54 protein-coding genes, 1 tRNA gene, 1 pseudogene and 2 riboswitches (2 of these 58 running past the window's edge) are annotated in these 56735 nt (G+C 51.0%); of the genes and pseudogenes, 29 read left to right on the top strand and 27 right to left on the bottom strand.

Going from position 1 to position 56735, the window contains the following annotated elements; all coding sequences use genetic code 11:
• Together JUF22_RS02820 and JUF22_RS02815 are read right to left on the bottom strand one after the other, a co-directional pair.
• Positions 1–735, bottom strand: partial view of an ABC transporter permease gene (locus JUF22_RS02820; protein WP_236000695.1) — the 5' portion only. The gene continues 81 nt to the left of window position 1, outside the view; the window shows 735 of its 816 coding nt (coding positions 1–735); it begins with the start codon at positions 733–735; the stop codon falls past the left edge of the window.
• Entirely contained in the window at positions 722–1831 is a 1110-nt protein-coding gene (locus JUF22_RS02815) for an ABC transporter ATP-binding protein (protein ID WP_203643058.1), read from the bottom strand. The genes JUF22_RS02820 and JUF22_RS02815 overlap by 14 nt, the downstream gene beginning before the upstream one ends.
• Positions 1832–2613: 782 nt before the next feature.
• On the opposite strand from JUF22_RS02815, the gene JUF22_RS02810 reads away from it, so the two are divergent.
• A complete protein-coding gene (locus tag JUF22_RS02810; RefSeq protein WP_203643056.1) occupies positions 2614–2943 on the top strand; it encodes an ASCH domain-containing protein in 330 nt (109 codons plus the stop codon).
• A 104-nt stretch (positions 2944–3047) separates the two neighbouring features.
• Here JUF22_RS02810 and tnpA read toward each other — a convergent pair whose 3' ends face one another.
• Positions 3048–3467: an IS200/IS605 family transposase gene (gene tnpA, locus JUF22_RS02805; RefSeq protein WP_203643054.1), complete on the bottom strand. Its 420-nt coding sequence runs from the start codon at positions 3465–3467 to the stop codon at positions 3048–3050.
• 95 nt (positions 3468–3562) lie between these two features.
• Between tnpA and JUF22_RS02800 the strand changes: the two genes are divergently transcribed.
• On the top strand, positions 3563–4816 hold the full coding sequence (locus JUF22_RS02800; RefSeq protein WP_203643051.1) for an RNA-guided endonuclease InsQ/TnpB family protein: 1254 nt from the start codon (positions 3563–3565) through the stop codon (positions 4814–4816).
• Positions 4817–5244: 428 nt separating this feature from the next.
• On the opposite strand, the gene JUF22_RS02795 is transcribed toward JUF22_RS02800, so the two are convergent.
• The gene (locus JUF22_RS02795) at positions 5245–5991 is read right to left on the bottom strand and encodes an alpha/beta hydrolase (RefSeq protein WP_203643050.1); all 747 of its coding nucleotides are present in this window, start codon (positions 5989–5991) and stop codon (positions 5245–5247) included.
• Positions 5992–6239: 248 nt separating this feature from the next.
• Between JUF22_RS02795 and JUF22_RS02790 the strand changes: the two genes are divergently transcribed.
• The gene (locus JUF22_RS02790) at positions 6240–7229 is read left to right on the top strand and encodes a nucleoid-associated protein (RefSeq protein ID WP_203643049.1); all 990 of its coding nucleotides are present in this window, start codon (positions 6240–6242) and stop codon (positions 7227–7229) included.
• Positions 7230–7353: 124 nt separating this feature from the next.
• Here JUF22_RS02790 and JUF22_RS02785 read toward each other — a convergent pair whose 3' ends face one another.
• The 3 genes from JUF22_RS02785 to JUF22_RS02775 all read right to left on the bottom strand — a co-directional run bounded on the left by JUF22_RS02785 (position 7354) and on the right by JUF22_RS02775 (position 9856).
• Positions 7354–8076, bottom strand: a complete 723-nt coding sequence (locus JUF22_RS02785) for an MIP/aquaporin family protein (RefSeq protein WP_203643048.1) — start codon at positions 8074–8076, stop codon at positions 7354–7356.
• A gap of 190 nt (positions 8077–8266) precedes the next feature.
• A complete protein-coding gene (locus tag JUF22_RS02780; protein ID WP_203643046.1) occupies positions 8267–9424 on the bottom strand; it encodes an MFS transporter in 1158 nt (385 codons plus the stop codon).
• Between the two features lie 6 nt (positions 9425–9430).
• Complete coding sequence (locus tag JUF22_RS02775; protein WP_203643044.1) at positions 9431–9856, bottom strand: MarR family winged helix-turn-helix transcriptional regulator; 426 nt, start codon at positions 9854–9856, stop codon at positions 9431–9433.
• A 204-nt stretch (positions 9857–10060) separates the two neighbouring features.
• On the opposite strand from JUF22_RS02775, the gene JUF22_RS02770 reads away from it, so the two are divergent.
• From JUF22_RS02770 to JUF22_RS02760, 3 genes are all read left to right on the top strand, one after another.
• Positions 10061–10555 carry a prolyl-tRNA synthetase associated domain-containing protein gene (locus tag JUF22_RS02770; RefSeq protein ID WP_203643648.1) on the top strand — a complete coding sequence of 165 codons (495 nt, stop codon included), beginning with the start codon at positions 10061–10063 and terminating at the stop codon, positions 10553–10555.
• 146 nt (positions 10556–10701) lie between these two features.
• Positions 10702–11121, top strand: a complete 420-nt coding sequence (locus tag JUF22_RS02765; protein ID WP_203643039.1) for a helix-turn-helix domain-containing protein — start codon at positions 10702–10704, stop codon at positions 11119–11121.
• A gap of 3 nt (positions 11122–11124) precedes the next feature.
• Positions 11125–11970 (top strand): alpha/beta fold hydrolase, encoded by an 846-nt coding sequence (locus JUF22_RS02760; protein ID WP_203643038.1) that lies wholly within the window; start codon positions 11125–11127, stop codon positions 11968–11970.
• A gap of 82 nt (positions 11971–12052) precedes the next feature.
• On the opposite strand, the gene JUF22_RS02755 is transcribed toward JUF22_RS02760, so the two are convergent.
• Complete coding sequence (locus tag JUF22_RS02755) at positions 12053–13900, bottom strand: DUF5776 domain-containing protein (RefSeq protein ID WP_203643037.1); 1848 nt, start codon at positions 13898–13900, stop codon at positions 12053–12055.
• Positions 13901–14049: 149 nt separating this feature from the next.
• The gene (locus tag JUF22_RS02750) at positions 14050–15849 is read right to left on the bottom strand and encodes a DUF5776 domain-containing protein (RefSeq protein ID WP_203643035.1); all 1800 of its coding nucleotides are present in this window, start codon (positions 15847–15849) and stop codon (positions 14050–14052) included.
• Between the two features lie 300 nt (positions 15850–16149).
• On the opposite strand from JUF22_RS02750, the gene JUF22_RS02745 reads away from it, so the two are divergent.
• Positions 16150–17151: an NADP-dependent oxidoreductase gene (locus tag JUF22_RS02745; protein ID WP_203643034.1), complete on the top strand. Its 1002-nt coding sequence runs from the start codon at positions 16150–16152 to the stop codon at positions 17149–17151.
• Positions 17152–17248: 97 nt separating this feature from the next.
• Here the strand turns inward: JUF22_RS02745 and JUF22_RS02740 are convergent.
• From JUF22_RS02740 to JUF22_RS02720, 5 genes are all read right to left on the bottom strand, one after another.
• Positions 17249–17321: transfer RNA gene (locus JUF22_RS02740), tRNA-Ala, on the bottom strand.
• A 66-nt stretch (positions 17322–17387) separates the two neighbouring features.
• A complete protein-coding gene (locus tag JUF22_RS02735; protein ID WP_203643033.1) occupies positions 17388–18605 on the bottom strand; it encodes an ABC transporter permease in 1218 nt (405 codons plus the stop codon).
• A complete protein-coding gene (locus JUF22_RS02730; protein WP_203643032.1) occupies positions 18598–19494 on the bottom strand; it encodes an ABC transporter ATP-binding protein in 897 nt (298 codons plus the stop codon). Before JUF22_RS02730 ends, JUF22_RS02735 begins: the two co-directional genes overlap by 8 nt.
• 634 nt (positions 19495–20128) lie before the next feature.
• Positions 20129–21442, bottom strand: coding sequence for a nucleobase:cation symporter-2 family protein (locus JUF22_RS02725; RefSeq protein ID WP_203643646.1), 1314 nt, complete (start codon positions 21440–21442; stop codon positions 20129–20131).
• A gap of 185 nt (positions 21443–21627) precedes the next feature.
• A riboswitch (purine riboswitch) is annotated at positions 21628–21726 on the bottom strand.
• Between the two features lie 49 nt (positions 21727–21775).
• Positions 21776–21955 (bottom strand): hypothetical protein, encoded by a 180-nt coding sequence (locus JUF22_RS02720; RefSeq protein ID WP_203637758.1) that lies wholly within the window; start codon positions 21953–21955, stop codon positions 21776–21778.
• Positions 21956–22514: 559 nt separating this feature from the next.
• Between JUF22_RS02720 and JUF22_RS02715 the strand changes: the two genes are divergently transcribed.
• From JUF22_RS02715 to JUF22_RS02695, 5 genes are all read left to right on the top strand, one after another.
• Positions 22515–23498, top strand: a complete 984-nt coding sequence (locus JUF22_RS02715; protein ID WP_275404343.1) for an asparaginase — start codon at positions 22515–22517, stop codon at positions 23496–23498.
• Between the two features lie 109 nt (positions 23499–23607).
• Positions 23608–24771 (top strand): hypothetical protein, encoded by a 1164-nt coding sequence (locus JUF22_RS02710; protein WP_203643030.1) that lies wholly within the window; start codon positions 23608–23610, stop codon positions 24769–24771.
• A gap of 447 nt (positions 24772–25218) precedes the next feature.
• Positions 25219–25566, top strand: coding sequence for a hypothetical protein (locus JUF22_RS02705; protein WP_203643029.1), 348 nt, complete (start codon positions 25219–25221; stop codon positions 25564–25566).
• 11 nt (positions 25567–25577) lie between these two features.
• Complete coding sequence (locus JUF22_RS02700; RefSeq protein WP_203643028.1) at positions 25578–25832, top strand: zinc ribbon domain-containing protein; 255 nt, start codon at positions 25578–25580, stop codon at positions 25830–25832.
• Between the two features lie 4 nt (positions 25833–25836).
• Positions 25837–26352 carry an O-acetyl-ADP-ribose deacetylase gene (locus JUF22_RS02695; RefSeq protein ID WP_203643027.1) on the top strand — a complete coding sequence of 172 codons (516 nt, stop codon included), beginning with the start codon at positions 25837–25839 and terminating at the stop codon, positions 26350–26352.
• A gap of 104 nt (positions 26353–26456) precedes the next feature.
• Here JUF22_RS02695 and JUF22_RS02690 read toward each other — a convergent pair whose 3' ends face one another.
• On the bottom strand, positions 26457–26651 hold the full coding sequence (locus tag JUF22_RS02690) for an LBP_cg2779 family protein (RefSeq protein ID WP_203637752.1): 195 nt from the start codon (positions 26649–26651) through the stop codon (positions 26457–26459).
• Positions 26652–26941: 290 nt separating this feature from the next.
• Here JUF22_RS02690 and JUF22_RS02685 point away from each other — a divergent pair, with 290 nt between their 5' ends.
• Positions 26942–27115, top strand: coding sequence for a hypothetical protein (locus JUF22_RS02685; protein ID WP_203643026.1), 174 nt, complete (start codon positions 26942–26944; stop codon positions 27113–27115).
• Between the two features lie 567 nt (positions 27116–27682).
• Here the strand turns inward: JUF22_RS02685 and JUF22_RS02680 are convergent.
• The 6 genes and pseudogenes from JUF22_RS02680 to JUF22_RS02660 form a co-directional block, all read right to left on the bottom strand.
• Complete coding sequence (locus JUF22_RS02680; RefSeq protein WP_203643024.1) at positions 27683–28039, bottom strand: hypothetical protein; 357 nt, start codon at positions 28037–28039, stop codon at positions 27683–27685.
• A 645-nt stretch (positions 28040–28684) separates the two neighbouring features.
• Positions 28685–29374, bottom strand: a complete 690-nt coding sequence (tenA, locus tag JUF22_RS02675) for a thiaminase II (protein WP_308439782.1) — start codon at positions 29372–29374, stop codon at positions 28685–28687.
• Between the two features lie 21 nt (positions 29375–29395).
• Positions 29396–30049, bottom strand: coding sequence for an energy-coupling factor transporter transmembrane component T family protein (locus JUF22_RS02670; RefSeq protein WP_203643023.1), 654 nt, complete (start codon positions 30047–30049; stop codon positions 29396–29398).
• On the bottom strand, positions 30046–30990 hold the full coding sequence (locus JUF22_RS02665) for an ABC transporter ATP-binding protein (RefSeq protein WP_444543453.1): 945 nt from the start codon (positions 30988–30990) through the stop codon (positions 30046–30048). Before JUF22_RS02665 ends, JUF22_RS02670 begins: the two co-directional genes overlap by 4 nt.
• Before the next feature lie 21 nt (positions 30991–31011).
• Positions 31012–31350 (bottom strand): annotated as a pseudogene (locus JUF22_RS13920) (ATP-binding cassette domain-containing protein); the annotation flags it as partial.
• 683 nt (positions 31351–32033) lie between these two features.
• Positions 32034–32594, bottom strand: coding sequence for an ECF transporter S component (locus JUF22_RS02660; RefSeq protein WP_203640000.1), 561 nt, complete (start codon positions 32592–32594; stop codon positions 32034–32036).
• Positions 32595–32680: 86 nt separating this feature from the next.
• Positions 32681–32770, bottom strand: a riboswitch (TPP riboswitch).
• A 221-nt stretch (positions 32771–32991) separates the two neighbouring features.
• On the opposite strand from JUF22_RS02660, the gene JUF22_RS02655 reads away from it, so the two are divergent.
• From JUF22_RS02655 to JUF22_RS02640, 4 genes are all read left to right on the top strand, one after another.
• Positions 32992–34164 (top strand): D-alanyl-D-alanine carboxypeptidase family protein, encoded by a 1173-nt coding sequence (locus JUF22_RS02655; RefSeq protein ID WP_203643019.1) that lies wholly within the window; start codon positions 32992–32994, stop codon positions 34162–34164.
• Positions 34165–34861: 697 nt separating this feature from the next.
• Positions 34862–36031, top strand: a complete 1170-nt coding sequence (locus tag JUF22_RS02650; RefSeq protein WP_203643644.1) for a serine hydrolase — start codon at positions 34862–34864, stop codon at positions 36029–36031.
• A gap of 584 nt (positions 36032–36615) precedes the next feature.
• Entirely contained in the window at positions 36616–36945 is a 330-nt protein-coding gene (locus tag JUF22_RS02645; protein WP_203643018.1) for a type II toxin-antitoxin system RelE/ParE family toxin, read from the top strand.
• Positions 36935–37201, top strand: coding sequence for a HigA family addiction module antitoxin (locus tag JUF22_RS02640; protein WP_203643017.1), 267 nt, complete (start codon positions 36935–36937; stop codon positions 37199–37201). The genes JUF22_RS02645 and JUF22_RS02640 overlap by 11 nt, the downstream gene beginning before the upstream one ends.
• Positions 37202–37249: 48 nt before the next feature.
• Here the strand turns inward: JUF22_RS02640 and JUF22_RS02635 are convergent, their stop codons facing one another.
• From JUF22_RS02635 to JUF22_RS02625, 3 genes are read right to left on the bottom strand one after another with little or no spacing between them, the layout of a single operon-like run.
• Positions 37250–37918 (bottom strand): chloramphenicol acetyltransferase, encoded by a 669-nt coding sequence (locus JUF22_RS02635; RefSeq protein ID WP_203643016.1) that lies wholly within the window; start codon positions 37916–37918, stop codon positions 37250–37252.
• A 10-nt stretch (positions 37919–37928) separates the two neighbouring features.
• A complete protein-coding gene (locus tag JUF22_RS02630) occupies positions 37929–38258 on the bottom strand; it encodes a GIY-YIG nuclease family protein (protein WP_203643015.1) in 330 nt (109 codons plus the stop codon).
• 3 nt (positions 38259–38261) lie between these two features.
• The gene (locus JUF22_RS02625) at positions 38262–39014 is read right to left on the bottom strand and encodes a DUF2087 domain-containing protein (RefSeq protein ID WP_203643012.1); all 753 of its coding nucleotides are present in this window, start codon (positions 39012–39014) and stop codon (positions 38262–38264) included.
• Between the two features lie 239 nt (positions 39015–39253).
• Between JUF22_RS02625 and JUF22_RS02620 the strand changes: the two genes are divergently transcribed.
• From JUF22_RS02620 to JUF22_RS02600, 5 genes are all read left to right on the top strand, one after another.
• Complete coding sequence (locus tag JUF22_RS02620) at positions 39254–40069, top strand: HAD-IIB family hydrolase (protein ID WP_203643010.1); 816 nt, start codon at positions 39254–39256, stop codon at positions 40067–40069.
• An 82-nt stretch (positions 40070–40151) separates the two neighbouring features.
• Complete coding sequence (locus JUF22_RS02615; RefSeq protein WP_236000694.1) at positions 40152–41447, top strand: PTS transporter subunit EIIC; 1296 nt, start codon at positions 40152–40154, stop codon at positions 41445–41447.
• Positions 41431–42243, top strand: coding sequence for an alpha/beta hydrolase (locus JUF22_RS02610; protein ID WP_236000693.1), 813 nt, complete (start codon positions 41431–41433; stop codon positions 42241–42243). Before JUF22_RS02615 ends, JUF22_RS02610 begins: the two co-directional genes overlap by 17 nt.
• Positions 42244–42313: 70 nt before the next feature.
• Complete coding sequence (locus JUF22_RS02605; protein WP_203642999.1) at positions 42314–43129, top strand: Cof-type HAD-IIB family hydrolase; 816 nt, start codon at positions 42314–42316, stop codon at positions 43127–43129.
• Positions 43130–43209: 80 nt separating this feature from the next.
• Complete coding sequence (locus JUF22_RS02600) at positions 43210–43878, top strand: hypothetical protein (protein ID WP_203642998.1); 669 nt, start codon at positions 43210–43212, stop codon at positions 43876–43878.
• Positions 43879–43977: 99 nt separating this feature from the next.
• Here the strand turns inward: JUF22_RS02600 and JUF22_RS02595 are convergent, their stop codons facing one another.
• On the bottom strand, positions 43978–44937 hold the full coding sequence (locus JUF22_RS02595) for a nucleoside hydrolase (RefSeq protein ID WP_125765896.1): 960 nt from the start codon (positions 44935–44937) through the stop codon (positions 43978–43980).
• 334 nt (positions 44938–45271) lie between these two features.
• Here JUF22_RS02595 and JUF22_RS02590 point away from each other — a divergent pair, with 334 nt between their 5' ends.
• Complete coding sequence (locus JUF22_RS02590) at positions 45272–46312, top strand: PrsW family intramembrane metalloprotease (protein WP_203642994.1); 1041 nt, start codon at positions 45272–45274, stop codon at positions 46310–46312.
• Here JUF22_RS02590 and JUF22_RS02585 read toward each other — a convergent pair.
• Positions 46297–47055: an alpha/beta fold hydrolase gene (locus JUF22_RS02585; protein ID WP_203642985.1), complete on the bottom strand. Its 759-nt coding sequence runs from the start codon at positions 47053–47055 to the stop codon at positions 46297–46299. The genes JUF22_RS02590 and JUF22_RS02585 overlap by 16 nt on opposite strands.
• Before the next feature lie 33 nt (positions 47056–47088).
• On the opposite strand from JUF22_RS02585, the gene JUF22_RS02580 reads away from it, so the two are divergent.
• Positions 47089–48075, top strand: a complete 987-nt coding sequence (locus JUF22_RS02580) for an NAD(P)/FAD-dependent oxidoreductase (RefSeq protein ID WP_203642984.1) — start codon at positions 47089–47091, stop codon at positions 48073–48075.
• A 1048-nt stretch (positions 48076–49123) separates the two neighbouring features.
• Here the strand turns inward: JUF22_RS02580 and JUF22_RS02575 are convergent.
• Positions 49124–51214, bottom strand: a complete 2091-nt coding sequence (locus JUF22_RS02575; protein WP_203643642.1) for an LTA synthase family protein — start codon at positions 51212–51214, stop codon at positions 49124–49126.
• A gap of 1198 nt (positions 51215–52412) precedes the next feature.
• Between JUF22_RS02575 and JUF22_RS02570 the strand changes: the two genes are divergently transcribed.
• The 5 genes from JUF22_RS02570 to JUF22_RS02550 form a co-directional block, all read left to right on the top strand.
• Positions 52413–53078: a histidine phosphatase family protein gene (locus JUF22_RS02570; RefSeq protein ID WP_203642982.1), complete on the top strand. Its 666-nt coding sequence runs from the start codon at positions 52413–52415 to the stop codon at positions 53076–53078.
• Between the two features lie 18 nt (positions 53079–53096).
• Complete coding sequence (locus tag JUF22_RS02565; RefSeq protein ID WP_203642980.1) at positions 53097–53531, top strand: GNAT family N-acetyltransferase; 435 nt, start codon at positions 53097–53099, stop codon at positions 53529–53531.
• Between the two features lie 555 nt (positions 53532–54086).
• Positions 54087–54692 carry a DUF1643 domain-containing protein gene (locus tag JUF22_RS02560; protein WP_203642978.1) on the top strand — a complete coding sequence of 202 codons (606 nt, stop codon included), beginning with the start codon at positions 54087–54089 and terminating at the stop codon, positions 54690–54692.
• 234 nt (positions 54693–54926) lie between these two features.
• Complete coding sequence (locus JUF22_RS02555) at positions 54927–55754, top strand: hypothetical protein (protein WP_203642976.1); 828 nt, start codon at positions 54927–54929, stop codon at positions 55752–55754.
• Between the two features lie 223 nt (positions 55755–55977).
• Positions 55978–56735, top strand: the 5' portion of a protein-coding gene (locus JUF22_RS02550; RefSeq protein ID WP_203642974.1) for a hypothetical protein. 79 nt of this gene lie beyond the right edge of the window; 758 of the gene's 837 nt are visible here — the first part of the coding sequence; its start codon is at positions 55978–55980; its stop codon lies beyond the right edge, outside the window.

The raw sequence follows: 56735 nt of genomic DNA, 5'->3' as shown, positions 1-56735 counted from the left end.
AATCGTGGAGCCCATGCCCCAGTTCATGGTCGTCAGGAAGTGTTCCTCAATCGCGGTCCCCAGCGTGATGACCTTGTTGCCGCCAATCAGGCGCGTCAACATGAAGAGGGAGAGCGAGGGGATGAACACGGCCTGAACGCCAGCCTTCACGCCGGGCAGCGTTAACGGGAAAATCACCCGGTGAAAGGTCTGCCAGGCGCTGGCTCCGAGATCCTTACTGGCATTGATAAACGCCGGATTGAGGTCATCGAGGGCGTTAAAAATCGGCAGGATCATAAACGGAATCTGAATGTAGGTCGCCACGAAAATAAAGCTGGCGTTGGTAAACAGAATCTGCTGCGGTCCGATGCCAATGAACGTTAAGAACTGATTGGCGAGGCCGGCCTGACTGAAGATACCGATGAAGGCGTAGGCCTTGAGCAGGATGTTGATCCAGGTCGGCAGAATCACCAGTAGGAGCCAGAACTGGCGGTGTTTTAATTGATGGAGAAAATAGGCCGTGGGGTAACTGATGAGCACCGTGAACAGTGTGATCAAGAAGGCGTACCAGACGGAGTTGAGGGTCATCTTGAGATAGGTGGCCGACTGAAAATAAGTGCCGTAGTTGGCCACCGTGAAGTGGTGACCGAGGTCAAAGAAGGATTGATAAATGATCAAGGCGACCGGGGCAATCACGAAGAGCGCGAGCCACAGGCCGTAGGGGATGAAGTACAGCCACGTTTTACGGTTCGTCATGGGACTCATCCTCCGTTTCGTAGGTCTCGAGGCGCGCGTCGAATTCGGCTTCCTTTTCCCCGAACCGCATGACGTGGAGGTCCTGTGGGCGGAAGGTGATGCCGACACTCTCGCCATCCTCGGCGGGGTTGACGGAGTGAATCAGCCAGTCGTTGCCCAGGCTGTCGGTGGCGGCGATTTCGTAGTAGTCGCCCCGGAACAGCTGGGTGTCGATGGTCACGGTCAACTTGGCATTGGCCGGGTCGGTCAGCGTGAGGTCCTCGGGGCGAATCACGATTTCCACGGCCTCGTTGACCGGGATACCGGCGTCGGCGCATTCAAATTGGTGCCCCCCGAAGGCCACCTGGAAGTCGGCAATCATTTTACCGGGCAAGATATTGCTTTCCCCGATGAAGTCGGCGACAAAATGGTTGATGGGCTCATCATAAATGTCGACGGGGGAGCCGCTCTGCAGGACCTCGCCCTGACTCATGACGAAGATCTCATCACTCATGGCGAGGGCTTCTTCCTGGTCGTGGGTCACGAATAAAAAGGTAATGCCCAGGCGTTGCTGCAGGTCGCGCAGTTCGTATTGCATTTGTCGCCGGAGCTTGGCGTCCAAGGCGGACAGGGGTTCGTCCAGCAACAGGACTTGCGGTTCCATCACAATGGCGCGGGCAATGGCGATTCGCTGTTGTTGGCCACCGGAGAGCGCGCTGATCTCCCGGTCGCCGTAATCGGCCAGCTGAACCAGCTTCAAGGCTTGGGCGACACGTTCGGCAATTTCTGGTTTGGGGCGCTTTTTCAGGGTCAACCCGAAGGCCACGTTTTCCGCCACGGTCATGTGGGGGAAGAGCGCGTAGTCTTGGAAGACCGTGTTGACGTTGCGTTTGTTGGCGGGAACGTCGTTGATGCGGTCGCCCGCAAACAAGACATCGCCGTCAGTGGCATCGGTAAAGCCGGCAATCGTCCGGAGAATCGTGGTTTTACCGCAGCCTGACGGGCCAAGCAGGGTATAGAATTTCCCGGGCTCCAGCGTAAGGTCAATATTCTTTAAAATGGTCGCGTCGCCATAACGCTTGGTGACGTGGTGAAGCGCGATGATAGGTTGAGTCATCAGGCTACCTCCTCAGGATAATAAATTTAGTTGTAAATTGGATTGATTTGGCTGATTGCACTGCGGTTGCCAGGGATTCCGCCAGCAATGCGAAACGGTCACAGCCTGAGGTGCGGTCTGTGACCTCGCCATGAAGCCGCGAGGGGCACGCGTCTTCATGACGTGGGACAGACCGTTTAACAGTGTCGACACGACTGGCTACATCTCTGGCCCCCTTCGGCTAAAATTGATTTTGCTATTTACTAGTGATCTCATTACTTTTCTAACAAGTGTTTAGCAATTTTCTTACCTGTTGCGTGGGCTGATGATTTTCACCGGTTAACAAGATGGGGCATTTTACAATCAAAAGCGCAGTCGTATTTTCCCTCGTAAAACCGAAAAATATTCGTCAATTTTCGTGGCTTTAAAATGCAACAGGACTTGTTGCAACTCCATTGATTATAGCGGGTTTAGCGGCAAAAAGAAATGAAAAAAGATGACGAACAGCGCAGATGATTAAGGCAGGAAATTAACTGTGAAATGTAAGCAAATTAACTACGTCGAAAGCGAGAGATTTGATCAACAAAGTAATGAGTATCTCTTGTAAATTAAAATTAGGTTAGAATTCTGTCCAACTTTAATGTAGGATAGAATTTAATTCAGAAAAGTAATTTATGTACTGGTACCGGGCCGGTGTCCTTGTGGCTGGCGTATCGGCTGGTGTGGCGAAGTGGCTTGAAGCGTTATATGAGTGATAGTACCGCCGAAGGTCGCGAAAGTTGTGGTGAAAGTGGGGGATTAGCTTGGAAATGGGATTGAATCCGGATCAATTTGACCTGATCCGCGCGGGCAGTAAGACCATTGAGATTCGGTTAAATGACGACAAACGGCGCGGCCTGCAGGTGGGTGATGTGATTACCTTTCGCAATGTGGTGGATGAGACGCAGCGACAGGTCAAACGGGTGAAGAGCCTACACCAGTTTGCGACCTTTGCCGCGCTCTATAGTCAATATTCGCCGGTCAGTGTGGGCAGCGCGCCAACGGCCGATGTTGCCCAGATGGTCGCCGACACGTATACCATTTACACGCCGGAACAGGAGCGGCGGTGGGGCGTGTTGGCGATTGGAATTTAGAAAAATTGGGATGAAAAAAGCCATGTTCGTGCTGAACATGGCCTTTGTGCATTTAATATAAATTAGGCAGAATTCCCTTGCATTCAAACAAGGGATGAATGCCACTAGACCTTTCGCTGATTAGCAATGTAGTTTTCTACGGTTGTCTTGCTCATATCACCAAGGGTACTCATGAAGTAATTAGGAGACCAAAGATGTCCACCCCAGAACTTTTGAGCCTTTATCTCTGGATGTAGTTCAAAGAATAAGCGAGCCGAGCCGCCCTTGAAGGCCTTGACAACGTTGGTTGGCGCGTATTTAGGCTTAAAGCTCAAGAGTAAGTAGATATGGTCCGGCATTACCTCCATTTGCTCAATGGTCACTTCGTTCAGCCGGGCTATCTTCGTTAGAATGCCGGTCATTTCAGCGACTAGCTTTGGCGTTGTAAATGCTTCGTGCCGGTATTTGGTGACCCAGATCAAGTGAAAATGAAAGTTGTAAACATAACCTCGTTCGTGGATCATCCCTCCAATATTCTTACTCATATGTACCCTCCATAAATATTATTATAAGACAACTTACTATGAGTTCAGTATACTCATATGGTATGCTACCATCAAGCAAAAGGAGGTGGCAGTTCATGACGAAAACGATGGCACAATTACCTTATCACTATGGGGTTAAGGTCCGGGTCTTTCCTTCAACCGAACAGAAACGGCTGATCAAACGTAACAGTGATGCGAGTCGCTTTATTTATAACGAAATGAACGGGATGAACAATGATCTATTCTGGTTGAAGAAAGTCAAAACACCAATCACGCTTGTTTTGAAGCGGATTGCTGATTTGACTGAGCGTCTGAAAAAGCCATCAACTGCTATCTCTAATATTCATGGTTGGCTCAACCATCCAGATTTTGATAGCCTAATGAAAGCCAATGCCATCAAGAATTACAAGACCGCCTGGAAGCTATTCCGCCAGGTTCATCAGGCGGGGACACCTAATTTTCATAAGCGTGGTTATTCTCAGACTTATCAAACGTCTTGTCTTTACAGTGCCAAAGTAACAGCCCCAACTATGAAGAATGGTAGCGTTAGACTAACTGACAATCACCACCTGCAATTGCCCAAGCTGGGACGTCTCCGTTTCAAGGGACTTCCACTGAAGATTTTAGAACGAGCTAATGACATTAGAATTGGGACGACAACCGTCTCAATGGACGCTGCGGGTCATTACTTTGTGTCCATGCAGATTGGGTCGGAACATCCATTTGTTGCTAAGCAACACGCGATTGAATCTAAAGTCGGCATTGATTTGAACCTTGATAATTTTCTGACGGACTCCAATGGGCAGGTGATTGATAATCCACGTTATTACCGGACGATTAAAGGAAAACTGGCTAAAGCTAAGCGGAAACTGTCACGGCGGGCTAGACGGGCTAAAAAGAGTCAACGACGGTTATCAGAATCAAAGAATTATCAAAAGCAACGGCTACTAGTGGCTAAATTACAGCTTAAAGTTGCCAATCAACGTAAAAACTTCCTGCACCACGTCTCTACGACCTTGGTCAAAAACCACGATTTAGTCGTAGCTGAAGAACTGCGGGGTAAAAATATGTTACGAAATCACGCCTTGGCAATGAGCATCTCGGACGTCGGTTGGCGAACTTTACTAAGTATGCTGGCTTATAAAGCTGACTCGTACGGTCGGAATTTTTTGACAATTAATCCACGAAATACGACGCAAACTTGTAGCTGCTGTGGGCATGTCATGACCGGTAAGAACAAGTTGACGTTGGCTGACCGCGAGTGGACGTGTCCTAGTTGTGGCACGTTTCATGTGCGCGACCATAATGCAGCTAAAAATATATTAGCTAAGGGTTTAGTAGCCTTATAAAAAATGAGTCCGTCTGGCAACCTGCGGACCTAAAAGGCTTTGGTAATTAGCGGATAAGTCCTATTCGTAGGCTAGCGCTGTATCTAAGCAAATTGTGGTCACCATGCTATGGGGTATGGTTCTCACAAGCGTCCGTTTTTAAACGGGCGTGGTTGACAATGGTATGGGTCCCGTAACGTTTGGTGACATTGCGCAAGGTAATAATCGGTTGCGTCATCAGGCTACCTCCTCTATGGTTAGAATTTTTTAGAGTAAAAACTGGTGTAACCTAACTGATTATAGCGGGTTTTCCGGGAAAAGGGAACGAAAAAAGAGACAGGTCGGCCATGATAATTAGGGGAGGTAATCAACGACCAGCTAGCCGGTGAATCCTCTGAAAAATGGCCACTAAAAAACGCGTCCAGTCGCTGGCTGAACGCGTAAGATGATTAATCTTGAATAAAGTCGGTGGCTAACTGCAGGACCGTTTCGCGGGCGTCCCCGTCTAGGCGATGGCTGGCGCCGGGGATGAGGTGCAGGGTGCTGTCTTGGTAAACGGCGTCGTACCGTTCGGAAGCGCGGTGGGCGACAATCTGGTCGGCGTCCCCGTGAATCAGGCAGACGGGACCGGCGAAGGCCTGCGCAGTCTCATAGATGGGGAGTAGTTGAGCCGTGCGGAGGTAAAAGCCGCCCAGCGTCTCACCATTGTCCATGGGTTGTTGCGCGGGGATGTGGTGTGGGTCGTAAACCAAGCCACGGGTGCGCCCGGCAATGGCATCGTCCTTTAGCGTAGCGGCGGGCGCCATCAGCACTAATTTGTGAATCACATCGGGGTAGTAGCCGGCTAGCATGCTGGCGACCACGCCACCCTGGGAGTGGCCCAACAAGTCGATCCGTTGTGGCTTGAGTCGCGTCTGCACGGCAGTCAACACGGCCTGCGCGTCGGCGATTTCGTTGAGAACGGTCATGTTGGCGAAGTCGCCATCGCTGTGTCCCAGACCGTTAAAGTCGAAACGCACGGTGCTCACACCAATTGCCCGCAAACGTTGGGCCAGCTGAACCAGTAGGGCCGTGGGCGTGTACCCGCGGTCGCTCGTGAAACCGTGCATGAGAATGGCAACCGTGCCGTTGGGCTGTGGTGCTGGCTCGTAAATACCTGCTAAAGTTAATCCGTCACGCGTGACGTTAAATTCCATCTTGAAGACCTCCATTTTCATCCTGCTTACCTCTCTAGGATAGTCGGAAATGCCTCATTTTGCGAAACTTTTTTTAAATGCAATTTTGTTTTCATCGGTATACGCTTGTTTGGTCACTTGGTTTAGACGGCATAAGAGTGGCTGGTGGCGATAGCTTTCGTAGTCAATGCTAGATATAATGATATTAGCTGGTTTTTACCAGTAACTAAACCGTCTTTTAATACCGGTATGCAGAGTGAGGAAAAGTAATGCGAATTCTAAATGTGATTGACCACATCTTGGATAAGGACTCCGGCAACGTTGTTTTGTCGCAAAAAGAGATTGCTAAGGACAACCTTGAAATTTCCAAGTACGTTGAAAAAGTGATTGATAAATTTGAAAAAAGTGAATATGTAGAGTTGGCGCTATCACGGATTCCGATGCTCGAACAGTTCTGGAATGGGCGTGACGATTTTCAAAAACTGACGGAAAAATTTGCGTTGGATTATTTTGACAGTATCAAGGTCAATGAAAAAATTCCCGGTGGCGACTTGTTATTCTTTAACGTCGAACTCGAGGACTTGAGCCAAATGATTGGGATTGCCAAGTTGGATTACACCCAGCGCTATATCCATAACGTTGAGTATGACGAGGATGTTATGGTTAATAACATCGTTCAAAACAAGAGTATCCTGCCATCGCCTAGTCAGGGGGTCAAGAACATGCTCCTGATGGATGGCGAAAAAGTTCAGCTGCGTGAACAGCAGTACACGGGTGCCAGTGGTAAGTGGCTGATGTCGCGGGATTTTCTTAACGTTGCGGCGGTTCCCGCCAAAGTTTCGAATAACGTTAAGCAGATCAAAAAATCGATTCAAAAAATTTCGGAACAGTACGATGACGGGGATGACTTCACCATCACGTCCAAGACGCAACAGGCGATTCACGACAGTATCGAGACGGATGGCGTCATCGATAATGATTATATCGCCGACGTGGTGTTTGACCAGAAAGAAGAAGCTAAAGCAGAATTTAAGGACCAACTGGCCAAAAAGGCGATTGAACCAGTCGTTACCGTCCCCAACGCGGATTATTTTGAAAAGAAATATGAGCGCCAAAAGATCAAGTTAGATAATGGGATTGAAATCAACGTGCCGATTAGCTTGTTGAAGAACCGGGATGCGATTGCGTTTGAAACGAAACCGGATGGCAGTACTTCGGTGGTGATTAAGAATATTGGGAGTCTGAAGAGTCAGTTTTAGGTAGCGAATTTTTTTAAAAGAAAACGGGGAAGCGAAGAACAGGTGGCGGCGTAGCTATCCGGATGTTTAAAAATTAGAAACGAAAAAGGTCATGTTCAGCGCGAACATGACCTTTTGAATAGCTTTAGTTAAAAACCGTTTGCCAGAGAACCGTGGCACAGACGGCCCCGGCGATTGGTGCGATGACTGGCACCCAGCTGTATTCAAACTGCGAACTCCCTTTGTGAGGGAATGGCCAGATGGCGTGGAGCAGGCGGGGACCCAAGTCACGGGCCGGGTTCAATGCCGGACCGGTGGGACCACCCAGGGAAACGACCAAACACATGACCAGGAAGCCCAGGCCAATGAAGTCGGCGCGGGGGTCCAATTTGTCGGCGGTCATGGCAACGGCGCCCAGCACCAGCAGAAAGGTGCCGAGAAATTCGTTGATGAACCCGTTCAGCTTGCTGTCGGCGGCATCAATCGTGGAAAAGGTTCCCAGGATGGCTTCCGTGTCCGTCGTTTTCTCGTAGTAGGGTTTGTAGGCGAGGACCACGGCCAGTTGACCGATGATGGCGCCCAGCAATTGCGCCACCACATAGGGCAGCACTTCTTGCCACGGAAAATTGCCGACGACGGCTGAGGCAATCGTCATGGCCGGGTTGATCTGGGCCCCGGAAATGGTCCCAAACATGAGGGCAGGAATCATGACCCCAATCCCGTACCCCCAACCAATCAACAGCCAGCTGCCGTGATAGCCCTTGGTACCCTTGAGCTCAACGTTGGCAACGGAACCGTTACCCAGGGCAACCATGATGGCCGTCCCAATAAATTCGGCAATGCACCGAATGAATAATGAATCATGCATAAATAAGTTCAACTCCACATAAGTATAAGATAGCCGACTGCGCCAGTCACCGCCCACCGACCACTGGTGGGACGTCGAAAAACAGCAGTATTCCTATCATACGCCTATCGTGGGTTGCTTTCACGATAAGTTTCAATTTGTTGTGATAAAAGTTGGAAATAATTAAGGACTTACATTTTTAGATTAAATATTAGGCTAATAGTCGTCGATTAGCTAGGTAAACGACCACCGTCACTGGTAACGACAGTGCCATGACCGGGTAGAGCCAAGTCCAGGGTAAGACGGCCGTGATAATTCCGGCTAGCACCGGCCCACCTGACATCCCGATATCCACGCCAATATAGAAGGTGCTATTCGCTAAACCACGGTCTGACATGGGAACTAGTGTCAGTGCCTTGGCCTGGCAAATTGAGAACATTAGGCCATAACCGGCTGCAAAGCCAAACGCGCCCAGGAATAACATAAACCAATTGTTTAAATCGGTGGGACCAATGATGCCCAACAGGTTAAAGCCCAAACATAGCCAGAAGAATTTTTTAAACGGGATGTGATCAAAGGCATCGCGTAACAGCAGGCGCATCACTAACAAGATAATGGCGTAAGCGGGGAAGAAAGCGCCTGCCGGGACGGCGAAGTGACAATGGGCAATATAGCTCACGATGTAGGTTTCTGTGGCGAAATAGGGTAAGGAGAATAAGAGTAAAATGATTGCCAAAGGAACGACCTTAGGCTGAACCAGGTGGATTTTTTTAGCTGGCTCTGACTGCGTTGCGTGAGGCTGACTAGGAAGCCCCCGATTGCTGACAAATTGAATGACGATCAACATTAAAACGCTAAAGAAGGAGGCGACCCAAAAGACGCTTTGGTAGTTGTACTGTTGGTATAAGTAAACACTGAATGCCGGGCCCACAGCCATGCCCAGGGCACTCGATAGGCCGTAAATCCCCATGCCAGAACCAATTCGGTCGGCGGGTAAGAGGTCGGCTATCCAGGTCGCCATGCAGACGGAGCACAGGGTATAGCCAAAACCACTAATCACACGGAAAAGCAGAATTAGAGCGACATTCGTGGTGAACGTATACCCTAGGCTGGCTACCAAAAGGGAGATGCCGCCAATGAGGGTGAGGCTGTATTTAGAAAGACGATCGGTTAAATTACCCGCTAGCGGCCGTAACACGAGGGCGGTTAGGTTCATGGCCCCAGCAATCACCCCGGCTAAAATACTGCTGGCCCCGCTGTTTGCTGAAAAGCCCGCGATAACCGGATTGATCAACATAGGACTCATTAAATAAAAGAAACTTGCGACTAAAACTAATAGAACATTCTTACTGTATAAGCGCGTGTGCACGCCCAATCATTTCCCTTCTAAGTTTGCGTTAGCGCGTCGAGCCAAGGCTAAAAATTGCTGTTGCTCTGCGGCTGTAAAGCCAGCGAAAAGTTCTTCACTCGTTCGCCAGCCGTGTTTCGTTAACTGGGCATATTTGGATAACCCCAGCGGAGTGACCACCACTAATTTGGACCGGCCATCTTGCGGATTGGCTGTTAGGGTGACAACCCCTAAGGCCACCATATGCTGGACGATGACTCGGGCCGTCTGATGCGTGATGCCCTGATAGTCTTTGAACGTCGCAATTGTCTGGTTAGGATTTTCTGCGAAGTACTTTAGGGCATCCCCCTGTCCGATCGTTAAATCTAAATCTTGAATGTGTCGATTCCGCCGTTGCTTGATTCGACGGGCCAGCTGTAACAACTGGCGCGCAACCATGCCATCATCAATCATTTCATCACCTCATGATTAAAGTGTACAGCACACTGTACAGTTTTGTAAGGGTTAATTTGCTTGCTAGTCTATTTTGACCTAGGCACAATTTCTGAAACTAATTGACGATGATGTGTGTTCAACGGCAAAAGTCCGTGCTAGAATAAATGATAAGTTAACATGTAAACGCTGTTATAAAATGCAAAATTTGAAGGGATGATCGTTGTGGAACCTGCCAAACAAGTCGAAGAAGCCTTAGAAAAGATGAACATTCAATACCAAATCGTTCATCACGCTGTTGCCCATACCACTGAAGAAGCTGACGCCTTCATCGAGGGCATTGAAGGCGTCCGGACGAAGACCATGTTCTTAACGAACAAGAAGAAAACCGAATGTTATTTGCTAGTCATGGATGATGCCAAGCGGCTCGACTTCCATCAATTTGAAGAACTGACCGGTGCCAAACGGGCCAAGATGGGCCATGATGATTTGTTGTTTGAGAAGCTGGGCTTGGAACCCGGCATCGTCTCTATCTTTGAGCTGTTGAACAACAAAGATCATGACGTGAAGGTTTACTTTGACAAAGCCATCTTGAGTGAGAAGCGTATGAGTTTTCACCCCAACATCAACACCAGCACGATTTTTGTAGATAGTGATGATGTCCTGCAGTTCGTTAAAAACTTAGGATACGATTACCAGATTCTTGAATTAGAGGGCTAATGCCTGAAGAAAAGAGAGTGGGCTGTGTTTCTTGGCCGGCTCTCTTTTTACGTTGTCAGGTATTGTGATAGTTAATCTAGAAGCGGCTTGACAAGAAAAAAATTTTAGCTTTATAGTGTATGTACACGATAAGGAGGGCGATAAGTGTGACGCACCATTTTTACGAAACCTGTGCCTACTTTACAGCGGCACGGTACATGCGGACCGCTGAAGCCGCGGCCGACAAGTTCTTTAAACCCACCGGGATGCGGCCGGCCTATTCCTATTTGATGATGGCCTTGGAGGACCAACATCCATTGACCATCAGTGAGCTGGCCGAGAACCTGGGCTATGAGCGGTCCTCCAGCTATCGCATGGCCCAAAAGCTGGAACGACAAGGGTATCTTAAAATGTACCTCAATGGCAAGTCGGCGACTGTCGATCTCTTGCCGGCCAGTGGACCATTTCTCGAAACAGCCAATCGCTGTCTCGAGGCGTGGGGCCATTTCACAACGGATAAGCTGGGGGCCGATAAAGCCGCGATGACCCGCTTACTAACGACTAATGACGAAAAATTAAGGAGATAATGAATGATGACTAGTTTTCACACCGTACAAGTAGACGACCTAAACATTTTTTACCGTGAAGCAGGCAATCCGGAAAAGCCGACCATGCTGTTATTCCATGGCTTCCCGTCCGCCAGTCATATGTTTAGAGACCTGATGCCACGCTTGGAAAATGACTTCCACTTGATTGCGCCAGACTATCCGGGGTTCGGTCAATCGAGCATGCCCAACCACAAGGACTTCACGTACACGTTTGCCCATTTGGCTGCGGTCATGACCGACTTTATTGAAAAGTTAGGGTTAAATCCGTTCTACATGTACGTGTTTGATTATGGGGCACCAATCGGTTTTCAAATCGCTGCGGCACATCCAGAGTGGATTCAAGGCATCGTGAGTCAGAACGGAAACGTTTATCAAGAAGGGTTGGGCCAGAAGTGGGCGACCCGCCAGGATTTCTGGGATCACCCGACACCAGAGAAGCGAGCAGGCTATCGGAGTGCGTTTGCGCCGGAAACCATCAAGGGTCAGTATCTGACGGGCACGCCGGCAAACAGTGTGAGTCCCGATGGCTACACGTTGGATATTGCTTACACGCAGAATCCCAATTACGCGGACAATCAACTGGATTTGATTTTTGATTATCAAAATAACATTAAGCAGTACCCCAAGTTCCAGCAGTATCTCCGTGAGAACCAGCCTAAACTATTAGCGATTTGGGGCCGGAATGATCCGTCATTTATTTTCCCTGGGGCCGAAGCGTTCACCAAGGATGACAGTCAGGCGATTGTGAAATCAGTGGATAGTGGCCACTTTGCGTTGGAAAGTCACGCTGCTGAAATTGCTCAGAGTATTCTTGAGGTGTTTGGGTAAAGGGTTAACAAAGAAAAAATTGCAGAAAAATAAGGAGTGGGCTGATTTCTTAGCTCACTCCTTATTAAGGTTGTACTGATTTTTAGTTGATGACGCGCACAAACTGCTTATTCCCGGTGATGTAGCCACCAGCAACCTTGTAGCGCAGGGTGTCGCCCTTGCGGAAGTTGTTGGCGTTGGAGTAGGCCCAACCTTTAACCGTGAAGGTGGCATGAGCCTTCTTAGGATAATGCCGATTGCGGTTCGTCAAGTTGGCTGTGCCATAACGGTTGACGGCCGTCTTGGCTTGAACGCGTTTAGGCATCGTGTATTTTCCAGCGATAACCAGTTTCTTGTTGGCGGAAATGTAGGCGCCATTGCTGAGGACGAAGCGGGTGGTGAGGTTATGGGTGACAATCTTCTTAACTTTGAGGACTTGGCCCTGTTTGTAGTGTGTGGCCTTACCGGTCAGACTCGTCTTGGCGTAGGCGTTCAAGCCTTTGGGATTGATCACGGTGATTTTAGTTGGCCTGTTAGCGTAGTAGACAGGAGCTACATAGCTGGATCTGGTAGTAACGTAGCCGGTGGTTCCTTTGCCATTGAGGTCTTGAACCTGATAACGCTTGACACCATTCTTAGAAGTTGCAGTCCCAATGACCTTGAACATTGGGCGATTCATCCGAGATTTCTTCGCGTAGGTTGTTTTGACTGCCTGCTTGGTGAAGGTTGGGGATGAGTAGAGACGGATTTTCTTGGTCGCATAGATAGCGCTGTTCTTAGACGCGACATTGGCGACATTGGCGGCATGTGCCGCAGCCTTACGGTAGGCATAGGTGACAGATTGGTCTGAATTCGTGTAGGTCCCGGATTCTTGGCCAGTCGTCTTGATAAGGGTGTAGCCATCGATGTTGAGTGCTTCTGTCTGGTAAGTGTCGCCGAGTGACCCAGTCAGCGTTTTGTCTGGTTTCAGAGTATTGCCTTGTTCATCAACGTAGTGGACGGTGACGGGCTTGCTGGTAGCATTTGAGACACTGGGTGTGCTAGGTGTTGTCGGCTTTGAGTCACCGAAGACGAAGCAAGTCGGATGGGCGGTGGTACTCAGTTGACCATCGGCTAGTAAGGTTGGATTGGCAGGGTCACTCCCATCTTGTGAAACGATGAAGTTTTTAAGAGGTTGCATGAGGAGAGCTTTTTCCTGATCGGATGAGGCCTGTAGGTTCAGTTTGGCGAGTTGCTCCGGCGATTTGGTTAAATGGATGCTGTCTGCATTTTCCAGAAGACCTGAGGCCTGCCCGGGAAAATCATTCGCATAGTAATCAAATTTAACATCCGAATTCGAGTCTGGATTGATAGTATCGATTTCATTTAGTTTTGGCACAATGTCTTTTTGGTACTCTGCTTGTATGTCTGCCTGGGTCCGGAGCTTGAGCGCAGTTTGAGCGGCGGACTTAAAGAGCCAGCCGTAGGTGAAATCGAGATCGGACTCATAAGTTATAAAATCAGCGACACTAACGTTAAGCGGGCTGGTTGCGGCCAAAGCGGTCGCTAAGGATTGATTGGGATTGCCGTCAAGCCCATTAGTGGCCAGGTTAATCATTCGGTCTGACACCTTACCAATATTGCCGTCGGCGGTGTCATAAGCATCAAAGGTTGTCTTAAAATTGCTATCCGTATTTAAAATGTCCGCAGATAAAAAGGTTTGTTTAATATTGGGATTATCCGCGGTTGGTGAATACCAAGGAACGTTAGTTGTTTTGCCCGATTCATCAGTTATGATGTTATAGGGGGATTGAATTGTGTTGAATTGATAATGAACAGAGTCAGCTGAAACGGTTGCTTCAGAAGTATCCGGTTCAATGGTTGCTGCCTGAGCCAAGGTTGGTGTGAAGACACCACCGATTAATGTTAATGTGAGGCCGGCTAGGACGAGTCGGCGTGCTATTTTTGACATGAAATCACCTCATAAATTCCGATTTTATTATAATTTGATTTTAGCACATTTAATGGATTAAAAGTTAAATAATTGAATAATCAAAAGTCCGGAACTGTTATTGTCCCGGACTTAAATACTATGGTGAAGATTCTTAATAACATCTAATATTAGTCGATTGCTTTGACAAAGCGTGAATTACCAGTGATATAGCCCCCGATAACCTTGTATCGCAGAGTGTCACCCTTATGAAAATTGGTGACATTGGAGTAGGTCCAGCCGATAACTTTAAGGGAAGTTCCCTTGGCGATGTGGCGGTTCTTTTTAGTCAGGTCAGCCGTATTGTAACGGTTGACGGCTTTCTTGGCTTGAGCGCGTTTAGGCATCGTGTATTTACCAGCGATAACCAGTTTCTTGTTGGCGGAAATGTAGGTGCCATTGCTGAGCACGAAGCGGGTGGTGAGGTTGTGGCTGACAATCTTCTTAACCTTAAGAACTTGGCCTTGTTTGTAGTGCGTGGTCTTACCAGTCAGATTCTTCTTGGCGTAGGCGTTCAAACCTTTGGGATTGATCACGGTGATTTTAGTTGGTTTGTTGGCGTAGTAGACGGTCTTAACGTAAGTGGACCTGGCGGTGATATAGCCGGTTGTCCCTTTACCATTAAGATCCTTCACCCGGTAACGTTTAAGGCCATTCCGTGAGGTCGCAAAGTCAATGACCTTAAACATCGGTCGATTCATTCGAGACTTTTTCACGAAGTGGGTCATCTTTGCGCCAGCGGTAAAGGTGGGAGTGGTGTAAAGGTTTAGGCCTTTTGTGGCGTAGACGACACTGTTTTTCACGACTGGAGCGACGACATTCGGGCGGTAGGTATAGGTGACTGTCTGTTTGCTAGTTGTAAAGATTCCAGTCTCCTGGCCGACCGTTTTGACGAGGTAGTAGCTGGGAATGTTGAGGGGCTGAGTTTGGTAGCGACTTCCAAGTGAGCCAGTCAAGGTCTTAGCTGGTCTGAGGGAGTGGCCCTGCTCATCAAGGTAGTGGACAATGACGGGCTGACTTTGTTGTGGACTGGGTGGCGGTGTTGGGCCAGGTCCTGGTGCAGTGGGTGCTTTGAAGACATAGGTAATGGGGGTCAGAAGCGGATAGGAAACCAACACGCCATCGGCCATGACTTTACCGTCAGGATTATGATGAATAAAGGTTTCAATGGGTGTTTTGAGTAACTTAGCTGCTTTCGCTTCAGATGCAATAGGGTCAAGGTTAACCAGTTCTTCTGGGGAGCTCGTTAAATAGTTGGCGGAAGCGAAAAGTAGCAGTTGAGGAAGATTGCTATCGTATTGGGTCTTATCTGAGAACAAACCATTCAAGGTGGCGAGCGTGTTCGCGTCCATCAGGTTCCCCAGAGCTGTGATTCGCTTCTGCAAAGTCGCTTCATAATGCGCTTGAGCTGAGTCAAAATCAACATGATTTATGACCTTATCCGCAGCGGCTTGGTAAAGCCAAGTATACATGTAGATTGCAGTCTTATAGGTTTGAGTAAAGTCTGTTAGCGTATTAATGTTTGGAAAGATTTTTTTGTCAAGCAGATATTGATCTAGATGTTCATCGGAGGTGACGGTCAGACCATCTTGTATCAGACCTTTCATAGCCTCAACCACATTAAAAACGTTATCATTGGATGGATGGCCTCCGGTTACACTGTTAGTAAAAATGTCTGAATCAGTGGTTTCTTCTGCTGTAAACTCATGGGCAGTGGCATTAGGAAACCAGAACATCTTGCTGGTGTGCCCCTGTTTATCGGTGATGATGTTGTACGGCAATTCCGCGGAATCAAACTTGTAGGTTTGTGTATTAGGGGAATTCGTTTCTGTTGGGAGCGTGGCGGCCTGAACGACAGTGGGGGATAGATTCGTACCAATCAAAAGTAATGACAGGCTAGTCAGGATAAAGCGGTGAATAATCGTCATCATAGCATTACCTCATCTTTTCCTTATTTAGATAGTGTTAGTCTACCACGACTCAGGTTGAAAAACTTGTTTACAAAAACAGAAGAATCTCGGACTAAGGCGTCATAGCTTAGATTGATGACAATTATATAAATTAATTTATGGGATTAACAAGACTGTGACAAGGGTGTGTCTTTATGGGGATGGCATTAGTTTTTATAAAAGTAACTTTATTTGACTATTGTAACTAATTATTATAAGATATTTTCAACTAAAAAAGACAGAACGATATTACTCGCTAACAAGCAAAGGAGAATTGACAAGATGCAAGCTGCCCAATTACTGAAATATGACAAGAATTTTAAACTAGTTGTGAAGAACATCCCCGTACCAACGCCGACTGAGGATGAAGTCCTAGTTAAAGTAAAGGCAGCGGCCGTCAATCCTTTGGAAAAGTTAATTGGCATCGGCTATCTGAAGTTGCTGCAGAACTATGCCTTACCAGTGACAACGGGAAACGAATTGTCGGGCGTTGTTGAAGCAGTCGGTAAAAATGTGAAAGACTTCAAAATTGGTGATGAAATTTACTCACGGTTGCCCTTAGAAAAGATTGGGGCCTTTGCGGAATATGCTGTGATTGAGTATCATGCCGTCGCGCTGAAACCAACTGGCTTGGATTTTGTACACAGTGCGGCAGTGCCCTTAACCGGCTTGACCGCGTATCAGGGGCTGACCGAAGAACTAGGCGCGCAACCCGGACAAAGCGTGATGATTCCAGGCGGCTCTGGGTCGTTTGGACAAATGGCCATTCCAATTGCTAAGGAACTGGGCTTGAAAGTCATGGTTAGTGGAAATGCGCGCGCAAAACAATCCGTCATGGATATGGGTGTCGAACAATATTTTGATTATCGTGAACAGAATTATTGGGAGCATCTCGAACCCGTTGATTACGTGATTGATACGGTTGGAAAAACAGAGCTGGATCATGAACTTCAGGTGTTGAAACCGGGTGGGCGCTTGTTGTCCTTGATCATGACGCCTAATCGTCAGTTTGCCAAAGATCATCAGATGCCATTTTGGAAAACGGCTTTAATCGGGATTGCCGGTAGCGGGATTGATTGGAAGGCTAAACGAGCAGGCGCTGACTATCGGTTTATTTTCGTGAGAAGTGATGGCGAACAACTGAAGAAAATTACCAAAATTGTTGAAGATAACCAGATTGTGCCGGCGGTTGACCCAACTGAATTTAAGCTGACGGATATCAATAAAGCGTTAGATTATTTGGCAAACGGCCATCCGAAGGGAAAAGTCGTTATTCGGTTTTAAAAATGATTGGCGGTAACGTCTAACAAAATAGAGGGTGAGCTGAATTTTCAGCTCACCCTCTATTAATTTAAATGCCATTTCCCTGAAACCCTATCAATGGACCCTACCGGATTTGAACCGACGACCTCCTGCATGCGAAGCAGGCGCTCTCCCAACTGAGCTAAGGGCCCATACCACTTACGCCATTAATTATAGCACGTTGCCGTGAAATGTTAATGGCTAAATGGCTGTTGCGTTTAGTGCTTAAAACTGTGAATTAGGTGTTGCCACATATTCTCGCTGTCGGTCTGTAACATCAGTCGTTGATACTGGCGGCCAATGTACAGGGCGAACAGGCCAATCGTGACCAACAAGACGACCAGTGAGCCCAGTTGTTCCGCCAGACTGACGGTGCCGTTGATGACCCGCATCGGCATGAAATATGATGAGAAGAAGGGCACGTAGGACAGAATTTTAACGGCTAACGCGTCCAAATTATTTTGGAACGGGAAGGCGGCAAAGAAGCCCAGCATTCCCAGCATCACCACGGGTTGTGCCGCTTTGGAAGCATCCTCTGCCTTGGAGACCAGCGCGCCACTGTAGGCGGCCAGAAGCGTGTAGATGACGACCCCCAACAGGACGTACAGGAGGTTCAGGTTAACAATGTTGTGAACGACACTGTCGACCAGCGATTGGTTCGCACTGACCAGGCGTTTGATGCCGGCGTTGTGCATGGCCAAGCCATAACCGGCCCAACCTCCCAGAAGGTAGATGGCAATTTGCGTGACGATGACCAGCAGAATCCCTAAGATTTTACCGACAAAGTAGCTCGTTGCCGTGGTACTCGAGAAGATGATTTCCATGATCTTCGTGCCCTTATCCGACGCAATTTCTTGGGCCGTGATGGTGGAGTACGTAATCAGGATGATGTAGATCATGGTAATCAGAATCCAGAAGGAGATAATCTTCGCCAGGTTGGTGGCGCCGTCCTTGGTGGCCACGTGCTGCTTAAGCACCGGCGTCTGGGCGAGGGTCTGTTTCTGCTTAGGACTGAGTTTAGCGGCCTGGTAATTTTGAATGGTCTGATATTGCGTCAGGAAGTTTTGGACCTGCGCCTTCAGCCCGTTGGCCATGGCCTTGTTCCCGTGATAATCCCCGCGCAGGTGTGCGCCGCTGGTGCTTAACGTCAGGTAACCAGCCAGGTGGTTGGCCTTCAGGGCCTTCTTGGCCGCGGCGGTCGTGGTGATTTTGGTATTGATCCCGTCCTGGTGCTGTTGCAGGTAGCTTTGCCGGAGCACCTTTGAGTCGCTAATGATGGCGACCTGTTGGCTGCTACGACTGCTATTGGCGCTGACATAGCTAATGCCGACGGTCAGGGCAATCATGACAAATGGCCCCAGAATCATGAATAGGAAGCTCCAGGATTTAATCTGGCGCAGGTAGGTTTCAAACGTGACGACCCAGGTCTTAGACATGTTCCTCACCCACTTTCAAACGGAAAATTTCATCAAGGGTCGGTGGCTGTTGGCTAAATTCTTCAATGTAATGCCCTTGCGTCAGCGCATCGAAAATGGCGGGACCGGCCGCAGCGTCCGTTAAATGCAGGACGTAGCGGTTACCGTGCCGGTGGGTCACACTGGCAACCCCGGTCAAGGCAACGAGCTGCTCGGTGGTCCAGTCGGTCGTGACAAATAGCTCGGTCTTACCAAACTGTTCGCGCACGTCCTCAAGGGTGCCGCGTAACACGACGTTGCCTTTCCGCAGCATCACGAGGCGGTCACAAACGGCCGTAACGTGCTCCATATCGTGACTGGAAAAGATGATAGCCGCGCCACGTTCCTTGGCCGCCACGATGGCTTGCTTCAGGAGGTCGGCGTTGACCGGGTCCAGCCCACTAAAGGGTTCGTCCAGGATCAACAGGTCGGGCTGATGAATCAGCGTGCAAATCAGTTGGACCTTCTGTTGATTCCCTTTGGACAGGTCGTTGATCTTACTCTTGCGGGTCCCCTTGACGTCGAATCGTTGAAGCCAGTCGTCGATTTGTGGGCGAATGACTTTAGCCGGTTGACCTTTAAGCCGGGCCAGGTAAATGATTTGTTGTTCAATCGTCAGCTTGGTCATCAGGCTCCGTTCTTCTGGCAGGTAGCCGATGTGGTCAAAATCCTCGGCGGACAGGGTGTGGCCGTTCCACTGAATACTGCCGCCGTAGTCGATGAAGTTCAGGATACTGTGAAAGGTGGTCGACTTGCCGGCCCCGTTTTGGCCGATCAAGCCCAGTATCTGGCCATCGGGAACGTCAAAGGTGACGTCGTTCAGGGCTTTGACTGGGCCGAATTCTTTGCTGATATGTTGAATGCTTAGCATGGCAAATTCTCCTATCAATTGTTTTGCGGTTAAATGTTTGTTTACTGGGCCTCCGGGCTGGTGAAAATGGGCCGTGGCGCTGTGGGCACCCGTCTGAAGCCTGAGAAGCGGTCTTCAGACTTACTTTGAGCCTCTGAGAAGCGAGTCTCAAAGATAGCAGTTGCCTAAGCGGGAAACCCGCTAAGGCAACTCCCACGGCTGAGCCCATTTTCACCAGCCCTGCGGCTGACACTGATTTAGTCCCATCCTAATGCATCAATGGGTGTGTGCCATCCTTAATAGTCTGATTATTTGGTTTTCGGAGTGTTCATTACGGTATGTTTCACTAGCTCCAAACGGAACCAACTCCCGACTACTAATTGAAATGACGATATTGTTGACTAATCCCATCTCGAACATGCTTATATTATACGCAGATGCGGGGGGAAAACTAAAGGACTCTTAACCGTTTGTAAGGTTCCTGTCACACAGTGGGCCATTGTCTGAAAAAATAAGACGTGCTAATAGCTTATCATGGATGTCGGTTGGAAGAAAGTTATTTGATGTATGAATATAGTATAATGTTAATTATATTTAACCGCAAAAAAACGACTGACTCGGGCAAAGGAACCCAGTCAGTCGTTTAAGTCATACCTTATTTATTTTGAGGTTGGGCGTCGCTGTTGACCTGCGCTTGAGCGGTCGTTACAGCACGGTTCGGCCGCATGTTGAAGATGATATTTAAGAGCACGGCGGAGAAGCTCCCAATGACGACCCCGTTGTTCATCACGATTTGTAAGGATTGGGGCAGAGCTTGGAAAATCTGGGGATAGACGGTGACGCCTAAGCCTAATCCAATCGAGATAGCGGAGACCAACAGGTTGTTGTTATTTTGGAAATCAACTTGTTGGAGCATCCGAATCCCTTGGACCCCAACCATCCCAAACATGACGATCATGGCGCCACCGAGGACGGCGTCGGGGATGACCGTAGCCAACGCGCCAATCTTAGGCAACAGGCCCAGCAACATCAAGAAGGCTGCTGAGAAATACAGCGGCTTACGCGTTTTCACACCGGACAACTGCACGACCCCAACGTTTTCAGAGAAGGTCGAGTAGGGGAAGGTGTTGAAGAGCCCGCCGAGAATAACGGCGATACCTTCCGCACGGTACCCGCGTTTCAAATCCTGTTCGCCAATCTTCTTGCCGGTGATATCGCCTAGAGCGAAGAAGACCCCAGTCGATTCAACCATGGTGGTCAGGGAGACCAGAATCATGGTGACGATGGATGACCACTCAAACTTGGGCGTGCCAAAGTAGAAAAATTGGGGCAGGTGGAACCAGCTGGCTTGGCCGACCGCCTTTAGCGAGACCATGCCCATGGCGCCGGCGATGAAGGTCCCAATCAGGATCCCCGCCAGAATGGCTAAGGACTTGAGAAAGCCCTTGGCAAAGGCGTTTAGCCCTAAAATGATGCCCATCGTGAGGAAGCCGACCAGTAACATTTTGGGATCGCCGAAGCTCTTGGCCGTGGCGTCCCCGCCGCCCAGGTCTTGGAAGCCGACCGGAATCAGCGTGAAGCCAATGATGGTGATGAGAGAGCCGGTCACCACGGGTGGGAAGAAGTTCTTAATTTTAGAGAACCAGCCCGCGCTGAGAAAGACGAAGATGCCGGCGCTGATGATGGCGCCGTACATGACGCCGACGCCGTATTGATTCCCGATGGCACTCAGGGGCGTGACGGCCTGCACCGCACAGCCGAGGACGACGGGTAAGCCGATCCCGGTCAGCGGGGTGCGTTTGAGTTGGAGCAGGGTTGCAACCCCACACATGAAGATATCCGCACTGATTAAGTAGGCCATTTGCATGGCGTTAAAATGAAGCGCGCCCCCAATCAGTAGGGGAACGATGACGTCACCAGAGTACATGGCTAATAAATGCTGGAAACCGAGAATGGCCGCGCGCCACATGGGTAGTGACGGCCCCTTTTCTGATGACGAAACGGATGATGCGGACTTTGTGGACTGCAAGAATGTTTCCTCCTTCTCGTGATGTCCATACGCCGCCAAGGTAATTTTGAAAACAAAAAAGCTCCCTTTGCAAAAAGGGGGCTACTGAAAACTCGCCGACGAACTCTTTTCATCGGCAAAAAGAGTTTCGTCCTCAATTTGCTTATAGTCCAGAGTTTACGGCTCTGGGTAGAAACTCGCCAACCTTATCTTGGCATTATATAGGCAATCACTTATTTTTTTAATGGAATGTCATTTACTTTACCACTGAAAAATAAAAATAACAATACCGATTTAGGAGGCCTTATGTTTCGACCAGAGTCCTTTGAGCCAGTTCCACAAAGATTTGACTAGACCGTTAAACCAAGTCAGGAGCGGGCCCCAGTCGGCAATCCCCCCGGATGAGCTGTACTTTTTGGGGTGGACGTGGACGCCTGGGATGTAGCCTTTTTCTTCGTCTTCTCTTTTGGACATTTTTAACATCCTCTCTGAATTCTAACTTAATTCTATCGCAAATACGGTACAATGTGGATAACGAATCTACTTGGTGGGCTGGGTTCGAATCTTTAGTTCCCTGCAGCGCCTCCGGGCTGGTGAAAATGGGCCGTGACGCTGTGGGCGCACGTCTGGAGCCGAAAGGCGGTCTCCAGACTTACTTTGAGCCTCATAGACCGAGTCTCAAAGATAGCAGTTGCCTAAGCGGGGAACCCGCTAAGGCAACTCCCACGGCTGAGCCCATTTTCACCAGCCCGGAGGCTCACACTGGTTTAGCCCACCCGCCTAGTGGATTATTCTGCCACCAGTCGTTTGGGTGGCTGCGGTAGATGGTGTTGTGCTGAAGTAATCTGATGGCTTGGTGAGTTGAGAAAGAACGCTAGCTAAACCTGTCGAATAGATTATTACGCCACGATGGTCGAGTTTCTGGTAGATTTTTCATGGTCGTTGTAATCAGACTAGACTTACCGCAACATTATTCCGGGGATAACCAATGAAATTCAAAATGTTCAATGAAATTAACTAATACTGAAAGAAGTTGACAACTGTGAAGAAAATTTTAGCCATTCATACGGGTGGAACGATTTCTATGTCGCAAAATGATCAGGGGGAGGTTGTGCCGAACGCGCAGAACCCGATTGCCCAACAGGAAACGATTTTGGCCGGCCGGGTGGAATTGTTTACCGATGAAATGTTTAATTTGCCATCCCCCCACATGACGCCGGTGGAGATGCTACAGATCAAAGAACGCATCGACCAGGCCGAGAAGGATGGGATTGATGGCGTGGTCATCACCCACGGGACGGATACGCTGGAGGAAACGGCGTACTTCTTAGACCTGACCCTGCCCAGCACGATTCCCGTTGTCGTGACGGGGGCTATGCGCTCCTCTAATGAGGTTGGTTCCGATGGCCTGTACAACTTTCAATCCGCCATTGAAGTGGCCGCAGACGACGCCTCACGCGGAAATGGCGTGATGGTCGTGATGAACGATGAGATTCACACGGCCCGCTACGTGACCAAGACCCACACGACTAACGTGGCCACGTTCCGGACGCCAACGTTTGGCCCGATTGGGATCGTAGCCAAGGACCACGCGGTTTATTTCCAGAAATTAATTCGGGAAGATACCTGCAATATTGACCACGTCATCGACCACGTTTACCTGATCAAGGCCTACGCCGGGATGGACGGGAGCCTGTTTGATTTTCTCGACAATGACGAGACGGCCGGGGTGGTCATCGAAGGCCTGGGTGCCGGGAATTTACCACCGAAAACGCTGGCGTCCGTGCAACGGCTGTTAGACCGGCAGATTCCTTTAGTTCTGGTGTCACGGTGTTATAATGGCGTCGCCGAGGACATTTATGACTACGAGGGCGGTGGCATTGAGCTGCGCAAGATGGGGCTGATGCTGTGTCAGGGGCTGAACGGGCAGAAAGCACGAATCAAGCTATTAGTGGGCCTGAGCGCTGGGTTACAGGGCGCCGAGCTCAAACAATTCTTGAGCACCGCCGTCTCCTAACCAGGCCGCGACTACTGACGGGCTATTTCTGTCAATATATGGTAAGATTTTCAGATAAATACGTTTTACCTATTCATAGGCAACGTATACTAAAAAAGGGGGTCGTCATGTGAATTCAATCGTGAATGATTTAAACCGGGCACTGGCCCAACGCTTACTGGTCAACGTTTATCAAACGAACCAGGAGGTCGTCTACACCGGTTACGTGACGACAGTCGGTGAGACGGGCATCATCCTCGCAACCTACGATGATTTTGGGTTGCCGGACGGTGCGGTCTTTCTGGCGCTGAACGTGATCGATGAGGTCGAATTTTCTAGTGATGATCTGGACAATATGTCCTTTCGGATGAAGACGGCGCAAGAAGAGCGCTTCATTCAAGCCGGGGGCCTGACCATGAAATTCGACACCCAACGCGACTTGCGGCGGCAGGTCTTGAGCCACGCGTGGGTCGATCACCTGGTGATTATGTTGGTTTTAAAAAATGATGAACATTTTTATGAAGGCTTAGTGACGAGCGTGGCGAGTGAAGAGGTCGGCGTGCAGTTGATCAATAAATTTGATTATTCTGACCAGCCGGCGATGATTCTGAATCCCGCGGACATTGAAGTCATTGAGTTCCAAGGCAAGGAGTTAACGTTACAGGGCATCGCGGCCCCCCATTTGCAAAAACTCACGCACGTGGAGCAGGTAGCGGTCGAGGACCCGACGCAATTCCGTGATACCCTGCAACAGCTGGCGGGTAAGGATCCTTTGGTGGCGCTGATTCCCAAGCATAACAAGGACCTCTTCTTCGTGGGCCAAATCAACGTGTTGACGGACGATTCAGTCATCATGAACCTGCTCGACATGTCGGGCCAGTTCGGGGGCTACACCCTGATGCGGCTAAGCGATGTGAACGCTATCGTGGTCGAATCCGATTATCTCCAAACGATGCGGCTCTTCTCGTTACTGAACCGGGCGCGCCAACAACCGCTGCAACCGGTATTAAACGATGAACGCCTCTTTGATCCCACGGTGGACCAGTTCCACGAACGGCTGAGTCAGGCCGCGGCGTTCCGGACGATTATCCACGTGAAACTCAAGGACAACGACAGTCAGACCGGTTACCCCAGTCAAGTCGGCGGCGAACGTTTCATTTTCCACGAAGTTTCGGAAGATGAAATCGACCAGGTCGGCAAGGTCTACCGCGTGGCGGACGTGGAGGAGCTGTCATTCGGCTACCTCGACGCCTACCTCACGGAACACCAGTTGCGAGTCGAAGGTGACTTGTAAAACGGGTGCGTGTAAGGGTTTAAATGCGTCTAAGTCATAAAAATAGTTAAGGCATGAGAACACTTCATGTTGGTGACAAACCGTTTAGTTACGGGTTAAACCGGTGTTAGCCGCAGGGATGGTGAAAATGCGTGATCACTGTCAGTGACCAGAGGCGGGCCAAACCGACCAGCTGTGTCGATGGTCTTAACTGAGTGATTTTCTCAGTTTAGAGCATGGGCCGACCTTGGAAACTCACGGGTTTGGTGAGGTTTCAAGTCGAGGCGGAAGACCGCTTCTCAGGCTGGAGCCGGGCCCCACAGCAGGGCCGTTTGAGTCCGCCGTCGGGAACGGCTGTGACGCGCTTATTTTCACCATCCCGGAGGCGTTGATAACGGTAACCCCAAGACTAAACAATGAAATTTGGTGGCGCGGAAGGGCGCTACCGTACATAAGGAGTTTTTTTACATGAAATGGCAAAATTTACCGCGCTGGATTCGCGACACCCTCTCTGTGGTTGGCACAATGGCGGTGTTGTTGATCATCTATGACGCTTTCTTTGCGAAGAACGTCAACTGGGTACTGGTTCCGATTCAAATCGTGGTCGCCTTACTGGCCGTTGGGGTTTGGAGTTACTTTAGCTACCGGAGCCAACAGAAGCGCAAGCTCGCCGAGGAACAGAAGAAGGCCGCTGCCAAGCAACGGGTCATCGACCGGGAAAAGCGGAAGGTCGAAGCGGCCAAGACCGCTGCCGAAACGCGCGAGAAAAACTTGGCGCGGAACCAAGCGCATCAGCAACAACGGCACCACGAATAGGAGGCAGTCTCTTGGCAACAGAGTTAAAATTTTGTCCGCATTGCGGTGCGGCTGTGACGGCGGACGATGACGTTTGCCCACAGTGTCAAACGGATCTCCGGCCCTACCGGCAGTCAGAAGCACCAGTCAAGCCGGCTAGTCAGAAGTTGAACTTGTCCTCGCTGTACGCCAACCCGTATCGTGAGGGGATGAAACGGTTGAAGGACCGGGATGACCAGGCGGCAAAGCCGAAGCATCACTGGCACTGGCCGTGGTCAAAGGAGTGAGTGGATGGCTGATTTTACGGTAATTCGGGGCGACATCACCCAAAGTAAAGTTGATGCGATTGTGAACGCCGCCAATACCACGTTGTTGGGTGGCGGTGGAGTCGACGGCGCGATTCACCGGGCCGCTGGTCCCGAGCTGTTTGCGGCCTGCGTGCCGTTGAATGGCTGTGAAACGGGCGAGGCCAAAATCACGCCCGGGTTCAAATTGCCAGCGACCTGGGTGATTCACACCCCCGGGCCCGTTTGGCAGGGTGGGCAACAGGGAGAGGCCGAGTTGCTCGCGAGCTGTTATCGCAATAGTTTGCGGGTCGCAGTCGCCCATAATTGTCAGACGGTTGATTTTCCGTCGATCAGTACGGGCGTGTATGGCTTCCCGCTGGAAGAGGCGGCGGCCGTTGCGACCCAAACAATCGGCGATGAGTTGGCCCACAGTTCTGGCCTGACCCACGTGCGGTTGGTGGCGTTTGACGATGCCACGGCCACCGCGTACCGGACGGCCTGGAATCGCTTAGCTGATTAAAAATTAAAAGACAAACAAATAGCCGTTTCAGAAAGGTGGCCAGGTGACTGGCGAAACTTTTCTGAAACGGCTGTTTTTAAGTCTAAAATATAAGATGCTGGTTGTTAGTGCGGCTTCGAAGCAATTAAGCCCTTCAACGAGCTCTGTTCTTCACTAGTTGGTTGCAGTTCGCCAGTCTTGATGCCGTGAAACTTCTCAACTGAAATGCGGGAGCCAAAGGCCATCTCTCCGTCTGTCTTATCGTATTTCTTTTGGTAGGCGATGATTGCTTCGGCCAAATCGTTTAATTCTTGACTCATAGATATCCCTCCAAATGATAATCCTAATGACTGCTTAAGTTCATTATACTAAAGTTTTCAAAAATCGGCGGAATAAGTCCCAATATCTGGAAGTTTTTTTCGATAATGCTTGCCCCGAGAGGAAAAATTGCGTAAACTTATACCCAATATGACAATTGGCAGAGTCGGGCCTGTAACCCGATGTGGCGGAATTGTTACTTACTTTTCGCTAGCCTGTCATGGTTTTGCAACATAAACCCTTTAAGCTAGTTAGTAGAATAATTTAGACTCATAACTAGTGAGGTGGCAGGATGAATTTGAAACATGTGATCAGTAGTCTGTTGACGGCGGTCATTTTATTGGCCGTATTCAGCGGTATGTCCTGGTACGCCATGGGCAAACGAACCACGACCCATCAGAGTTCGAGCCCAGTGGGGGTCATCAGTACCCCGCAGACGCGTGCATTTAGCGTGTCTGTCAAATAACGCGGTTAATCCCGCCCCGGGGCCGGATCATCCGGCTGTTACAACTTAAAACTTTGGTAATCATTGTGATTACAAGACTACAGTCACTTGTAGTTTATCAAGCGGGAAAACAGGTCGGCCTTCGGGCGGGCCTGTTTTTCTATAGAAAAGAGTGCGGAGCGGAGCGGTTAGGTTCTGAGCATTAACGTCGGTTCAGTGATGGCCCTGGGCTTGGGCCATTGCTGAACCGGGGTTAAGCGCAGGGACCTGCCTCGCGGAGCACGTTTCGGAGGCTGCCAGGATTGGGGTTGTTCCGTGGAGAATCAGCCGGTTTAAAACAAGACAAAATCCAAGGGCTACCCCGGACTTGGAATGTAGTTGCGTGTAAAGCTAATCCCAATGATAAAAAATCAATCAAAATCAAAAACGCAGTCGCCATAACCTGAGAACCAACTCAGATGATAGCGACTGCGTTTTTAAAATTAGTCAATAATAAACAAGGTTATAGATCCGAAACTGAGTGATCTGTGTCAGTGACCACAGCAGGCCACTTTGAGCCCACCGCCGGGAACGAACAACAAAGAGCAATCAGTTGGAGTGGAACCAGTCGCTTTGATTGCGGCGCACGTCCTTGCGAATCCCAAAGAAGTAAACCAAGAACGCTGCCACGGCAATGCCTAAGATGATGGTCCAGAACCAATTTTGCGTATGAATAAAGGTAAAGTAAGCAAACCCCAACGTGCTTAACCCGATTAAGACCAGGTTGAAAGGCAGATGTTTACTATGGATAAATGCTACTGCTAACCCCAAAATAACGGCGCCACCGAACATGTTGTCACCGCTTAGCTTACTACCTGGGTCCTTGAGCAACGCGTAAATTTCAATTGCGACGCCCAAAATCAGTGCCAGGTAGCCAAAAAACTCCAAGAATGTCAGTCGTTTCATGACGACACCTGCTTTCTCTAATGCGTGTATCCATTATAACGCAGGTTCACCGGGTTGAAAATACAGTTGCTTATGGGTTAAATACAGTGTATGCTTGCGCCTCCGGGCTGGTGAAAATAGGTCGGGGCGCTGTGGGCGCGATAGGTCGTTCCCGGCGGCGGGCTCAAAGCGCTCTGCTGTGGGGTCGGTTCCAGCCCGAGAAGCGGGCTTCCACCTCAACTTTGAGCCGAAGGGCGGTCTCAAAGGTTGTCCCATGCTCTAAGTAGAGAAAATCACTCTACTAAGACCATCGACACAGCTGATCACTTTGGCCCGCCTCTGGTCACTGATATCGGTCAGCTGAGCCTATTTTCACCAGCTCTGCGGCTAACACTGGTTTAACCCATGAACTGGTATTTGGTGGTGTTTGTAACAGTCCCGTCTCTGGTCACTGATACCGGTCTGCCTAGCTTATTTTTACCAGCCCTGCGGTTGACACTAGCTTTAACACATAACCTGGTATTTTCGATTAGTCAGCTAGCGGATTGCTAATTATAAAGTTTTATCCGTCACTTAACTTACCCTATAAGGAGTTATTGCCTGAGTGATTAAACCAATTTCACACCCATGCAAAAAGGACCAGCCCAGTGGCCAGTCCTTCAAACGTTAATTCGTTGTCAGTGACGATGATTTCTTACTCGGCGTCAATGACCAGTCCTCGTGGTCTAGCGCCATTTGCCAGAAGTTTAGTTCGTACCAGCTACTCTTTTCAAAGATGTCTAACAGCTGGTGCGTGTTTTCTGGGGTGGCGACGTAGTTGGCGAGGGCTAATTGGTCCTTCATGGAACCGGTATAGTCGTCCGCGTTGTAGGTGTCGATCCAGGCTTGGTAAATGGGGACGGGGGACCCGGTACCGGCCAATGCCTGACCAATCTCTGCGTACAGCCAGTAACAGGGCAACAGCCCCGCCACCGCACCGGCCGGACCCGCCGTCATCAATGACCGGTAGAGGTGACTGGTATAGGCGTAACCCGTGGGAGCGACGGCGGTATTGGCGACTTCTTCCGGTGTGATATTTAACCGGTCAAAGAAGGTTTGCCGCACCGCAATTTCACCCTGACGGAGACTCTCTGCCCCGGCGCGTAGCTGTTTGACGACGCGGGGGTCCTGGCTTTGGTCGGCGGCTAAATCATGGAGTTTCCCAAATTCGTGGAGGTAGTAATGGTCTTGAATGAGGTAGTAGCGGAACGTGTCGCCGGGTAAGGTGCCGGCCTGCAGCTGTTGGATGAAGGGATGGCGTTTGGAGGCGTCCCAGCTAGCCTGGGTTGCCGCGTGTGCTAAATCAGTAAACATCATGACAGAAACTCCTTTTCTAAATTAGGGTAAACCGATGAAGAGACCGACTTGAACCAGAATCAGACTGATGCCGCAGAGCCACCAGTCGCGGGCCCGCAAGGCTACCGTGACGGCGTGCGTCCGGGGTGCGCCTTCCACAAAGCCGTGGGAGGTCATGGCGGCGGCGAGCTGGTCCGACCAGTTCATGGCGGCCAGAATCACTTTGAAATACAGCTGGGGCGACCAGACGTGGAGCACTTGCCCACGCATCAACGCCGCGGCCTTAATGGTGGCGACCTCCGCTTGAATCTTCGGCATCAGGTTGAAGGCGGCCAGGAAGCCGTAGGCGAATTTCGACGGCAGCTTGGCGTTTTGTTCCAGCGACCGGGTCAGCGTCAACGGGTTTGTCGTTTGGGTGAAGAGCCCGCCCATGTAAACGTAGACGAACATCCGCGTGAAGATGACGATGAGAAAATGGTGGGTGGTCGTTCCCTGGAGCGCTAATGACCAGACTAGGGCGCTGGCGAAGAAGAGCGGCACGACCGTTAGCCACAGGAGGCGTTTCCATTTCACGTGGCCCACGAACATCAGGATTAAACTAATGATGATCAAAGCGACGTTGACCGTCCACACCTGGGTGAAGGACACCTCGAGGGCAATCAGGATGACGAGCGCTAATTTTAAACTCGGATTCATGCTGGGGCCCCCTTGTAGGTGAGATGGTGGTCGGCCAGGGCGAGGTGTAAGGTGATGAGGTCGTCCAGGCCGCTAAGTTGGTGGCTGATCATGATCAGGGTCAGGTGGAGGTCACGCTGAACGGTCGTGAGAATACGCATGACCACTTGAATCGACGCGAAGTCCAGGCCCTTTAGCGGTTCATCGAGGAGGAGAACCGCGGGTGCCATGATCAGCATGCAGAGTAATTGGAGCTTCTTTTGCTGGCCGCTACTGAGCGAGTAGATGATCTGCTCGGTGTGTTCGGCCAGGTTGAGTTGCGTTAAGAGGTCTTGGACCCGCTCAGCCGTGAAGTAGTCGCGATTGCCAAATTTGCGGGAGAGCGCGAGTTCCTCGGCCACGGTCACGTTGAGAAATTGTGAGCTGGCGGCCTGGAACATGAGGCCCACGGACCGTGCGTACTGCTTGCGGGGGAGCTTTTGAATGTCGGTCCCGTCGTATGTTAGGCGTCCTTGGTACTTGCCAAGACGGACCAGCGCCCGAAAGAGGGTGGATTTGCCACTCCCATTGGGGCCGGTGATCAGGGTCGCTTGATGGGCAAATAACGCCAAGTCTTGGGGCGCCAACAATTCACGCTCACCGTGACCGAGGCGTAGTTGCGTGCCCTGTAGACTGACGGGTAGTTCACCCGGTAAGGTAACGTGGGTCAGTTGGAGCTTGTCGGGGGTAAATGCCGCGAACCGGGCCTGCGTATCTGCTGGCGATAAGAGGGTCAGCTTCCCCATATCCAGCACGGCTAAATGGTCCACCCAGCGGTCGTAATTGCTGAGGTCGTGGTCGGCGAGGATGATGGTCTTGCCGCGCTTGGTGCACAGGGCGACCAGCTTTTCGAGCAGGGCCAGCCGCGTTGGCGGGTCGATGCTAGCAAAGGGTTCGTCCAGCAAAATGACGTCACTGTCCATGGCCACGATGATGGCGAGGGCCACCTTCTGTTGTTCACCACCGGACAGCTGCATCAGTAACCGGTCTTGTAAATCGGTGATGCCGATGAAATCGAGGGCGGCGGTGATTTTGGCGGGGATGTCAGCGGGGTCAACGCACTGGTTTTCCAGGGCGAACCGCAACTCGTTTTTCACCGTGTCCATGGTGAATTGTGTGCTGGGTTCCTGGAAGAGCATGGCGACGGTAGCTGCCCGCTTGGTTGGGACAATCTCGGCCAGTGGCTGGTCGTCAAAGGTGATACTGCCGGCGGTTGGGAGCGGGGTGAGCCCCGCAATCAGCTTGAGCAGCGTTGACTTGCCGCCACCGGAGACCCCGGTTAATAAGGAAAACTTGCCACTGGGAAACGTGACGTTCAGGTCATCGAGGACGGGCCGGGAACGCTTGGGATAGGTAAATGTCAGTGAATGAACCGCTACGGTGGCCACAATGATTCCTCCAATTCTACAATGATGTTGCTGGGGTACGCCTTTTACGCGCCTTACCGGTCGGTGAAAATGGACCGTGACGCTGTGGGGAGGACGCCTAAAGCCTGAGAAGCGGTCTTTAGGCTTGCTTTGAACCGCTGAGAAACGCGTTTCAAAGTCACCATTTTCCGAGAAGGTCACTCGAAAAATCCCACGGCTGAGTCCATTTTCACCGACCTCACGGCTGACATGGTGGTGACCAGCAACGTTGGTGGTTACTGGATTCAGGGCCACCTTCACTTTGTGTGGTGGGTGGTCGTGTGTTAGCTGTGATTAATTTGGTATCGAAGCTGTTAAGATTGTGTTCGGTTGGGTAATCTTTGACCCTTGGTGCGGTCAGAGATTGGATGGGTAATAGGGTTAGAAAAATTTTCAAGAATGATTGATGCGGTGAGACCATAGACCATGGCAGCCGTGAGGGAAAAAATTGGCTCAGCCGAGGCTTAAGACCGTTTCTCAGGCTTAAGCCGTCCTGCCCCCAGCGTTCCGGCCAATTTTCTTTTCCCGGTATGGTGCATGACACGCACCCAGATCAATCGTTATTTGACGTTTGGTAAGACGTGCGCGCGGGCCAGCAGGTTGGTGATCAGCTTGGTTAAGACGCCACCGAAGAGGAAGACCGAGCAGAAACGCACCGCGAACAGGAGAATCAGAAAACCAAAGTGGTAAGCGGAGTATCCGCTGCGGACCAGGTCCCAGGCGAAGGTGACAATCGTGGTGGTCAGCGCGGTCAGAACCAGTGTGACCCAATTGTATTTCTTGTAGCGCATGGCGGCGAAGCCAATTTCAGCGCCCAGTCCTTGGACAGCGCCGGAGATCAGCGTGCTAGCGCCCCAGATACCGCCCAAGAACATTTCCACAACGGCGCCGAGAAATTCGCCCAGCGTGGCCGCCCCTGGAATCCGGATGATAAAGCCGGCCAGAGGACCCGCCATGACCCAGACTCCCAGCAAAATTTCGTTAGCCAGGGGTTGGAGTCCAAATGGGGCAAGGGCCGCTGCCAATAACGTGTAAACGGGGTTAATGACCCAGAAAATAACCCCCATAAAAATTGCCAAAATTGTGACCAAAATAATATCTCTAATGTGCCAAGCCTTCATAACCCGATACCTCCTAGAATTTTCTGACAGGGGAGTTCATTGTGAAAAAAATCCCCACTAAGAAAGTGCTTAGTGGGGTTCATTGACAGCATAAAAGTACGCATCCCTTCGCTGGTATTAACCAGAGCAGGTTCAATGGGTTTGATCTCAGCCGTGAGGCACCCCAGTCGTATGTGATTGACTCTAGCGTAACTAATTTGCTGGGTAAATGCAACCATTGCCCAAAATAATCGTGCCTAGTCGTTGATTTATTCAGGATGGAAACGTTTTTTACAGTTTCGTTACGACGGGGATATTTCACGTCTAAAGCGGTTAATCGGGCTATCCGTTGCGGGGCAAGAGTGCTATTCTAATAGTTGGTTATCTTAATTATTATACGATAGGAAGGATTTAACTCATGAGGAATTTACATATGAAACGCGGCCTGATGGCGTTTGCCGTGGCCTTAACGGTCGGCGGTACCGTCAGCGCTGTCGTGCCTGCCAACGCTGCTTCAGCGTACAAAACGGTCAGCACGAAAACTATTAAGAAGACGGCCTACCACAAGAAACATGCCAAGGGGGCCATTTTCAACAAGGCCCACACCCGTAAGGTCAGCAACCTAACGACCCACCCGCACACGACGTGGTACGCCACGAAGCAGGCGACGCTGAAGCATGGCAAGTCGACCGGCATTTATTTCTACGTCAAGAACAGCAAAAATAGTGTGAAAGGCTGGGTTTGGCACGGCTACCTGAAGAAGGGGAAGGCGCCATTCGTCTTGACTAAGGCCAAGGCGGCGGTTGCCATGAACGCCAAGACGGGGAAGGTCGTTTGGTCCAAAAACGCCAACACCGCGCGGCCCATCGCGTCCGTTTCTAAATTAATGACGTTATATCTGGCCCTGAAGAAGGTTGATGGCAAGACCAGCAACTGGAACCACAAGGTCAAGATTACCAGCCGTGGCTTGGTTTCCATGAGCCGGAGTGCCGACTGTGGCGGCTTCCATTTCAAATTGAATCACAGCTACACCGTCAAGCAACTGTACTACGCGGCCTTCTTGGATTCGTCCAACAACTCCGCCATCGCGCTGGGAAAATGGGTCAGCGGCAGTAACGGCAAGTTTATCAAGAAGATGAACGCCCAAGCCAAGTCCTGGAAATTGGGCAAGGCCCACTTCGTTTCGGCTTCCGGTCTGGAAAACAGCGACCTGCGGCGGTACGGTTACGGCTACGGTAAGGCCAACGCCAACAAGGTTTCCGCCAAGGACGTTGCCATCATCGCTCGGCACCTGATCACCAGCTACCCGCGGATCTTAAAGGATGGCAAGATTGGCTCGATGAAGGTCAACGGTCAGGTCTGCCACAACTACAACAACCTGTTGAAGGGGCGGAAGTATTACCGCGCCTCACTGAAGGTCGATGGGTTGAAGACGGGTTACACGCCGCTGGCTGGGTACTGCTTCGTGGGTACCGGTCAGAAGAAGGGCAAGCAACGCGTGATTACCGTTGTGTTGCATGATGAGAACGAGTTCACGGAGACAAAGTCCTTGATGGATCACGCCTACCGCCTCAGCAGCATGAACAACTAATCCTGGTTTGGGCTTAAACTTGTGTTTTGGACAGCGCCTCCGGGCTGGTGAAAATGGGCCGTGGCGCTGTGGGCGCACGTCTGGAGCCGAAGAGCGGTCTCCAGACTTACTTTGAGCCGCTGAGAAGCGCGTCTCAAAGATAGCAGTTGCCTAAGCGGGAAACCCGCTAAGGCAACTCCCACGGCTGAGCCCATTTTCACCAGCCCTGCGGCTGACACTGGTTTAGCCCGCCGGATTGGTTGTTCTGCTTCGTGAGGGGTGACTGGTTACTGGAGGAGTATCCGCTCCCGTTACCTTGGCTCGCCTCTGGTCACTCCCACGACCGACCCAGTTTTCCCAGCCCTGCGGCTGACACTGGTTTAGCCCGCAGGATTGGTCGTTCTGCTTCGTGAATGTGGTTGACTGCTGGGGTTGTGTTGTAGTGGCTGGTCAGATTCATATACTTTAGATAAAATTGTTTTGAAAAGGTCCTACCGAGAATTCTCCTTGGTAGGGCCTTTTTCGTGGCTTGAACTGTGTCTGCTGGATGGGGCCTAATCGTTAACCACCCTAGTTATTTAGCCACCAACTTGTGGATTACGGTAAAGTTACGTCCCCAACAAGTAAGTTACAGTTGGCTTGGAATCCTTGTGGGAACGGCGTTTGTCGTGTTAGGGTGACTTATATAAAGTTTTTAATGAGGAGAGGACTACATATGATGAAATCAGGAAAAGCCAAGTGGCTGGTGCTGGCATTAATGTTTGTATTGACGTTGGGTGCCGGGCTGAGCTTGCAGGTGACTGCCGATGCGGCCGTTTATTCTACTGTGTCGACGGCGACCATGACCAAGACGGCTTATCACAAGAAGAGCACGGCGGGGGCCATTTATAATCAGGCGCATAATCGCAAGATTGCTTCGTTGAAGACTTACCCCAACACGACTTGGTACGCCACGCAGAAGGCGACCTTGAAGCACGGTAATTCTAAGGGCATTTACTATTATGTGGCCAATAAGTCTGGTTCCGTGAAGGGCTGGATCTGGCACGGTTACCTGACCAAGGGGAAGGCGCCATTTGGTCTGAAATACGCCAAGAACGCCATTGCCATGGACTACACGACGGGCAAGGCCGTTTGGTCCAAGAGTGCCAACACGGCGCGGCCCATCGCGTCCGTTTCCAAATTGATGACGCTGTACCTGGTCTTACAAAAGGTTGACGGCAACGCGTCTACTTGGAACCAGGTCGTCGACACCAGCAGCAAGGGCCTGATTGCTATGAGCAAGAGCAGCTCCTGCGGTGGCTTCCTGTTCCAAACGGGGCACAGCTACACCGTTAGAGAGCTGTATGACGCGGCCCTGTTGGATTCTTCCAACAACGCGGCAATTGCTTTGGGCGAATGGGTTGCCGGCAGCAATGCTAAATTCATTCAACAGATGAACGCACAAGCCAAGAGTTGGAACCTGGGTAAGGCTAGTTTCGTCTCGGCTTCCGGGCTGGAAAACAGTGACTTGAAGGCCTTTGGTTACGCCTACGGGACAGCCAATGCCAACATGGTTTCCGCCAAGGATGTGGCGCTGATTGCGCGGCACCTGATCCAGGACTACCCGCAAATTTTGACCGATGGCGCGGTTGGGTCAAAGACCGTTGATGGCCAACTTTGCTACAACTACAACAACATGCTGTCTGGTCGGAAATACTACAAGGCTTCATTGAACGTTGATGGCTTGAAGACCGGGTACACGCCGCTGGCTGGGTACTGCTTCGTGGGGACTGGTCAACAGGCTGGTAAGCACCGGGTGATTACCGTGGTGCTGCATGATATTAACGAGTTCACGGAAACGCAATCCCTGATGAAGCAAGCCTACAGCTACAGCAGCATGAACGCTTAATCCTGGTTGGGGTTAAACTTGTGTTGTTGCAGCGCCTCCGGGCTGGTGAAAACTGGGCCTGGTCGCGTCCGTTCCCGGCGGCGCGCTCAAGGAGCCCTGCTGTGGGGCCGGTTCCAGCCTGAGAAGCGGGCTTCCACCTCAACTTTGAGCCAAAGTTCTGTCTCAAAGGTTGTCCCGTGAACTAGGCTGGAAAAGAACTCCAGCCAAGGTCACCGACACAGCTGGTCACCTTGGCTCGCCTCTGGTCACTCCCACGACCGGCCCAGTTTTCCCAGCCCTGCGGCTGACACTGGCTTAGCCCGATTAAGCGTCATCCTGTCCGTGTGGTGGACTGGTCAGATAGATTGATTGTCATTTAAACTGACTAATAACTACTAAACGTCATCCTTAAACAATGGGATGGCGTTTTTTATTTTAGTATTCAACTAGTGTTGGGGTGATTTGGTTGTTGGGGCGTTTGCTATCTTTTTACCGATTTACTCTGTATGATAAATAAAGGTAAGGAAAATAAAAATTTTGCGGTTCTTTTACGGAGTTATCTTGTAGGGGCTGAAAAGCTCAAATCAAAATTGCGAGGTAACTTAATGGAATTAGACTTTGAAAGTCACAAATTGGGTAAAATTTTTAATACTCATGTGAGTATGGTCAAAAGGTTTGGCCCTTTGATTGCGCATGGGGTTGAAAAAAGACTGGCTGAGATTCAGTCAGCGGAAAGGCTGAGCCAGATTTCACATTTGCCGCCTGCACGGCTTCATCTGCTGCTTGGAGATTTACAAGATTTTTATGCGGTGTCAGTTACGTCAAACGTTCGCTTAGTATTTTACGGCTTAGATATGTATGGAAAACAAATTGTAGATAAAGAACGAATTACAAAAATTGTTATAACGAAAGTGAGCGATTATCATGATAAATAACCGAGAAACCTACAAAGTCCCCGTGCCAATAGCTCCGGGGGAAACCTTACAAGAATCCATCGACCTGCTACAGATTTCGCCAGCAGCCTTGGCCGAAAAGACTGCGGTATCTGTCGATTATGTCCAGCGGGTGTTGGCCGGAAAAGCCCGCATCACGCCCGAATTTGCCACGGCGTTGACACAAGTCGTTGATGTCCCGGCTGCGTTTTGGCTTCGGTACGACCAGAACTATCATCAGGCTTTAGCCGAACAATAGCGGACAAATAAAGCGCCTCACGAGAAAAATCTCGTGGGACGCTTTTGTTTAGTCGACCAACCAAATTTCTGGGTGATCGAACGCATTTTGTAATTTCGTGAAAAATTGACTCACTTGGTAGCCGTCCGCGACCGCGTGGTGGATGGTCACAGAGAGGGGCATTTGCCAGTGGTCACTTTCGTTGATGAACTTGCCGGCCTGAATGACCGGGAAGAACGTGTTCAATGGCGTGAAGGGTAGCGGCGTGTAACTGGTGAAGTGCGTCCAGGGGATGCTGCCAATCATATAAGTGTTGGCACTCTGGGGCGCCTTGGCCATTGGCGTGTGCAAGTCGCCATACTGGGCCTGGTCTGCCAGGTAGTTTTGGTAAAACTGGGCGAAGTTGGCATCGTAGGCCGTCCAGAGACTCGAGATGGTGTGGTCGGTGTGCATGACGGAATAGCTTGGGTGGAGCACCTCGTAGTGCATCAGTTCGCCGTCGTCGGTCCGACTCACCCGGAACTCGGGCATCTCGGTAATCACCCGGGAGACCAAGTAGAGGTACGCCGGATTGAATTTTAAATCGCGGGCGGCGAGCCAATCCTTGGTGACCGTCACGTCGAGGTCGGCGCTCACGGTAAAGCCGGTCGGCATCATTTTGGTGAAATAGTAAAAGTATTCCCGCCGCGACCAGGTAGCTGGGTCGATGGGGGTGGTTGTCGTGTTTAATGGGTTCATGGAGACTCCTTTAATGTTGGTTATAGGCCGGGTGCAGCTTGTCGAGCCACTCGGCTTTGAGGTCACGTAGTTTTTGGCGAAGATGGTCGACGTCGGTAGCGTCCTTCTTCCAGAGCACGCTGTAACTGAACTGGTCGGCGCCTAGCGCGTTCCAATCCTGTTGGAGTGGCGTGTCGTGGTAGAAGTTGCCGTTCAGGTTGGTTTGGTAGTAGCCCCACCGGTTGTGGAGGTTGGGGGCGACGTCGATAAAGGTTTGGCCAGTTTGGTCATTTTTGATTTGAATCACGCCGTAGAAGGTGGGCGTGGCTTTGTACTGTTGAATCAAGTCTTTTTTGTTCATGAGTTACTCCTTGTAACTGGGATTCCGCCAGTAGTCGCTGCCGTCGGTGGTACGTTCGAAGAAGTCGTAATCGACCAGGTAACGGCGAATCAGCGGATAATCCGGATAGATGGGGCGAAGCAGGTCGTTGAAGCCTGCCTCGGTGAAGTGTTGGTCTGGGGAAATCGTGCTGGTAATGCGTTTGAGCACAGCCAGAATCGCCTTCTGGTGCTTGGGCCACCGTTTCAGTTGCAGCGGTTCGGTCGACTGGAAGAACTTGGCGACGAGCTGCTGGTATTCGGTAGTCGTCATGGCAAAGCGGTCGTCCTCCGTGCCAGCCTGATTGGGAAAGCGGACCAGAGTGTCGGCTACGGCCGGTTGGTTAAAGACCTGGTCGTAAATGGCGAGGTATAGCTTGGCCTGCTTGGCCTTCTCCCGGAAGGTAAACTTCTGGTGGCGAATGGTCGCGGCGGCCACACCAGTTGCGGCGGCAATCTCGGCGTCTTTTTGCCCGGTACTAAAGGCGGCCAAGAGCTCGCGTTGCTTAGCAGTTAGGGTGTTGTACTTACTAGCATCGTTGATCAACAGTTGAACGGCATCCGGGTGCTCCTGGGCGACGTGCTGTTGGATCATTTGGGCTGCCTGGTAGAATTTGTCAGCGACCGGGAAAACCTGGTCGGTGGCAAAGCTGGCCTGACAGTAGTTGCAGACGTATGCCGTGGTGGTTTGGTGCCATCCCTGTTCAATTTCGGTGAGGGAAAGGTCTTGTAAATTCATGATGATGCCTCCAATGGGTCTTAGTGTACAGATGTTTATCAAAACTGTCAACATTTATTTAAAAAACGTATATTCACAATAAACAAATAAATAAAACGGCTGTTACGCTAAGCCTGGCAAATGCTTCAGCACTTAGCTAGTTAATATCATTAAATTTATAAGCAAACATCGTTGCGAAGCGGCTTGCGGCCAGGTATGATGGGTGCAAGTTAGCTTTACCAGAAGGGGAGATGGGTGGCGTGACACCAAGGTTGATAGCGACGGACTTAGATGGCACATTTTTAGATAACACCGGGCGCTACGATGCGCACCGGTTTGAGGCACAGCTGGCGGTGATGGCCCAACGTCAGGTCCACTTTGTGGTGGCCACGGGGGACCCACTCGACCATGCACAGGGCCTCTTTGCGCCGTTGAAGAATCGCGCGGCCATTACCTACGTAGTCGAGGACGGCGCGCTGATCACGACGGCCACGGGGCAAGTGCTCAAGTGTGCTGCGATTCCCACGACGTTGTGGCAGGCGGCGACCACCTGGATCAGTCAGACGCCCGTGATGGCGGACTGCTTCGTGATTGCCTGTGGCTGGAAGAAGGCCTACACGCAGTTGCCGGTCGACAGCGAACGTTTCAAGGAATCGCAGGCCTTCTACCCCAGCCTGATGCACGTGGATCAGTTAACGACCGTTGCCGATGGCATTTTGAAATTAGACTTGACCTGGCTGAAGACCGACATCGCGCCCCAAGTTGCCGCCTTTAATCAACGTTTCGTGGGGAACCTGCGGGCAACCAGCAGTGGCCTGGGCGGCATGAACGTGACACTGCCGGGCGTCAACAAGGCCGCGGCCCTACAGTATTTAGGGGACACCTGGCAAATTGGGTCCGCCCAGATGGCCGCCTTTGGCGACTCCGGCAACGATGCCGCCATGCTCGAGCTGGTGGGGCAAGGATTTGCCGTAGCCAACGCGGCACCGGAAGTCTTACGGGAGAGTCGCCAGCAAACGCCCGACACCAACGATGAGGGGGCCGTCTTGAACCAGATTGCGCGCTGGCTAGTTTGAGTTGCTCGCGTTCTAACCGAATGTCCAGTTGCGGCAAACGACCCGCTGCCGGCATACAATGACCGCAGTGGGGGTGAGTGACGTGCAAATCACAACGAGCCGTTTGGGGACGGCACTGGTTGCGTTGGAGGTCAATTGCCAGCGCAATCGACAGGTCGCGGCGATTCGCCAAGCGTTGCGGCTGATTTTTCCCATTATTCTATTGGGTAGTTTGGCGGATTTTATCGACCAGGCCTGGCTGCAACGGACCGGGTATTTTTATCAGACGTTACATGTGGCGACCTGGGTGCTGCAGCTCAAGGTGTTGCGGCAATATCTCCGCCTGATCAGTGCGGGGACGCTGGGACTGGCGGCCATCCTGATGGCGTTTGCCGTGAGCTTTTATCTGGTGGCGCCAGTGACTCGGCAGGCCACCAATCGGCTGATGGCCGGGATGACCGCCGTGATCAGTTTGAAATTCTTCAACGTCAGTCGACCGTCAGTCTTGGGCCTCCGTGCAATCAAATGGGCGTCGGCCAACCTCGGCCTACAGGGGATTCTGATGGGCATTCTGATTGGCCTCCTCGTGGGCAATAGTTATCGCTGGTTCCTGGTCCGCCACGAGACGACCGGTCTGACGGGCCCGTTCCTATTGATGAGTGGCTGGCTGCTGGGAACCACCGCGCTGGGCCTACTGTGGGTGACCACCCAGACGGTCAGTCTAAATGCGGCGTTCGTGAGCGCCATTCAGTGGCCGTTTCGCTTACCGCATTTCATCTTGGGCCTGCTAGGCTATAGCGGGCTGACCAGCCTGTATGCGTGGTTAGGGGTGCTCGAGCCCATCACGCCGAGCGGGCAGACGGTAGCGACAGCACAAAATTTAGAGGCCGTCTTGAACCATGCCGGCTGGCAGTTGCCCCATCCCGTGACGCTCCACACCGTCGTTGACGTCTACGCCAACTTTGGCGGGACGGGGATGTTGCTGGGACTCGTGCTGGCCATCCTGCTGGTGCACGGCCACACGCAGCATCACGCCGTGGCGTGGCTGAGCCTGGTCCCGACGCTGGGGAACTTCGGGGCACCGCTGATGGTGGGTCTGCCCGTGATGCTGAGTCCCATCTTGGGCATCCCGTTTCTTCTGGCGCCACTGGCCTGCATCAGTGTTAGCTGGCTGTGTCTGCGTCTGGCCTGGGTGCCCGCGGTCGCGTATCCGCTGTTGACCGGGACGCCGGGACCCTTACTGGCGTTCTTGGGGACCGGCGGCAGCTGGACGGCCCTGGTCCTGGGACTCGTGAACCTCGCCCTGAGCACGGCCATCTACTATCCCTTTGTGAAATGGCACGTGCAGGCGCAAGCGCAAACAGCGGGGGAGGTGGCCGATGATGACCCACGCAATTAAACGCGGCTTTATCGTGGTGCTGGGCCTCTTGGTCTTGCTTAGTCTGCCAGGCTTTCTCTGGCGGCCCCAGCAACGCAGCGAGGTCCGCAGTCACTATCAAACACTGATGGCGCCCGTCTTTCTGGTGCCCGGTTCGAGTGCGACCCAGAACCGCTTCAACGCGCTGGTCAAGGAACTCAACCGGGAAACGCCCGCGACCCACAGTCTCTTACGGGTCGAGGTCAAGACGACGGGCCAACTGGTTTACACCGGTCGCATCCAACCGGGGGACACACGGCCGTTCATCGTGGTCGGCTTTCAGAATCATCACGATGGGGCGCAGAACATTTTAAAGCAGGCGAAATGGTTTGCATTGGCCTTTAATGCCCTGCAGAAGACGTATAAGTTCAATCATTTCTCGGCAATGGGCCATTCCAACGGCGGCCTGGTCCTGACGCTATTTATGGAAAATAGTCTGGATCAACGGGCCGTGCGGGCCAACCGGCTGATGACGATTGCCACCCCGTTTAACCTGGAGGAAGACGACGCGACCGTGGATACGCCCCTGTTCAAGATGCTGGAAGCGGGGCGGCAACGGTTGCCCCGACAACTGGTCGTCTACTCGATTGCCGGGAGTAAGACCTTCACGGGGGATGGCATCGTGCCATTTGACAGCGTGAACCGCGGCAAGTATTTATTTCAGGATCAAGTTAAGGGATTCACGCAAATTACCGTGACCGGTGCGAACGCTAACCACGCGGATTTGCCTGAGAATCAACAAATCGTTGCGCTCATTCGCCAGGACCTTTTGTCCTAATCATGGTTTATTTCACAAGCCGTTACGTGTAAACTAGGGGCATAAGGAAAATTACGGAGGCCAACAACGAATGATAAAGATGATTGCGCTCGATTTAGACGAGACGTTACTCAATACGGATAAGACCATTAGTGAAACCAACGCCGCAGCCCTGCGGCAATTACACACTGCGGGAATCAAGGTGGTGCTGTGTACCGGCCGACCCATCAATGCCATTTGGGGCTACCTGGAACAACTGGGGCTGACCACGGCTGAAGATTACACGATTACCTTCAACGGGGCCCTGGTGATTCAGAACACGACCAAGGAAGCCTTGGCCCAGAGTGGGTTGAGTCGCACGGACTTCAAGCCGTTGCACGCCTTTGCGGCAGCCAACCACTATCCCTTGGACGTCTTGGACTTTGATCAAGTCTATCCCGTCGCTGATTTAACGCCATCGGTTTATCAACAAATGTTGAAGGCCCCCATGACCTTTACCCCGACGCCGTTTGCAGAATTACCCGACCATCTCTTCAGTAAGGCCGTCATGGCGACGGACCCCGCCACGCTGGATGAAGTCGTTAGCAAGCTGACGCCGGAGCTGACCGATCTGTATCATGTCGTGCGGTCACAACCCAAGATTTTGGAATTCTTGGCCGCCGACATGGATAAGGCCGTGGGATTGGGCCAACTGTTGACGCATTTCGGTTGGGACTTCAGTAACCTGATGACCTTCGGGGATGCCGAGAACGATTTGGGCATGATCAAGGCCGCCGGGGATGGCGTGGCTATGTTGAATGGCCAACCAGCCGTCAAGGATGCCGCCAACCACATCACGCCTAAAGACAACAACGACGCTGGGGTTGCGGCGTACCTTAAACAAACCTTTCCAGAATTATTAAGCTAGAAGCGGTAGCGCTTGCATTTAGACCGATAAACTGGCAGTATAAATGGTGTATAGGATTAATCTTAAGGAGGATTTTGGTCATGAAACGTTTGATGGTGAAACTTGGATTAGTAGTACTTGCAGCGGGAACCCTGGGTGGTGTCGCTGCACCGAGCGCGGCTAGTGCTAGCACGAAGGCTAAGCCCGCAACCTTTACGAACACAGACTTGAAGCGTTACTACAAGAATGCTAGCTCGAAGACGGCTTTTTACTTTAAGTCATACAAGTCTAACGGAAAAACCGGGACGTTACTGATTTTTGGTGACTTCAACGGCAAGAGCGCCAACGTCAAATATGGTGTGCCAACCTCTATTAAGGTCAGCAAGAACAAGCGGACGTTGACGACCAAGTACAAGTTGATCGAATTTAAGACGACCGACAACAAGACGACCACGTCATTGACGAAATCAACGTACACGTTTAAGCTGACGAAGAAGTCCAGCACTAAGTTCAGTACCAAGGTAACTGGCACGAAGCTCAACCGGCGTTTAGCCTCAGCCACTGGCAAGACTTATTCTTACAGCAAGGTCAAGAAGAGTCCCGCCGCTGCTTACGCTAAGAAGTACGTGAAGCCAGCCATGCAAAAGCAATACACGGACATCTTTAACAACACCGATGCCCTGACCGCAGCACAAAAGAAACAATACGCCACGGAATACACGAACAACGCTGTTAAGACCATGATCAACAACTTTAACTACAAGGCTTAATTGCGATTAAAAAATGAGCACGCGTCCTCAAATCGGGGGCCGTGCTCATTTTTGCGTCCAACAAAAAACACCGGCCGCAGCCAGTGTTTTCAATCAAACTTATTTGTTGTTTTTGAATAAAGTGGTCAGGTAGTCCATGAAGACCTTGAGGTAACGGTCCTTGTCAACCATGACGGAAACCTTGACGTTGGTAGGTTCGTTGAGACGGTTGTCATCACCGATGGTCCGACCGTAAGTTTCCTTGTTGTAGTTAACGACCATGTTCAGGTCAATCGTGGTGACGAAGCTAGGGTCTAAGGCAACCCCAACAGCAAGTGGGTCATGCAAAGCACAGCCGCCCAAGTTGTCGTTGAATTGCTTGTAAGCTTCGATGTAGTAGTCGACGATGTCGGCAAACTTTTCACCAGCAACGGTGCCAAGTTCACGCCATTGCTTGGTTTCCTTCTTGGTCAAGAGGGTCCGCAACGTAACGTCCAGGCCAACCATGGTAGAGTGTAGTGGGCTGGTCAAAACGGCGTTAGCAGCTTCGGCATCTTGGTTGATGTTGGCTTCAGCGAATGGGGTAACGTTCCCAGGCATGGTCAAAGCACCACCCATGAAGGTCATGTTGCCGATTTCGTTAGCGATTTCTGGGGCCTTCTTCAAGGCAGCAGCCAAGTTGGTCATTGGGCCAGTTGGTACCAACGTCAGGTCTTTGCCGTACTTGTGTGCAGCTTCGATTAAGAAATCAACACCGGATTCTTTTTCGATGGCACGCGTTGGTTCTGGCAGTTCAACTTCACCGATCCCGTTTTGACCGTGAATGTTTGCACTAACTTCCATCCGGTCGAAGTGGTCAGAGGTTGAAGAGTGACTTTCGCCTAAGTATACAGGGATGTCGGTGTGACCCAACAATTCCAAAATCTTCAATGCGTTCTTGCCGCCTTCTTCAACGACAACGTTGCCGTATGAACCGACGATACCGATTAAGTCAACATCAGGTGCACCTAATGCGTAAGCGATTGCAAGAGAATCGTCGATCCCAGTATCCAAGTCCAAAATCATTTTACGTTTTGCCATGATATGAGTGTCTCCCTTTTGGTCAATATTTAAGCTTTAACGCCTGCTTTAACTATAATGTAACTGGTTACATTTAGCAAGCTCACCCCGTCACCAAGTTGAAGCAATTGACGGTTCAGGGTAAGATAGAAGACGGCCATTGATTCCGGGATTCTTGCCGGTCAATGGCGCTGGAAGCGCTTGAGTAAAGCGTTTTACGTGCTTTGGAAATTGGTGCCCAATAAGTTAGATGCAGGCTAGAAGTGGGGCGCTAATTTTAGTAAAATTTTTTTGAAATCGGTTAATTTGCGATCGAATTCTGAGTTAACGTGAACCTAAAAAAGGGGGGCCAGCCATGGCCAATGAAGCAAGTAAGCCAAATAGAAAAAAATTCGAGTACCACAACCATTTGCTAGACGACGCCACGAAGGAAATGAATGAGTGGACCGGCGAAAACAAAGTGGTGGAGATTCACCTGTTCCAGATGTTTTCGGAGGTATTCAAGCCGCACAACCGTGACGATGCGGAGGCCCTGTTCATTGTCGGGACCCGCGAAACCACGCCGTCCCTGGAAGCCGTGTCGGCGGCACCCGTAAAGCCCTGGCTCTTCTCACGCGTTTTCGCGCTACTGGGGGCCAGCTTCGTGTTGTTAGCGATGTTGTTCCTGGTCTTTCGAAGCAATAACGCCGTGCCGGGGATGATCTTCATCGGCTCACTGACGGTACCCTTTGCCTTATTGATCATGTTTTTTGAAATTAATGTGTTCCGCAATATTTCTGTGTACCAATTAATGACCGTCTTCTTAGTCGGTGGGATTCTTTCCCTAATTGCCACCATGATTCTGTACTCTCTGATTCCATCCGGCAACGGGACGTCGTGGGAGTCGGCGCTGGTTGTCGGCTTCATTGAAGAGACCGCCAAGATGCTGGTGATCGCCTACTTCGTGAACCGCTTCCGTTTGAATTATATTTTCAACGGGTTGCTCGTTGGGGCGGCCATCGGCGCTGGGTTTGCCGTGTTTGAAACGGCGGGGTACACCGGCCAGTACGGCTTGGTGACCCTGCTGATGCGCAGTTGGCAAGCCATCGGGACCCATACGATTTGGTCCGCCATCATGGGTGCCGCCATTATTTTAGCCAAGGAGCGGCACCAACCCGTGACCGGGAGTAACATGGTCGCGCCAAAATTTCTGCGCTTCTACCTCCTGGCCATTGCGCTGCACGCCCTCTGGGATTGGAACGCGCCGTTCGCCTTATTAGACATTTTATACCTGCAGCAGTGGATGCTCATCGCCATCGGCTGGGTCGCCATCTTTGTGCTGATCAACGCCGGTCTTCGAGAGGCGTGCACGCTTCAGGGCCAACGTATCTTGAAAGGTAATCAGCTCGGCGGATAGAGGTAGCGCATCAGCTTGGCGTCCAGCGCCGGGTTCTCGTGTAACAGGGAGTGTTGCGTGTCCCAAACGGGTCCGGTAAACGTTTCGTAGCGGTACTGACCGATGCGGCCAGCGACCAGGCGCCGCAGTGGGGTCACGGTGTTCGCCGGAACCTCACTGTCGTTGCCGGTGCGGCCAATCACGCCAGCGATATTTAAAATTTTTAACTCTGGATAGCGGTCAGCGAGGCGCGTCCGTTCCGGGAAGTCGGCGCCCATCATCACGATGCGGGCGACGGCCACCGGGGCGGGCGCGTGGTCGTTTAGGTAGTCGTAGGCAATCGTGCCGCCGGAGGAGTGGCCGACCAAATTGACCCGGTCAATCCCGTAACGTCGGTGTAATTGCGTTAGAACGGTCGCCAATTGCCGTGCCTGTTTCTGTGGATGCGTGTTATCCTTGAAAATAACCGGAATGAGCGGATTGTTGCGGCCAACAGCCTGGTGCTGTTGCCAGGTCACGTGGCCGTTCCAGGTGACCCGTGCCGTCAGGGCAAACGTCCCGACGTGCGGGCGGTTCAGACTGGTGACCATGCTACGCAGTGAGAGCCAAGCGCCGTGGGTCCCCGGCAAAAAGAGGGTGGCCGTCCGCGTCTGGGGCACGCGCAGATCGTTGAGCACAGTCCAGCGGTGATTCCACCAGCCAATGAAGCTGCCCAAGACCAAGAGTATTGTGAGGAAAATGGTGAGTCCACGCGTGTGTTTCACAGGGACCACCTCCTTAGAAAGGATTTTGATAAAATGACTGAGCAATTTGATATCACGATTATCGGGGGCGGCCCGGCCGGCATGTTCGCGGCCTTTTACGCCGGCATGAACAATGCCAAGACCCAGGTCATCGAAAGCCTGGCCGAGCTGGGTGGGCAGGTCAACGCCCTGTACCCCGAGAAAACCATTTTAGACGTGGCCGGCCTTCCCGCCGTGAGTGGGCGCGACCTGATTGCCAACCAGCAAAAGCAAAACGCCCAATTTCCCCTGACCGTGAAAACGGGGGAGACGGTGACCAACGTGACGGCCACGGAAGACGGGTTCACCATTACCACGCCAGCCGGCACGTCGCAGAGTAAGGCCGTGATTGTCGCCATTGGGAACGGGGCCTTTTCACCACGAAAATTAAACGTGGCCACCGCGGACGACCTGACGGGCAAACACCTTTTCTACAGCGTCCGCGACCTCGAACGCTTCCGTGATAAGGACGTCATGGTTGCCGGGGGTGGGGATGCCGCCATCGACCAGGCGCTGATGCTGGAGCCGGTCGCCAAGTCCGTGACGCTACTTCACCGGCGCGCGCAGTTCCGCGGGTTACCGCACATGGTCGACCTGTTGCATGAGTCCAGTGTCCACGTCCAAACGCCGTACCTGATCCGCGACTTGACGGAAACGCCGGCCGGCCTGGACGTCACGTTAAAGCAAGTCGGGCAGGCGGGTGACCCGGTTCACACGACCGTGGATGACCTGGTCGTCAGCTACGGCTTCACGTCGGACCACAGTGCCCTGGCTAAATGGGACGTTCAACTAGCCGAGAGCCAACGCCTGATTGCGGTCGACTCGACCATGGCCACCAGTGTGGACGGTATCTACGCGATTGGCGATGGCGTCATGTATCCCGGCAAACAGCCGCTGATTGCGACGGGGTACGGTGAAGCGCCGGTGGCGGTGCGGTCGATCATGACCCGCTTCTTCCCCGACCACCACGGTCCGGTCCACAGCACTTCGCTCGGTCTTTGACTTTTAGATTGCTGATGAGGTTGTGGAGGATTGCCGCCGACGGCCGCTAGGTGCTCCCAGCCTGTGGGGCGACCTTGGAAGCCTGAGGGGCGGTCTTCCAAGGCGCTTAGAGCCTCCCAAGTGCGGAGTCTCTAAGGCGTCCCGTTTAGTAAGCCGGCGGAGGACGCCGACAAACTAAACTGACACAGGCTTCCGCACCTAGCTGCCTTACGGCTGAGATTGTGGTCTGACCAGTAAAGGGTGTTGGACCGCGAAGTGCCGTGGCCCAGACATGGTTTTACTCCTTTTGTTTTTGTTGTTTCTAGCCTGTGGGGCGACCTTGGAAGCCTGAGGGGCGGTCTTCCAAGGCGCTTAGAGCCGCCTGAGTTCGGCGTCTCTAAGGCGTCCCGTTTAGTAAGCCGGCAGAGGACGCCGACAAACTAAACCGACACAGGCTTCCGCACCTAGCTGCCTTACGGCTGAGATTGTGTACCGACCAGTAAAATGGGTTGGAACGCGAAGTACCGTGGCCCGGGCGTGGTTTTACTCCCTTCGTAGTGGTGGTTGGTCTGTCCCGTTCGAAATAGCACATCAATAGTGCGGTAACTTCACCACGCATTGATGATTGGTCTGTCCCGTTCGAAATAGCACATCAATAGTGCGGTAACTTCACCACGCATTGATGATTAGCCACAACTACTTACCTTAACCATAGAAGAAAATTCCATAAACGCAAAGAAGCTGCTCGGACAATCGTAAAGATTGAACGGACAGCTTCTTTATTTGCATAAAAATCAATTTCGTATAGAACAGTTCACAACCAATCAGACTACCTATCAAGCCAACCAGCCAGAAGGTACGTGGCCAATCTCAGCCGGAGTCGGTTAGGTGCGGAACCCTGTGTCGGTGGTGTTGGCCGGTGATTTGCCGGCCTTACAGCACGGGATGCGTTCGAGACTCGCGGGTTGGGCGAGGCTTGAACACAAGGGCGAAGACCGCTTCACAGGCTTCGGCCGCGCCCCATAGGGTGGGAGCACCTAACCGACGCAGGCGGCCAATTGACCGCGAGCTACTTCCCGCTAGTGTCGTCTTGGTTGGTGATCTTGATTCGGTTGGAATCGGTGGTCTTGTGCCCCAACTCTGGCGCGTCCGTCTTATAGAACGGCTGCGTCGACTTGTCCCCGTTACGGGAGAACAGGCTGGTAGACTTCAAGCCCAACTTCTTCTCCAACTTCTCTTCCTTTTCCAGCCCGTCGGAATAGTTGTAATCGGACGGGTCAACGGCGGTGAAGCCCTTGGGATGGAAGAAACGCAGGAGGTTCTTTTGATTCAGTGAATCGGAGTCGTTCAAGCCCTGGTTGACGTGCTTTTGAATGGCGTCTAGCTTAGCCTGTAGCGCCTTGTCAGGGTGAATTTCCTCTTGGGTCTTGTTGCTGTAAACGGTGCCGTCGATGGACGTGTAGTCCGGACTGACCCAATCGCGGTTACGGAACGCCACGACCGGATTGTGGGTCTTGGAGAACAGGTCGGTCCCGAACTGAATGTACTTCTTGGTATTCATGCCCATCAGATGCATCAGCGTTGGCAGCACGTCGACCTCGCCGCCATAGGTGTGTTCGACCTTGCCCTTCTTGTAGCCAGGCATGTTAAACATCAGTGGCACGCGTTGGAGCTGGGCGTTGTCGTAGTCGTTCCAGTCATCCGGATTGACCCCGAGCAACTTCGCCAGACTCTTGTTTGACGAGTTGGAAATACCGTAGTGGTCCCCGTAGATCATGACCAGCGAATTCTTATCCAGCCCGGATTTGTGCAGGTAGGCGTAGAATTCCTTGATGGATTGGTCGAGGTAGTGGGCGGTCTTGAAGTAGTTATCGACCGTCTTATCACCGGTATTTGGCGTCTTGAAGCTGGAATCTTCACTGTCCAGCGTGAACGGGAAGTGGTTGGTGACGGTCAGGTATTTCACGTAAAATGGCTGCTGGAGATGCTGGAGGTACTTCACGGAATCGTTGAACAACAGTTTATCCTTTAAGCCATAGCCCAGCGATTTATCACCCGAGGTGTCGTAGTAACTGGCATCGAAGAAGTACTGGTAACCCAGGTTCTTGTAGGTGTTGCTGCGGTTCCAGAAGCTGGCCACGTTCCCGTGGAAGACCGCGGTGCTGTAGCCGGCCTGGTCGAAAATGGCGGGTGCGGCCTGGAAGGTGTTGTCGTTCCCGAGTTGGGTAAATAGCGACCCTTGTGGCAGGCCGTACGTCCCGGTTTCCAGCATGGTTTCGGCGTCGGACGTCTTACCTTGGCCGACCTCATGGAAGAAGTTGTCGAAGCTGTAGGTCGCCTTGCTCTTGTAGAGCTTATTCAAGAACGGCGTGACCTCTTGGCCGTTGACCTTCTTGTTGATCAAGAATTGCTGGAAGCTTTCCAGGTGAAGGATGATGACATTTTTACCCTTGGCGACGCCATACATGCTCTTGTCGGGCGCCGCGTAATTCTTGTGCACGTATTTTAAAATGCCACTGAGCTCGGACTTCTTGGCGTGCGACCGCAGTTCACTGGTGTGCTGCGACTTGATGCCATCGTAAACGGTGAAGGCGTCCAGCCCCAGGTATTTCACCAGGTAGGTCCGGTCAAAGGTCCGCGTCAACAGCTGCGGCCGGTCCATTTCGCCCAGGGTCAGGTTGACCGTGAACAGCAGGAGGGCGCTGGAGGTGACGGCGAGGCCGACGCGTTTGTTCAGCGGCCGCGGGTCGATGTAGATGCGCCGCGTGGCCATCAGTGCCAGCACAAGCACGAGGTCGAGCCAGTACAGAATATCGTGCGGCGAGGTTAGGGCCAGCGAGCTCCCAGAGAGTCCCTGGTCGACCTTGGAATAGCCCAGCATGGTGCTGACGGTCATGAAGTCCGTGAACTCACGGAAGTAGATGACGTTGATGTACAGCAGCAGGCTGTTGAGGATGTCGATGAGAAAGATAAACGGGTAGAAGAAGCGCGCTCGTTTGAAATACAACGCCAACCCGAACAACAGAATCGTTGTCGCCAGGGGATTCAGGAGGAGAATCAGAAATTGAAACGGATCACTGAGTCCCAGCTTGAAGTCGACGAAATAGGCGAGTAAAGTCTTCAACCAGAACAGGACGACCAGCAGGGTGACAAAGCCCATGCGAGTCCCGGTTCTGGCCCATATTTTTTTGAAACGTTCCACGGTGCGTTCGCTCCTTCGTGTGCGGATAAAGTAGTCTCATTCTACCATATAACTGACCGGGGTGGGTGGTCAGGTGAGCCTCCGGTGACCAGACGCCACTCCCGTGGGCAGACCTGAAGCCTGAGATGCGGTCTTCAGGGCGACTTGAAGCCTCACCAAGACCGTGAGTCTACAAGCTCGGCCGTGGTCTAAGTCGAGAAGAACGCTCGACTAAAACCACCGACACGGGGTTCTGTCTGATCACCTCCGGCCCACCTGACGGACTTCCCGTCAGTTAATGGTAGATGGACTAGGGGGTTACTTTGTGTTGGGGTTGTGCCCCACTCGGTATGCTTCCACTGGTCAGCCTCCCTTCCTGTGGGGCAGACCTGAAGCCTGAGGTGCGGTCTTCAGGGCGGTTGGGAGCCTTACAAAACCCGTAATTCTCCCAACTCGGCCGTGGTCTAAGGTGAGAAGATCACTCACCAAAGACCACCGACACAGGGAGGGTGGCTAACCGCTCCAGCACACCGAGTGGGGCACGGCAACGTTGTCTGGTGTATGAGACGTGGGGTGGTGTGTGCTGTGAGGGTGTAACTGATATAGTAGAAACTAGTACCTAACAGGGTTATGATGATGGGTAAAACGGTTAGTGTATAAGGACGAATAGACTAGTTATTTAATCACTTTTCTTCTATTATATATGTCCTATTAATTACATGACGCAATTACCATATGTCTCAATCATACAGACTTTAACGGATAAAGCAGACCAAGACACAGAAAAACCATCCAACAAGGACAGGTCCGTCGATGTTGGTGCGGGGTTGAACCAGTATCAGCCGCAGGGGTGGTGAAAATGAGCTCAGCCGTGGGAGTTCCCTTAGCGGTTTACCGCTTAGGGAACTGCTATCTTTGAGACGCGGTCCGTGCGGCTCAAAGTAAGTCTGGAGACCGCTTTTTGGCTCCAGGCGGCGCCCACCGCGTTCCGGCTCAGTTTTCACCGCCCCGGAGGCGAGTCCAATGACGTTCAACCAAGCGTACCAAAGTTCGGGGGGCTGTGGCCGTTTTGGGGGCAAGTTTAGGAAAACTTTAAGTCAGACTGCGAAATTGTAACCGCTACCGCAGTATCTTTGGTACACTAGAGATAGATTTTAAATGAAAGGTGTGACTAGCTATGACGAAACAACTCACGCTGTACGTGGTCCGTCATGGGCAAACGTATTTTAATATCTACAATAAACTCCAAGGCTGGAGCAATTCACCATTGACTGAGGCGGGTATCGCGGACGCTGAGAATGCGGGTAAACGCCTGCAGGATGTGCAATTCGCTGCAGCTTACTGCAGTGACACGACGCGGGCTGAACAGACGGCCAAGGCCATTTTGGCCGCTAACCACTCGGCACCGGCTGCTCAGCTGACGACGGCGTCCTTCTTCCGCGAAGAGTTCTACGGGTACTACGAAGGCACCGACATGGCACAGGCCTGGTACGTGGCGGGTGCGCCGCATGGGGTGCCGACGTTTAAGGCGATTGAAGAGAAATACTCGATTGGCAAGGCCAAGGACTTCTTGAAGGAAGCCGACCCGTTCCGCCAAGCTGAAAACAACGAAGAGTACTGGGCGCGGGTGGATCAAGGATTTAACCTGATGCGCCACAACCCCGATTTGAAAGACGGCGATAACGTCTTGATGGTCAGCCACGGCAACACGCTGCTGAGCCTGATGGAACGTTACGGTCAGGGCAAGTATGACCTGAGTGAACGGCCAGCGAATGGGAGTCTCACGAAGCTGCTGCTGACGCCGGACGACATTCAAGTATTAAGCTACAACCAAAAAGATTAAGCGAGGATGGATGGTTTGATGGAAATTAGAATGGCTTGGGGTAAATTGAACCCCGTATACCAAGACGCCCTGCAAATGCGTAAGGACGTGTTCATTGAAGAACAGGGGATTGACCCTAAGGTGGAACTGGACGGGACCGACGAAGACAAGATGCACTACGTTGGGTACGTGGACGATGAACCCGTCACGACGGCACGGATTGATATGATGGCGGGGAACCGCGTGAAGATTCAACGCGTGGCCACGGTCGCTGATCAACGTAAGCACGGCTACGCAGCGGAATTGATCAAGCAGATCATCCACGACGCCAAGCGCTCAGACGTGGCGCACGTCGAATTGGACGCCCAGTTGACGGCCATGGATTTCTACAAAGAATTGGGCTTTGAACCCATCGGTGACGCATTTGAAGAGGCTGGTATCCAGCATCAGACGGTGCAGTATACTGGGGAATAGAGACACATTATACTTAAAGAAGGCTTCTGATCAGTACAACATGTACTGGTCGGAAGCCTTTTTGTGTGGGTAGCCATAGAAATTAAGGTGTTAAATAAATTGTCTGCCCGATTGTATGGGAAGGTAGTTTTTGATTTATAGGATTTGGCTGGCTTAGACGTGTTGGTCTCGCGGTATCTGTTTGAATCCGTTTCGTTCAAAACTGGAAAACTCTTTGATAGTTATGTGACGGTAATCTTGGCCTGATGGATTCTCATGAAGGTTTTATTCAAGCCAAGAACGCTGATCAATTTTGTCTGTGTAGGGGCCATCATATCTCGTAGACTCGCGAGTTTGGTGGCTGTTTTGGACCAACTATCAGCACAAACTGCATTGCATTTTTCACAACAAAATGCGACAAAACAGGGATATATCTCATAACTAATTGCAGATATAGAGATTAACGCTATTGACGTCTCTATTTTAGAGACGTAAAATTAAACTTGTGAACAACAAATTTTAAAAACTGGTAAATTTTTTGTGAGGTTTTGAGGATATTCTGAAGGAGTGCTTAGCATGATTAAATCTTATCCAGAGAACTATAAAGTTACTGATATCAACCGTATGAATTGTCGGTATTCGTTGGAGATTAGTGCAGTTGATTCTGACAAAGAGCAAGACTTAATTGTTCTAATGGAAAACCCCAGTGTTGGGGATGAATATGAAATGGATTCAACTATTCAACGATTGGTAGATCATGTTGCTAAGAATTACAAAAAAATGATTATCGTGAATGTAACACCTGTGGTGGCTACTTCCGATTTAGATAAGTATATTCATGAAATCAATGAACAGAAAAGTAAAAACGTTAAGGTCGTTAAAAGTATTATAGATAATGCTAGTGATGAAGCTGAACTTCTGGTTGCTACGGGAGACTTAAGCAATGTTAAAGGTTCAGATGAATTGTGTAAGGCTTTGCAAAGTTCGTATGTAGAGTTGATGGATATGATTGGAAATACCAGTCTTTATGACAATATGCATGTTATCAGTCTGGTGGGAAATGAAAATAAAAAATATGGTGGACATCCACTTCGCAAGGATACAGATTGTTTAGATAATTTGACAGATGTTACAAAAGTAGAACATGACGCCGCCTGGCATCTGAAAGAAATCAAGGCTTAACAGATTAAGCCTTGATGACCGGAGAGGTCGTTGTTGCAATTATCTCCGTGGCTCTATTTTAAAAGCGCCGGAACGGTGCTTTTAAAATAGAGTTAAGCAAAACGGCCAGTTAGGCATCGGCAACAATGAAGCCCTGACAGCGAACACTAGCTAGCATAAAACGCTAGTGATCTCAGTCGCTTGTCAGATGTAATCAATGTCAAAAATATTTTCTTAAATTTGGAGGAAATTAGCATGAAAAAGACTCAGATAATCAAAGCCGTTTCTGCTTTGTCTGTTGCCTTGTTTGTGGGCGGTGCTGCCATAACTGTCGATGCGTCAGCCAAGGCCGTTAAGACCACAGGCGTACGAGTAACCAAAATTACGAAGAACACCCACTATAAGAAGAGTACGTTCAAGAAGGCTCACCCCAAGCAGGGAATCGTTCTTTACTCGAATCGTTATCTGACAAAGCATGTCACGACTAAAAAGACTCATGTCTTTTATTCGACTGAAAGTGTTCGTGTCAAGAAGTCTACTGGCAAAACGGCTACTTACCGTTATGTCAAGAACGCAAAAGGCTCAGTTAAAGGTTGGATTTGGACAGGCAACTTAAAGGGCAAGCAGGGGAAAGTGACCAAGGTATCTAACAAGACGGTCATTGCGCCAACGACTAACGTGAAAATTGCCAAGAAGACACATGTTACACCGCTGAAGAAGACTTCTTCAGATCCTTCTGTAGCTTCGGATAAGGTATCTGTAAAGATTATCTCTGATGCTGTATCTAACTCCAACTTCATGGGGCTTAAAAACGTCGCTACTTTCCGTGACAAGATTAATCAGTGGGGTACTATCTTAAAGAATCATCCTAACGCCTGGGACGCCTGGGGTAAGAAGCAAAATTATACCCATAAAGATATTCACCGTTTGGTAGACCAAGATTATACTACTCAATATCAATGGTATACGAATGATATTAAAGTGACTTTCGCTAGTGGGCATGCTAAAGGGCTAGTTACTCAAACGGACATCAAAAATGGTATTAAAGTGGCTGATAAGTATATCAATGCAGCAAAATATTAACGTGAAATATTAATTGAATAATATTAGATAATAAATACCAACCTTTAATTGGGTTGGTATTTTGTTGTCTTTACCTTTTTGTCGACAATTGTACCTAAACTGTCAGTTAGGACACAATCTAACTTATTGCCATCAATCCAGATAATCTTTGTTCAATCACAAGTCAATTCTTGTGTAAGCAATACTCGGTTACATAACTAATATTGGAAAGGTGTCGAGTGGTATGGCAAGTATGAGTAAGAAGAAATTAACTGGGTTGATGCTGACTGGTGTGGCTGTTATAGCTATTGGGGGTACTGAAACTGTTCTTCCACAAGTCGGTATTGCCACAGCGCAAGCAGCAAAGATGAAAACGCAGACGGTTGCTGAAGCAAAAGCGGATTTGCAGAATGCAGTGAATTATTTCAAGGATATTGCGGCAAAGAATCCCAAAGATAGTGGCCTACAGGAAGTATACAAGGGAGCACAGACATCCTTGAAGGACGATAAGGCAACAGTAGATAACTTGCAGTCATATAGTCTTGCCTTGAACCAGTACAGAGAAGGATACAACAGCGATGGATCTATCAAAAAGGATAGCAATGATGAGGAAGCAGCTGAAGCTGGGGATAACAAGGGTGGTACTGGTATTGAAGATGACTCAAGTAGCACCAATCCGGTAGCTGATACCCAAGATGCCCATGAGTATGAAGAATCCACGGTCCAAGATGAAAACGGTGGTAGTCATTCTACTGATAGCAACACTGATTCCAATGGTAACTCAGGTTCTTCTACTGTAAATTCATCTTCTACGAAGCCAAACAGTCATAGCACCAGCGAGTTTAGTAAAGAATCTGTGAACGCTCCAGGTAATGCTGGTACAACTACGGGTTCAAGTAATACATCTACCCCAACGACTGTAGCTAAGTCCCATTCCAAGAAGGGGAACCTACCTGGTACAGGTGAAGACAGCAATCAAACAGTCTTACTTGCTATCATTGG

It is taken from the genome of Levilactobacillus lanxiensis (assembly GCF_016861655.1).
In the GTDB taxonomy this organism is placed as follows: domain Bacteria; phylum Bacillota; class Bacilli; order Lactobacillales; family Lactobacillaceae; genus Levilactobacillus; species Levilactobacillus lanxiensis.
This window is presented reverse-complemented; position numbering and strand designations above follow the sequence as displayed.

Bases quoted from the DNA above. Each gene is read 5' to 3' on its own strand.
- JUF22_RS02725 (WP_203643646.1), bottom strand. From the start codon at position 21,442: ATGTGGCGCGCGGCCATTCTCGGTTTCCAGCATTTATTAGCCATGTAC.
- JUF22_RS02785 (WP_203643048.1), bottom strand. From the start codon at position 8,076: ATGCATGATTCATTATTCATTCGGTGCATTGCCGAATTTATTGGGACG.
- JUF22_RS02790 (WP_203643049.1), top strand. From the start codon at position 6,240: ATGCGAATTCTAAATGTGATTGACCACATCTTGGATAAGGACTCCGGC.
- JUF22_RS02645 (WP_203643018.1), top strand. From the start codon at position 36,616: ATGGAATTAGACTTTGAAAGTCACAAATTGGGTAAAATTTTTAATACT.
- JUF22_RS02670 (WP_203643023.1), bottom strand. From the start codon at position 30,049: ATGAATCCGAGTTTAAAATTAGCGCTCGTCATCCTGATTGCCCTCGAG.
- JUF22_RS02745 (WP_203643034.1), top strand. From the start codon at position 16,150: ATGCAAGCTGCCCAATTACTGAAATATGACAAGAATTTTAAACTAGTT.
- JUF22_RS02600 (WP_203642998.1), top strand. From the start codon at position 43,210: ATGAAACGTTTGATGGTGAAACTTGGATTAGTAGTACTTGCAGCGGGA.
- JUF22_RS02800 (WP_203643051.1), top strand. From the start codon at position 3,563: ATGACGAAAACGATGGCACAATTACCTTATCACTATGGGGTTAAGGTC.
- JUF22_RS02685 (WP_203643026.1), top strand. From the start codon at position 26,942: ATGAATTTGAAACATGTGATCAGTAGTCTGTTGACGGCGGTCATTTTA.
- JUF22_RS02610 (WP_236000693.1), top strand. From the start codon at position 41,431: ATGACCCACGCAATTAAACGCGGCTTTATCGTGGTGCTGGGCCTCTTG.
- JUF22_RS02630 (WP_203643015.1), bottom strand. From the start codon at position 38,258: ATGAACAAAAAAGACTTGATTCAACAGTACAAAGCCACGCCCACCTTC.
- JUF22_RS02650 (WP_203643644.1), top strand. From the start codon at position 34,862: ATGAAATCAGGAAAAGCCAAGTGGCTGGTGCTGGCATTAATGTTTGTA.
- JUF22_RS02695 (WP_203643027.1), top strand. From the start codon at position 25,837: ATGGCTGATTTTACGGTAATTCGGGGCGACATCACCCAAAGTAAAGTT.
- JUF22_RS02560 (WP_203642978.1), top strand. From the start codon at position 54,087: ATGATTAAATCTTATCCAGAGAACTATAAAGTTACTGATATCAACCGT.
- JUF22_RS02565 (WP_203642980.1), top strand. From the start codon at position 53,097: ATGGAAATTAGAATGGCTTGGGGTAAATTGAACCCCGTATACCAAGAC.
- JUF22_RS02730 (WP_203643032.1), bottom strand. From the start codon at position 19,494: ATGCTAAGCATTCAACATATCAGCAAAGAATTCGGCCCAGTCAAAGCC.
- tenA (WP_308439782.1), bottom strand. From the start codon at position 29,374: ATGATGTTTACTGATTTAGCACACGCGGCAACCCAGGCTAGCTGGGAC.
- JUF22_RS02595 (WP_125765896.1), bottom strand. From the start codon at position 44,937: ATGGCAAAACGTAAAATGATTTTGGACTTGGATACTGGGATCGACGAT.
- JUF22_RS02690 (WP_203637752.1), bottom strand. From the start codon at position 26,651: ATGAGTCAAGAATTAAACGATTTGGCCGAAGCAATCATCGCCTACCAA.
- JUF22_RS02705 (WP_203643029.1), top strand. From the start codon at position 25,219: ATGAAATGGCAAAATTTACCGCGCTGGATTCGCGACACCCTCTCTGTG.
- JUF22_RS02655 (WP_203643019.1), top strand. From the start codon at position 32,992: ATGAGGAATTTACATATGAAACGCGGCCTGATGGCGTTTGCCGTGGCC.
- JUF22_RS02660 (WP_203640000.1), bottom strand. From the start codon at position 32,594: ATGAAGGCTTGGCACATTAGAGATATTATTTTGGTCACAATTTTGGCA.
- JUF22_RS02680 (WP_203643024.1), bottom strand. From the start codon at position 28,039: ATGAAACGACTGACATTCTTGGAGTTTTTTGGCTACCTGGCACTGATT.
- JUF22_RS02570 (WP_203642982.1), top strand. From the start codon at position 52,413: ATGACGAAACAACTCACGCTGTACGTGGTCCGTCATGGGCAAACGTAT.
- tnpA (WP_203643054.1), bottom strand. From the start codon at position 3,467: ATGAGTAAGAATATTGGAGGGATGATCCACGAACGAGGTTATGTTTAC.
- JUF22_RS02555 (WP_203642976.1), top strand. From the start codon at position 54,927: ATGAAAAAGACTCAGATAATCAAAGCCGTTTCTGCTTTGTCTGTTGCC.
- JUF22_RS02735 (WP_203643033.1), bottom strand. From the start codon at position 18,605: ATGTCTAAGACCTGGGTCGTCACGTTTGAAACCTACCTGCGCCAGATT.
- JUF22_RS02635 (WP_203643016.1), bottom strand. From the start codon at position 37,918: ATGAACCCATTAAACACGACAACCACCCCCATCGACCCAGCTACCTGG.
- JUF22_RS02815 (WP_203643058.1), bottom strand. From the start codon at position 1,831: ATGACTCAACCTATCATCGCGCTTCACCACGTCACCAAGCGTTATGGC.
- JUF22_RS02755 (WP_203643037.1), bottom strand. From the start codon at position 13,900: ATGTCAAAAATAGCACGCCGACTCGTCCTAGCCGGCCTCACATTAACA.
- JUF22_RS02580 (WP_203642984.1), top strand. From the start codon at position 47,089: ATGACTGAGCAATTTGATATCACGATTATCGGGGGCGGCCCGGCCGGC.
- JUF22_RS02665 (WP_444543453.1), bottom strand. From the start codon at position 30,990: ATGGACAGTGACGTCATTTTGCTGGACGAACCCTTTGCTAGCATCGAC.
- JUF22_RS02590 (WP_203642994.1), top strand. From the start codon at position 45,272: ATGGCCAATGAAGCAAGTAAGCCAAATAGAAAAAAATTCGAGTACCAC.
- JUF22_RS02795 (WP_203643050.1), bottom strand. From the start codon at position 5,991: ATGGAATTTAACGTCACGCGTGACGGATTAACTTTAGCAGGTATTTAC.
- JUF22_RS02605 (WP_203642999.1), top strand. From the start codon at position 42,314: ATGATAAAGATGATTGCGCTCGATTTAGACGAGACGTTACTCAATACG.
- JUF22_RS02575 (WP_203643642.1), bottom strand. From the start codon at position 51,214: ATGGGCTTTGTCACCCTGCTGGTCGTCCTGTTCTGGTTGAAGACTTTA.
- JUF22_RS02750 (WP_203643035.1), bottom strand. From the start codon at position 15,849: ATGATGACGATTATTCACCGCTTTATCCTGACTAGCCTGTCATTACTT.
- JUF22_RS02625 (WP_203643012.1), bottom strand. From the start codon at position 39,014: ATGAATTTACAAGACCTTTCCCTCACCGAAATTGAACAGGGATGGCAC.
- JUF22_RS02720 (WP_203637758.1), bottom strand. From the start codon at position 21,955: ATGTCCAAAAGAGAAGACGAAGAAAAAGGCTACATCCCAGGCGTCCAC.
- JUF22_RS02775 (WP_203643044.1), bottom strand. From the start codon at position 9,856: ATGATTGATGATGGCATGGTTGCGCGCCAGTTGTTACAGCTGGCCCGT.
- JUF22_RS02640 (WP_203643017.1), top strand. From the start codon at position 36,935: ATGATAAATAACCGAGAAACCTACAAAGTCCCCGTGCCAATAGCTCCG.
- JUF22_RS02760 (WP_203643038.1), top strand. From the start codon at position 11,125: ATGATGACTAGTTTTCACACCGTACAAGTAGACGACCTAAACATTTTT.